Here is a 57671-nt window from a genome sequence, read left to right on the forward strand (position 1 = left end):
CATTAGTCGCAGTTAGCGATTAGTTCGCTGGAGCGTTGCGCCGGCGAGTGAGTAATACACATTGTCCAAATGCGTCCGCATTAAAGAACTTTTAATCAACTAAATAACAATTTCGTTATTCTCTATGATAACAAGAACCAGGTCATACTTTCAATGTGTTATTGAAAATAGCCCGGTTCTTATAAATTTATTTTTTATAAATCCATCAGTCTGTCGTAGACGTCCTTCGGGATATACGGCTGCTGGTTGTGGATGGGTTCGCCCAGGCAGGTCTTGGGATAAGCGAAGGTGCCGGGCTCCAGGCGGATTTCAAGGAGTTTCGGCGCTTCGGTGCCATGTAAAAAGTCTGCCGCTTTTTCAACAACCTCATTGGCTTCCATACAGGCACTGCTGATTCCATAAGCTTTGGCTACCTCTGCGAAGTTGCAGGACGAGAAGCCGCTGCCTTCTGAGGTATCAGCATAGACCTGCTCAAAGTAGTCGCGCTGGAGGTGGCGGATCATTCCCAGGGCGTGGTTGTTCATTACCATCATGGTAATAGGAAGATTCTCACGCTTGACCCACTCCAGTTCCTGAATGTTCATCTGGAATGCGCCGTCACCGCAAATGCAGGCTACTGGCTTTCCGGTGGCGTAATAAGCTCCGATTGCTGCTGGAAGAGCATAGCCCATTGCTCCGTGTCCGCCGGAGAAAAGAAGCTTCTGGTCTTTCTGGTTATGGAAGGACTGGTAGCTCCATACCATATGCTGTCCTACGTCAACTGCTACTGCGGAAGTGTCTGCAAGAGCGTCGCTTAAATCTGCGATCATACGATTCGGATAGCGTTCTGGGATGGAATCATCTACTGCGCGCAAAGATTTCTTTATATCGGCGCACACAGCCAGCCATTCACTGAAATCATAAATCGTCGAACCATCAGATTCTGCACTTTCCGCATTTTCTGCCATTGCCCGAATCACCTCGGCAGCATCTGCACAGAATTTCATTTCATCAATTCCATTTTCGTGAATATTTCGCTGCAAATTATAGTTATCAATATCTACTCGGATGATTTTCGCGTTTTTCGCGAACTCATGAACTTTCGTACCAATCTGACGGGTGCAAAGGGAAATGCCAAGACAAATCAGCAAGTCACTTTTCGCATTGGCGATCATATTGGCATAGCGATGTCCGTAAGCGCCTCCGATGCATCCAAAATTCAGCGGGTCGTCCCACGGTAGTGCTGACATTTCCAATACGCTTGTGATTATCGGGATTTTCCACTGACGTGCCAGAGTAAATAACTGGTCGCGAACTGCTTTGTCGCTGACTCCATGTCCTAACATGATTACGGGACGCTGTGCTTTATCCAGTGCTTCACGGATTGCATCTGCTGCAGAAACAGCACAAGCTGATATTTCACAGTCTGCCATTTTTGCAGACTCTAATACTCCACTGTCGTCCGGCTTCATTGCCATGTCCACGCCTGCTGCTCCGCAGCTGTTTGCAGTTGCTTCCATGCTACTCTCGCAAGCTGCACCAAATCCCATCTCATCCAGACTTATGTCATAAACCGGATTTTTTACATCCCCCCGCTGTATATTCATAGGAAGATCAATCAATACCGGCCCCTTCCGGCCAGAATTCGCAATATGATAAGCTTTATTCAGTTCTTTTACAATATCCTCGTCCTCCCGGATCTGTACTGCATACTTGGTCACAGGCTTCGCCATGGCAACAATATCAATCTCCTGAAAGCCCTGCTGCCGAAGTCCCGGGATGCCGGAATACTCATAAGTATTCAGCTGACCAGTAAGAAAAACAACCGGAAGAGAATCAAAATAAGCATCTGCGATTCCTGAAATCAGATTCGCAGCACCCGGGCCGCTGGTCGCATAAGCACATGCACACCGTTCCCCCGCCTGGGCATATCCACATGCTGCAAAAGCCGCTCCCTGCTCATGATAGCTGGAATGGCTTCTGGTATGAGGATTTTTCTCTATAGAATCAACCAGATGGGCGATCATGGTTCCCTGGTATCCAAAGAAATCATGAATCCCTTTTCTCTGTAAAAACTCAACAATATAATCCGTTACTTTCATTTCCAGAATTTCTCCACCTTTTTTTTCAGATTTGTCCTTCCTGCTACCCCCAACATATCCAGATAAATATGCTGAAGCTCCTCATCCGGAATAAACACCTCGTCATTCTTAAGGCTCTTCACCATAGCCTTTGTATATGGGACAAAAACTTTTTCCAAAGCCGGATAATCTTTATTCTTATAAAGATTTATAATATACTCTTTGTTATCCAGATAATATTTCTCCAATTCAATCTTGGATGCACAGAATTTCACATAATTCCAGCTCCAGTTCAGATATTCCTTTTTCTGGTTGGCATGTCCCTGCTTTCGTCGGGCATGGCTTCGCTTCCGGATCAGGCTCTTCTGACTTCCCACTTCCTGAAAATAATCCTCGAATCGGATCCTGGCACTGACCATTTCCGACAGCTTCACTGTATAATTATCCAGAACCTTCTCCTGGTAGTCTTCCCCATAATACTTCTGAAGATACGTATAAGTATCTCCCGGCACCGGAAACTTCCTGCCATCAATCACCACAGTTTCTGTCTCATCAAAAATTTCCCTTGGAAAATACACTGCCTTTTTCTTCAGGCGAACTACATATTCCTGGGTATCCTCCACATTCATCCTTTTACAGAGCATGCGGTAAAGGCTTTTTCCCAGACGGGCACGTCCTGTGACCAGGCGAAGCCTCATGACAAAACGGCAGATTGCCTTTTTCCTGCCTTTTCGGTCTCCATAATAATCAGCCAGCTCATTCCATCCCACTTCCTGGGCTCTTGTCCACAAATGAGCGAGTCTGGAACGCTGTTTTCCACGCAGGGGCAGAATATCCACTCCCATACCCGGATATTTGTAGTTCCTGCCTTCATTCAGACGGAAGCACAACGTATCCAGATCTGTATAGCGAAGGAAAAATCCATAAAAACGCTTATTGTTATTCATGGATTCCACAATTCTGCTATCCGGAGTCTCCTTCTCCACAGCCAGACGAAAGCGCTCCATATCCGCAGTACGCATATAGACCACGCCTGCATGAGGGCTGGTGATCTCCTGCCCGGTAACACAGCACAAAGTAAGCTGTGGTCCCAGATAATAAGGAATTCCTTCTCTTTTACATATTTTATCTATTTCGGCCAGAAGCTTTACAACTTCTTTTATTTCTCTGTTCAAGCTACGTCTGCTCCCATCTGTCTGTTCATAGTGATCACACTGTTACCAGCGCCTGTTTGAAAAAGGCTTTCTGCGAGATGTGTGTCACAAGCATTCTTTCACAAGCTGCTGTATCTCTTCTATACTTCCATACTTTCCAAGCCACTGATTCAAAAACTCAGAAGCATCTCCGGCTTTTGCATATACAGCTGCTCTCTTGCTTCCTTCATACAGATCTGTGAGAAATATTCTGGAAAGCTCCGTTCGCACAAAACCGCTTCCATTCTGCCGCAGTGCCTCCAGATAGTTCTGGAACGCAGCCTCCGTCTGTCCCTGTTTTCTTCTCACATCTCCAATTACCTTGTACACCTGGGCTCGTTTTTCCTTGCGGATCTGTCCGTCCTTGGCACGTTCTGCCAGCCATTCCAGATCATCCGCCTCACTGGTGTAAACCAGATCTGTGCGAACCCTTGCCAGCTCACCTGGATAGCCCAGGCGCTCCCATGCTTTTGTCAGTGCACGCTTATAGATCTGGATGTCATTGTTCTCACCCGGGCTCTCTGCACGCTCTGCATCAATGCGCTTTAGAATTTCCCCGATCAGTTCTTCCACCTCAGAACGCTTTTTCGCAACACTTGCGCGGGCCAGATAATAATATTCCCGCACAGAAGGATTCTCCGGCAGAAGTCTGTACCACAAAGCCATAAGCTTCATCGCCCCATCCTTCTGTCCAACATCCAGAAGCTGCTGACAAGTCTTCACCGTCTCCCTGCCATAAGGATTCAAAAACTTATCCAACTCCAGTTGGGTAATTCCATTATTTGTTTTCTCACGGGCATCTGCAAAAACTTCCAGAGCATCCGCACATTTGCCCTTCATCCAGAGCAGTTCTCCCTGGTACTTCAGGAAATACCCGTCCTCCGGGAAAAGCCGCAGTGCCTCATCAATATAAAGCTCCGCTTCCACCATATCAATTCCATTGCAAGCGCGTTCCATAAGAAAACGGCTCTTAAATTTCACAAATCCCGGCACTTCCGGATACCGCTCCATCAGCGGCACCATCGTATCCTCTGCTTCCTGATAACGCTTAAATTCATAATCGCAGACTGCTCTTCGAAACAGTTCAATATCAGATTTCAACTGGGCCAGTTCAGAAGGGAATGTACCGGTCTGCTCTTTCACCACCAGCATTCTCCATGCTTTCCCGATCCGTTCTGTATAAACCAGCGTCAGCATTGCTGCATAAAAAGTCACATCGCTGACTTCCAGCAAAACAGGATGATAAAAAGCATAGATTCCGCCAAAATCCTCCCTGCCGATAAACGCAGAGCTCAGCTGGACCTGGTAATATTTTGTAAAGATTTCATTTAATTGGGAAAAGTCACGCTTTTCTACCAATTCCTTCAGGCTGTGTCTGCTTTCTGAAATGCGCGCCTCCAGATCCATCACCGTACTTTTTGCCAGCAGAAGATTGCGCTTATACTGAAGGCGGTGGTTCCGCTTCGCGCCTGCAAGAGAATAGATCTTGCGCCAGATGGAATCTCTGCGAAGCCTGCCCTTGCGGATTCCCGGCAGATAATCATCCCGAAGCTCTTTATAGGTAATTCCCTCTACCGTAACCGCATCGTGGGATTCTCTTTCCCCATGGGGTGGAATATAGGACCATTCATCTCCGTAATGCCAGATCAGATAGTCACTCATTCTGTGCGGCACCATTACCTTTGTATTTTCAAAGCTCATATATTTCACAGGAAACATCATGTCCTTATCAAAAAGGAACGGACAGCCGCCCCAGCGCATTGCATAGCGCGGACAATCCTCTTCCTTATAGGAATACATGATCTTCTCCAGTTTCTTCAATGTGCGGTCTTTCCCCAGAAATGTATAGGAAAAAAGCCAGCGCAGATAGGCAGTCACCGGAATTTCCCAGCGGGCACCATATACAACTACCATATTTACCAGCTCAGAGTAGATCATCATATGAGTTCTGTATTTCTCATATTCCTTATCATCTGCGGGAATGGGATCCAGGGTAAGCACATCGATGATCTCACCGGCACTGTCCCTGCCGATAATCTGATGCTTGTGAAGGGCGCAGCTGTCCGTAGCAACATACCTTGGAAAAGTATTGGTATAGCTGCGGTCTACGTCCACACACTGAAGGGCGCGGTGCTCCGGAAGCACGGATCCGGAAATTTCCACCAGTTTATTCCAGTCATCTCTGGGCATATAGATGTCCACATCATCATCCCAGGGAATAAATCCCTCGTTTCGCACAACACCGATGGCTGTTCCTCCCGCCATCACATATCTCAGATTATTCTTTTTACAGATCTCATCCAGCTCACGGAAAAGCTGCAGCAGATGTTCCTGTTTCTCTGTCATTGGTTATCCTCTCTGGTTTATGATTTCCAGAATGTCTGCCAGAGTCTCTGATTCCTCATTAAAAAGTCTGGTACATTCCGTTCTCTCATCACTGATCATAATAAGCAGCTCCTGCAAAAGGTAACGGAGGCCATTGCCTTCGAAGTTAAAGCAGTACCGCTTCAGTCCCTTGCTGTCGTCTATCTTTGCCTCAAAATATCCTGTATTCCACCAGTCTCCCGGGATGGTCACACGGCCTTTCGTACCGATCACAACAAACTCATCCTCCACATCTACTGTGGTGCCAATCTCGATTGTGGCAAGAGCATCCTGATATTTCATGGTGATCATGTCGTAAATGCAGTTTCCAGATCTGTCCTTCACCACATTGGAATTCACTTCCTGGTAATTTCTGCCCAGTATCTTGATAATAGCACACAAAGGCAGAACTGCAGTTTCGGAAAAACTTCTTCCTCCTTCGAAATGGTCCTGGGAAATAGAGCATTTCACACACACAATATCGCCCACCAAGGCGCTGTGTGTCTGCCAGACAAGCTGGTTAAAGGCCCGCAGATACACCAGATTTATTTTCTCCACAAGAAGTACATGACGGGCTGCTGCAAGTGCAAACAGGTCCTTCAGCTTCTCCTTATTATTCGTCATAGGAGCGTCACTTATCACATATTTTCCAAGCTCCAGGGATCTGCGGATGTATTTCTCCCTCTTAGGCTGCTCGGTCTTGATATAAACTATGTCTACCTGGGACAAAAAGCAGTCAAATCCCTGCTGCCATTCCCCATTATCTGCCTCCACACTGTAGTAGGAATCCAATTCATATTTGTCACAAAACGACTCCGCTGCCTCTGCATTCTCAGAAAAAACGCACTCTACATGAAGACCGCTGACATATTTTGTCTCCCACACGATCCCATTGTCCTGATCATTATCTGTAACTACACCCACGGTGTAAGTGGTTCCCTCACCGCGCAGCTTGGTGCTGGAAATATTCTTGGTACGCTCCAGGTACACCACATCACAGTAATTCTTAAGGTAGTCAAATTTGCCGCGCCAGTCAGAACCAAGTACCAGAAGGTCTACCTTATACTTGATGATATCGCTGAGCTTCTGCCCCTGGTACTCCTCGATGATGATCTCATCTGCAAAACCGGTACGGCGTACATTCTCAATCCTTTTCAGAAGGCTGTCCCGCACGTTCAGCTTACCACGCTCAATATCGTAGCTCTCGCTGGTCACGCCCACGATCAGATAATCGCCCAATGCTTTCGCTCTTTTTAAAATATTATAATGTCCCTCGTGGAACAGGTCAAAAGTTCCGTAAGTGATTACTTTTTTCATCGTATTTCCCCTTAACCCCCCTGCTGTCAGCTTCACTCTGCAGTAAAATACTCCCTTTCATTCCCCCGGTTACTGTTCATAGCTTGAGCAGCAACAAATCAGAACCAGCTGCCGTCCGGGACTAATAAATACATTTAGTATAACACAGTTTGCATAGTAAGTCATTATGAAAGAATATCTGCTTTACAAAAAATATTCCCGGGTTTAACAAAAATATAACTCTTTTTTTACTGTGAAACTACTGAACTGCTGTCTCTTTCTTAATAAAAAAGTGTCTTCGACACTTCAACTCCCCTGCCCCTCAATCTTGAGGGGATAGGGGTTTCTTTTTTTCAACTTTTCATTCATAATAGGCTTATGAATATCTTACAAAGAATCTTTACTGACTACTATGAAGAAATTAAATATACACTTCATCCGAGATCTACTGAGATGGAAAATATCGATAAGATGATCAACTGTGGTGATCCATCTTTTGGCGGTGCCATGTACGGTTGTCCCCATTGCGGCAAGCTTAAATTTGTCCCATTCCGATGCCACAGCCGTTTCTGCCCTACCTGCGGAAACAAGTATTCCATGGAACGCACTACTTCCATGTCTTTTAAACTTGTTAATGTCCAGCACCGCCACTGTGTTTTTACTATTGATGAAAATCTTCGTGACTTTTTTCTTGAAGACCGTACTCTGCTCGACTGCCTCTTTCACTCTGTTACCAGTGTCGTCTCTCGTATGTTCTTCAAAATGAACAAGTCTAAAAATTATACACCTGGTTTTATTATGGTACTACATACTTTTGGCAGGGATTTAAAATGGAATCCCCACATCCACTGTCTTATATCGGAAGGTGGTTACAGTGATGATGGATTCTGGCGTCCGGTCCACCACTTCAATTATACTTATCTGCGTAATGCTTTCCGCACAGCACTGCTTGATGAAATGGGACGCAGACTCGGATCTTCTTTCAAAAAAATAAAATCCCAGTGCTACACGAATCATAAAGAAGGCTTTTACGTTTATGCAAAACCAAACAAGTGTGACCCTGAAACGGTCATAAAATACATTGGACGTTATCTTGGACGGCCAGTTATTGCCACATCCAGAATTGACAGCTATGATGAGGACTCGGAAACAGTCACATTTCATTACAACCGTCATGAAGATGACAAATATATTCAGGAAACAATCCCTGCATTAGATTTCATCAGGCGTTTGATCCGGCACATACCGGAGAAACACTTTAAAATGATCCGGTATGGCGGTCTTTATGCACGTCACCGCGAAATAGATAAAAATCTGCACCTAGCAATTTCAAAAGCGAAACGGCATACTCTGCGCGACTTTAACAAATGGCGCACAGCTATCCTTTCTTCTTTTGGATATGATCCATTAAAGTGTCCAGACTGTAAACATGAAATGCTCTTTCTGGAACTTTACTTTAACCACAAGCGCGTCTCCCTCGAAGAAATGTACGAGAAAATAATGTCCAAAGCTCGTAGAAGATGGTCTTCTGCATAATTTTTATGGATTCTGTGATATAATCCTCTCAAAGGAGGAAAACACCATGAAACCAGATATCGAGGAACTGCGCAAAAAATACATCGAAAATCCACCAGAAGGAATGACTTCCAGGGACATTCGCCACATGAGCGAAGAAGAACTTCTGGATATGGATTATTTTCTAAATGATGACGAACTTGATGACGATTTTGGAGAGGAAGGTTTTTATATCTTCTAATCCAAGAATCGTCTTGTCGTCGTGCCCGCCTCCGTGCGGGCATTTTTCAATTCAAGAGAGCGCCACAGGCGGTCTTTCCTATAAAGTAAGAAAAGAAAGACAATCCGTCAGGACTGCCCTTCTTCATGATCTTCTTTCTCTTCTGCATCAAAGGAGGTATCCCATGTGGCAGCCAGCTCTTCGATAGCCATTCTTCGCTGAGCCAGTACTGCAAACCGGTCTTCCTCTTCACTATCATATTCGTCTTCCAGACCTTCATCCTCAACCTTCTTCTCACGTTTGAAAAGAATGAAGGTGATCAGTCCCATAACATTGGTATAGACCCAGTCCACCGGAAGACTTCCAAGTATCAGTACAAACAGAACTGACACTCCAAACAACGCCCATACATTCATCAGCTGCGGAATATTCAGGATCATAAGTCCGTTCATCAGAATCATGATGGGATAATGGAAAAAGTAAATTCCCATTGTGTTTCTTCCCAGGAAAATAAATGGATGGCGTTTATCTGGCATCAGCACCAGCAATGCAAAAATAACCGTAAAGGAAATCAGATACATCATTCCTCTGACTACCATTCCCTGCACATTGTCCATTCCACTTGCAAGATAGGAATGATTGCCTCGGAAAAGGTCTACCGGAATATTATTTCCGATCATATAATTGGTCGCCACAAACAGAAGAATGATCACGAAAAGTGCAACCACGATCTTGCCTTTAAATTTGCGGATCACCTTGGTGTATTCACTCTTCCATAAATATCCTGCCACAAAAAACGGGAAAAATACCACAATTCTTGAAGCTGATAAAAATGTACTGAATTCCATTCTGGTTCCTGCCCACAGCGCAAAAATAATGCTGAGAGGTACAATAAACCTTATTTTTCCAAATGCTTCTATGGTCAGACGGTATGCAAACAACGCAAGCACATACCACATAACGGTTCCGGAAGGACGGAGCAGTTCATAATCCATTTTATTTCCCAGCCAGATCTGCGCTGCCCAGGTAAGTGTATAACCCAGAATATATGGAATCAATAAATTCTTAACATTCTTCATCACATCCTGAGGCTTCTTGGACAGATAACCGGAAATAAATATGAACGCCGGCATATGAAATATGGTAATTCCATACCACACAAAACGCACAACCTGATCTGCTTTAACCAGCTGGAATGCAATGATATGATTAAAAACCACCAGAAAAATCAAAAATATTTTTATATTATCCACAAGGTAGGAATATGGAATTTCCTGTTCCTTCGTATTCTTGCTCATTTTAGCCACCTTTATACTTTGACATAATTATTTTCAGACATGTCAGTTTTATGAATAAAGGATAACATATTTTTGTGGTTTTTGGAATAACTTTTTAATATTTTAACGTGTTTTGAAATATTTTCCTGTGGTTTTGTGTTACTGATGAACCGCAATAATGTATTATTTCATTTCTCCAAAAACCTGCTGGTGCAGTTTGCGCCCTGTAGGTGTTGCCGCCAGGCCACCCTCTGCTGTTTCTTTAAGGGCAGTGGGCATCACATCTCCTACCTTTTTCATAGTCCAGATCACCTCGTCAGCCGGAATTGCACTTCGGATTCCGGCCAGAGCCAGTTCTGCTGCCACAAATGCCCCAGCTACGCCTGATGCATTTCTCTTAATGCATGGAATTTCAACCAGCCCTGCAACAGGGTCACATACAAGACCCAGAATATTTTTTAGGGCAGTGGCTACTGCCGACTGGATCATATCAGGTGTGCCGCCGGCAAGTTCCACAATTGCCGCCGCTGCCATGGCAGATGCAGAACCGCACTCAGCCTGACAACCTCCCTGCGCTCCTGCAAGTGACGCATTATTGGCAATTACCATTCCCACTGCAGATGCTGTGAAAAGGGACATGACGCATTCCTCTTCTGTAAGCTGGTACTGCTCCTGCATGGTGAGTACAGCTGCCGGTACAATGCCGCAGCTTCCTGCTGTAGGCGCTGCTACGATTCTTCCCATGGAAGCGTTCAGTTCTGATACTGCAAGGGCACGATAGAGGGCGCCTCCAAGAAGGGGACCTGTAAGATTTTTCCCTTGCTCTACAGCAGTGCGCATGCGATAGGCATCTCCACCAGTGAGGCCGCTTGTGCTTTTCAGATCCGGGGCGCTGCCAGGCTGGATACAGGATGCCATAACCCGATAGTTTTCCCTCATTTTTTTATATATTTCCTGCTTCGGCAGTTCCATCTGCTCCGCCTGCTGCTCCAGAACCAAAGCGGACAGACGACAGTTGTTCTCCTTCGCTGCTTTCAGCAGGGATTCTATTGAGTGGTAGTTTAGATCCACAGTGAATTCTCCTTTACCGTATTTTTAGTGGGGTGAGAAGTTTTTCAAAAAGGGACGCATTTGGACAATGTGTATTACTCACTCGCCGGCGCAACGCTCCGATGAACTAATCGCTAACTGCGACTAATGCGTTCGGGAGAGCCCTCACGCATAAGTCTACGTAAGCGCTGGATTTCATCTGCGCTAAGAACGCGCCTGAAATGGCTCGCTGGAGTAATACACATTGCCCAAATGCTGTATGTCGGCTGGAACTTCGCCCCACTAACTAGCAATTTATACACGTTCTAGAGCGTGTTTGAAAAAGGCTTTCTGCAAGATGTGCGTTACAATTTGTGGGAGATTTCGCTCGGATGAGGGCGCAGTAGCGGGCTACGGCAACCGAATTCGGGTGAAATATACCGCAAAGTGGGGCGTGCAGATTGCGGGAATGATTTTTTAAACACGCTCTAACATCGTACTGGAATATATATTCTCCAGCCGGTTAATCTTCTCATTGAGTTCCGGAACAAAGTGGCTGTCGCTCTCGATAGTCATTACCGCCAGACCACCCTTGGTCTCGCGCGCCAAGTGAAAATTGCAGATATTCACCCCATACTCTGCCATCAGCTCTGTAACCGCAGCAATCGTCCCTGGTGCATCCTTGTGAAGCACGATCAAAGCAGGATTCTGCCCAGTAAGAGCAACCTCCATTCCATTCACTCGGGTGATCAGGATATTCCCCCCGCCAATACTGCTGCCCCGAAGAGACACCTTTTCCCCGTCTGCTGCAGTCAAAGTGATCTCCGCAGTATTCGGGTGCGTATTCTCCAGTTCACCAGTCTCAATCTGAATTTCCAGTCCCTCCTTTTTCGCCACATCAAGTGAAAAGCGGATACGCTCATCATCTGTCTGCATTCCCAGTATTCCCGCTACAAGAGCCTTATCCGTGCCGTGTCCCTTATAAGTTTTCGCAAAGGAACCATGCAAAAATATGTGCGCTTTCACCGGAGTTTTTCCAAGAAGAGCCCTTGTCATCAGACCGATCCGGGCTGCTCCCGCAGTATGTGAGCTGGACGGTCCGATCATAACCGGCCCCAGAATGTCAAATACATTCATACTTATTTTCCTCTTCCTTTTATTCATCCGCTGCCTTTTTTCGTTTCCGGCAGCCTGCAGATGTTTTCACGTTACCGCTCACATCTGCACTGTTATTGTTCCATCTTAACATTAAAACATACCTTTTACAACATGGATAAAGGGTAACTGTTTACTTCTTGTTTACTGTTCACTCCATTCACAGTAACGCGCTTCGCAATGCACAATACTCCCGATAAATAATCTTATGTTTCCTTTCTACCTGGACTGTGGTAAAATAGTTCTATGTAAATCGCCTGGAACCATTCCGGCAAGACTATTTTCAGATTTCTTTATGAAAGGCACACAATTCATGAAACGAGTGATTACTTACGGTACCTTTGATTTACTTCACTATGGGCACATTAATCTGCTGCGCAGGGCGAAAGCTTATGGTGACTACCTGATCGTAGCTTTATCTACAGATGAATTTAACTGGAACGAGAAGCATAAAAAATGCTATTTCTCTTATGAAAAAAGAAAATCCCTGCTGGAAGCCATCCGCTACGTAGATCTGGTAATTCCGGAGGAGAACTGGGAGCAGAAGGTAAGTGATATTAAAGAATACCACGTAGATACCTTTGTTATGGGTGACGATTGGGAAGGGAAGTTTGACTTTCTGAAGCCTTACTGCGACGTGGTGTACCTTCCGAGGACACCGGAGATTTCTACTACGCAGATTAAGGCGGATCTGCAGAAGTAGGAAGCATTGGTAATTATATAGTCAGAGATTTAGTATGATTCATGCAGGTTATGAAATCTCTGACTTTTTTATTTCATGACAACAATGTGCACGCTTCCCAAAAACGATTTGCAGGATGTGCGGGGTGCAGATTGCAGGAATGATTTTTCAAACGCGCTCTAACACAGCATCTGCAAATATTTATCCCGGACTACTTAGCAAGACGGATCATATTCCAGCTGTGTTTTCCAAGCACAGTACTTAATTTACCGCCGTCAATCCGGCTTGCAGCGGATTCCACAGGCACAACCTTTTCGGGATCCGCTTCTGTATTTACAGCTTTCATATCGTCATTAGTAAGTACAATGTGTTCTTTCACCTGATAGCCTTCAAACTGGCGCAAATCGCAGCTTACCTCCAGATCTTCCTCAAGACTTTTATTCACTGCAAAAATTGTAAGAGTATCTTTCTCCTCATTCCATACGCACACAGAATCCAGATACGAAACATCACAGTAATTCCTGCTGTCATATACCGGAGCCAGTACCTGTGTATTCAACACAGTTCCTCTTCCGAAAATGCTTGTGTACATATATGGATAAAAGATAGTCTGGCGCCATGCACCTGTATCGGAGGTCATGATCGGCGCGATTACATTTACCAGCTGTGCCAGGCATGCCATTTTCACACGGTCTGCATGGCGAAGTAAAGTGATCAGCATGCTCCCAACCAGAAGGGCATCTTCGAAATTATAAATATCCTCAAGCTGATGTGGAGCCTGTCCCCATTTTTTCAGTTTCTCGTCGGCTGCATTGCTGTGATACCACACATTCCACTCATCAAAGGAAAGGTTAATGCGCTTTTTGCCATGCTTTTTCGCACGGACAGCGTCGCAGATGCTGACTACGCCGGAAATAAAGTCATCCATCCCTTTGGAATTTGCAAGAAAATCAGGGGTGTCATCAGCAGCATTGCCGTAATACTGGTGAAGGGACATATAATCCACCAGATCATAGCACTCGTCCAGAACCGTGTACTCCCAATCTCCAAATGTCGGCATCATCAGATTAGAGCTTCCACAGGCAACAGTCTCGATTTCCGGATCCAGCATTTTCATAATACGGGAAGTCTCTGCTGCTGTTCTTCCATATTCATACGCTGTCTTATGTCCCATCTGCCATGGACCATCCATTTCATTTCCCAAACACCAGGTTTTAATGTTGTGCGGCTCTGCATGACCGTTGGTCTTGCGCATGTCGCTGTAATAGGTACCGCCCTTAAAATTACAGTATTCCAGAAGATTTCTGGCTTCCTCCGGTCCTCTTGTTCCAAGATTCACTGCCATCATGATATCTGTGTCTGCTTTCTTCGCCCAGTCCACGAACTCGTCCAGGCCAAAGTGATTGTTCTCGATCACACCCCAGGCAAGTTCCGGTCTGGCAGGTCTTAGATTCTTCGGTCCAACACTGTCTTCCCATTTAAAGCCGGAAACAAAGTTGCCTCCCGGATAACGGACAATCGGAACCTGAAGCTCCCTTACCAGTTCCAGAGTATCTTTACGAAAGCCCTGCTCGTCAGACAGCGGGCTGCCCTCCTGATAGATTCCTTCATAAACAGCACGTCCCAGCTGTTCAATAAAAGAACCGAAAATCCGCTTATCCACCTTGCCGGTGAGGAAATATTTATCGATGATGATCTGTGCTTTTTTCATGGTGTCCTCCTTATATGGTGCCAATTGTATGGCATTTTTCTGCTCTTTATGTATCTATTATTTTAATGGCATACGATTTTTTTACCAGTTTTTTTATTCCGATATAGTTGACTTTTTTTCCGATAATGATTACAGTAAAAAAAATGGTGAAAGGAGTCCAGAGCATGAATTTTCACGAATCTGCAGACAGAGATTTTTCCATTCAGTTCTGCGAATACAACTATTCAAACCCTGATTATGATCAGATCTACCGTCCCAACGGAAGCGGAGACTATCTGTTTTTGCTTTTTAAGACACCCATGAAGGTTTATCTGGATAAAAAACTCAGTATTTCCAAGGAAAATGCCTGTATTCTCTATGCCCCCGGATATGAGCAGTATTATAAGGCTGTTCACAGGTTCCGGAACAGCTACCTTCATTTTTCCTGTAAGGCAGATCTGAAAAAACAGTATAGAATCCCACTTAACACTGTTTTTTATCCGGGAAACTGTGAAGAGATCAATGCCTGCATCCGGCTCCTTCACAAAGAACATATAGCAAATGATTTATTTTCCGATGAATACGAGTATACTCTCTTTCAGCAGCTTATGATTACGATTGCAAGGGGACTTAAAAGCCATCAGATACATGGAAGTGGAACAGAAGGAGACAATCTTTATTCTGCATTTCGAAAGCTTCGGCTGGAAATGCTCACGAACTACGCTAAGCCATGGGACACCACAAAGCTTTGTAAAACGGTCAGCCTGGAAAAAAGCCAGTTCTATTCCTGCTATCAGAAATTTTTCCAGAGTACCCCTCATGCAGATTTGCTTCAGATCCGTATGGATAAGGCAAAGAACCTGCTGACAAATGAAGCACTGACTGTCCAGCAGATTGCGCAGATGTGCGGATTTTCAGATTTTTCCCATTTCAGCAGATATTTCAGGAAACAGGCAGGATGCTCTCCCCTACAATGGCGCAGGAAAATGGGAGAGCCCCATTGATACTTTAACGATATTTCCAGATTCCGTGAAGTGCATAGGACAAAAAGAAACAGGCACTTCTCAGCGGTCCATAGCCAACGTAACGGTACACCTGATAGGTCATGATGGCAGATTTGGCTTTGTTTCTTGACTTTCCGCCCTGGGACAGACGATATTTCAGATAGGGCCTATTAATTCCTGTGGCATGTCCGTATTTTCGCACCACCTTCAGCCAGGTGATATAATCCTCATGGCTATCATCATGCTCCATGGGAAATTCCAGTGCCACCTCATGGAGAATCAGGACGGAAGAACAGTTAATGCTGTTGTGTTTCAGAAGCTCATGATAGTCCAGCCTGGATTTAACCGGGATATACTTGCCTGTGAAGGTTCCGTCCGGATTCATGAGATCACGTCCTGTAGAGCAGATTACATCGCCGGTCATTTCAAGAGCGGCAAGCTGTGCCGCCAGTTTTCCCTCTTCCCACCAGTCATCCGCATCCAGAAATGCCACATATCTGCCTTTCGCAACAGACACACCACGGTTACGGGAACCGGCAGCACCGAGATTTCGCTCATTTTTTATATAAACAAAATCCGGTCTGTTTTCCCATGGAATGAGAACTTCCCGGGTTCCATCAACAGAGCCGTCATCAATGATAATCAGCTCCAGTGGTACATCCTGCGCATAAACAGACTGCACTGCCCGGGCGATGTATTTCTCACCATTATATACGGGCATGATCACAGATATTTGCGGGGTTCGCCCTGCTTCCCCTTTCGTATTTGTATTATGAAATCCACTATCCTGTATAGTTCCCACCCTTTTCTGTCTTTCCACGTTATGCACTCCTTATTATTTCTGCTTCTGAAGCGTTTTCATTGTTTCTATTATAGCCCAGAACCTTTTCTTCGTCCAGAAAGGAAAAAAGATTGTAAATATGGAAAATACTGTTGTTACAGGCATTACAGCAATCAGGCAATTCCATATTCTATCAGCAGTTTATTTCGATATTCTTTATCCGTGGTGACTTTTAATAATTCGCTGATGCGATTGGATAGAATAAGCTTCTCGATTAAGGTCGCCATTTCATCCTGACCTTCCTGTCTTCCTTCTTGTCTTCCTTCTTGCCAACCTTCTTGCCGACCTTCTTGCCGACCTTCTTGCCGACCTTCTTGTCTACTATCCCTCAACATTTCTTTAATCGCTTTACACATGTCAAATCCGCCTCCTTCGGTTTGTATTTTCTGTTTAATCAGTTGCAAGTTTCGGATTCCAGCCATTACAGCAAGAAAATCATAGGCATCTTCTGGTAAATTTGAAAAAACCTTCTGGTTTTCTTCTATATATAATTTTAATTTCGTTCGATCATTGGTTCTTTTTAAGAAACCGCAAACCTGACGCAGGTCTGTTTGAAACCATTCCTCATTTTTGAAATGGCGCATTTCAAAAATTACCAATGATTTTTCCACAAACAACCGCTTTAATTCTTCGGGAAATATTTCTGTACGAAATAAATCATCCATTTTTCTCGCTGCTTTCCAGCGTTTCCTCCCAAAATATATTACAATATGAATGACTGGGTAAAATTTATCCCTTTTCCTGGCTCCAGAAAGATATTCTTCTCCGTTCTTCAAGTCTCCAGCTTCTTTATGTATCTTCTGGAGTCTCTTCCATTGATTATAGTAATCAGTTCCTTTTTCATGCAGGACTCGCACTGGCATTACATAATGCTCAATTGTCTGCCCCTGAATCATAAGCAGAAACTTCCCTTTACCAACAGTCACCATTACAGACAAATCCGGTGTATTCTCTATTGCTGATACTTTATCGTTCTTTTTGGTGACATCATGCAGCACCGGATTCTGCTCCTGCAGATCACATTCTCTGACAATTTGCTTTCCATGAAATATAACTCCGTTAATCAGGTCTGCAACTCGCCTGAAATCTCGAAAGTATTCGATTGATGTGGCGTTTTCTTCCTTCATGCACACTCCCTTCTGAGTGAAATAACAGTGTGCAGAACGCAGCATATACTTTTTTAATACACTTTATATTATAATAATACATAATTTAATTGTGTTTTTCAAGTATTAGTATATTTTTTATTTATTTTTACGCATCTGTTATTTCCTGTCCTTTATATACTGTAAAACAACTATGAAATTATCTGATCGAATGACCGGACACAGATTTTCCTGTGAGATTTTCTGTAGTGAAAGTGAATATAGTATACGACTTGAAAATATATTGTCAATCATAAAACATATGATTTTGTTTTTATTTTGTTTTTATAAAACATATGATTTTGTTTTTAAATCAGGAGTGGTACAAGCCACTCCTGCTACGCTTTAAAGAAGGTCTTTATCAATAATCTGGTAGTTCGCCCGGTGTATGTACAATGCCTTCCCATCGACCATAAGCTTGGTCATTTTCGGCAGATCGTCCGGAATTTCCCAATAGACATTATCCCCGGAAAATGCGGCGATAGGCTGTCCAAGCTGGGATTTGATGACCACAACCCTGGATTTGCCGAAATCATTTTTGTACCGGTTCAAAACCCTCGCCAGAGCTGCATTATCCGTGATTCCGTTCCCACCGCTACTGTTGACCTCGTCTAATGAAAAATCCACCTCCGGTTCCAGCCCATTCTGCACAAATACACAGGTATCTCCGCAGCTTTCGATTTCTTTTCCATCAATGGTAATGGTGATTACTGAAGACAGATCATAGCCGGTTACTGCTCTTCCATCGCTGTCATAGCTGACGGTTTCGATTTTATTTCCGGTAATGCTGATTTTCTTTCCAGAGGTTTTCAAGGTCTGATTCCCATAATTATCATAGGTATATACGGTATAATTGTTTCCGATCAATGAGCCATGAATTTCATTAATAATGGACCCCAGTTTACTGCAGCCAGTGAGCGCAACTACCAGAATTGCGGTCAAAAGGGCTACGAATATTCTCTTCTTTTTCTTTTGCATTTTTCTTCTCTCCATGTATTTTATGTTTGATATGCTTCTGCTATAACTTGAATCAAAAGATACTTACAGATTTATAGTAGCATGACAAATCACAGAACACAAGATGAATCACTGTCCCACGTTTTAAATTATTTTAATTCAAGTTATCTGTTTGTCCCTTAACCAGTAACCACTTCGCGATGCACAGAAATCATGTATTCACATGATTTAGCGCCATTCTTACGCCAAACCAAACTCCACCAGTAACTTATTTCGATACTCCCGATCGGTGCTTGCTTTTAACAGCTCGCTGATACGGTCTGCCAAAATAAGTTTCTCGCTCAAGGTCGCCATTTCGTCTTGACCTTCCAATCGTCCTTCCTGTCTTCCTTCCTGTTCTCCTTCCTGTCTGCTAACTCGCAGCATTTCTTTAATAGCTTTACACATGTCAAATCCACCTCCTTTGGTTTGTACTTCCTGTTTGAGCAGCCTCAAATTCCTGATTCCGGCCATTACAGTCAGAAGGTCATAAGCATCTTCTGGTAAATTTGAAAAAACCTCCTGATTTTCTTCTATATATGCTCTTAATTTCATTCTGTCATTGGTTCTTTTTAAAAAGCCACAGACCTGGCGCAAATCTGTTTGAAACCATTCTTCATTCGGAAAATGGCACATCTCAAAAATCAAAAGTGGTTTTTCTGTAAACAGCTTCTTCAATTCCTCTGGAAATATTTCTGTAAGAAATAAGTCATCCATTTTTCTCGCTGCTTTCCAACGTTTCTTTCCAAAATATACCACAATATGAATCACCGGATAAAATCTGTCCCGCTTCTTAGCTCCGGAAAGATACTCTTCTCCCTTCATCAGATCTCTGGCTTCATTATGCATCTTCTGTAATTTTTTCCACTGATTATAATAGTCAGTTCCTCTCTCATGTGATGCCCGTACCGGCATTACATAATGCTCAATTGTCTGCCCCTGGAGCATAAGCAGGAACCTTGCTTTATTCACTGTCACCATCACGGATAAATCCAGTGTATTCTCTACTGCTGATACTTTGTTATCCTTTTTGAAAATATTGTGCAGTACTGGATTCTGTTCCTGCAGGTCACATTCTCTGACAACCGATTTCCCATGAAATATAACTCCATTGATCAGATCCGCAACCCGCCTGAAGTCTCGAAAGTATTCAATTGATGTGGCGTTTTCCTCCTTCATGCACACTCCCTTTCTGAATATGATAGCAGTATGCAGGATATGAAAATTATACTTTTCAGATGCTATTCTATATTATTATAATACACATTTTTATTGTGTTTTTCAAGTATCAGTATATTTTTCATTTACCATTTTACACAGCTATCAGTTTCTAACACAATGCAATAAAAATGAATCAACTGGTCGAATGACCGGACACAGATTCTTCTGTGAGATTTTCTGTAGTGAAAGTGAGTTTAGTATACGACTTGTTGGAGGGTATTGTCAATCATAAAATGTTTGGAAGTTTGTTCTTTTCTTTCTATATATGATATACTGCAAGTGTATTTAATATACGAAAGGAATTATTCAAAATGGCTGATAAGTCAGAGATGATTGGAAAAGTAGTCGTCATCCTACTCCGATTATCTGAAAGGACATACAGCTAAAAGATTCACTTCGTAAAAAAACTATAATCGCGAAAAACAGAGAACTAACAAAATTAAACTGAAAAAGCAACGCATGCAGATAAAAACTGAGCGGTTGAAGATGTTATTGAAAAAAGATCAGAGATAGGTTGGTATGGGAGGTGCGTGGCTCGCTCAGATGAGACACACACCTTCATTTTTAACAACTGTGTGCAACTTTACATAATTAAAATCACTTATAACTTTTAGAATTCATTATGATTATCAGTGCCAGGTTCTAATTAACTATGCTTTGAATTAACATAACTTTGTTCCAATCAATCCGCTATTGATAATCATCACTCTTGCTTAGATCAATTTTTATCCAAGCTCCATCATTAGAAGGAGTTTTTATATTCGAAGGATTGGGTGGATTTTGAAATGTACCACCTCCTGCAAAAACATAATAAGTATTCCCCTCTTTATAAAGATCCCCATCCTGTAGATTATCTAATATATTTTTTTGTCCAATTCCCCATTTGTCAATTAGATCAGCGGAAGTGTATGTCGTTTTATTAGGAGAAACAAACCAAGAGTCTCGTGTATATGGAGTGCAATAGTCATAATTATTAGTATACCCATTATTAGTTTTTGCAACATACAATGCTCCTTTGAATTTGTACACCTTACCAAAAGTAATCCTAAATGGTGATTGCCCTGTTGGGCATTCTTCTGGATATTGAATAGCACCCCAATTTAAATCTTTTATAGAATTTGTATCATTATAATCACTATTAGTACTGTTTCCTGGATTTGACGGATTTGTTCCTGGATTTTCGCTTGGATTATTACTGCCATTATCCACATCAGTCCCACCCTTCCATTCAAACTTAACAGCTTCATCTACTGCGCCTGTCGGTGGAATGTATTTAATCACACACTCTCCATTTGCTCCGGGAGTACCAACCCAATGTACATTATCAGTAGAGCTGACTCCTCCAATTGTAATTGGCAGTGCAGTCTGCCAGCCATCCTGTTTCTGTTTTAAAGGTTTTACTGTAATGGAATATACGTTAGCTTCTTTTTTATATATCATCTGATTCGCATCTTTTGTATAAATCGCCGTTGTATCCCCCGTAATCGCCGCCATCATCACTTCCGCATATGCAGATCTTACATCGGAGAGGTCTACGGCTTCGCGGCTTTTTTCAAGCTGACTTGTGAAAATGGGGATTCCGATTGCTACCAACACAGCAATTATCGCCACTACGATTAAAAGTTCTGCCAACGTAAATCCCTTGACAGATTTTATTTTTCTCTTCATAAACATCCCTTTTTTCTTATGTATTTGCTGCTAAAAAGCATACTTTTGCTTTTTAAGGATAGCACATAGACCTACCGAAGTCTATCTGCATTTTGGCTAAAATAATACCTCATTTTCGTAAATGTTGCGCAACTGCAAATAGATTTCGCCGCGTCTCCTCTCTGCGCAGAAGTCCTTCCTCTTTTGGGTTATATTCAAAATTTTCAACATCTACACAGACTATGTTTACCTAAACAATCATAATTATTCTGGAATTAAACAGAGTGGCAGCTATCAAAGGCTGCCACCCAATTTTACCCTTATGCAATTCCCAACTCCGCCATCAGTTTTTTTCGATACTTTTTATTATTACTTGCCTGCAATAAATCATTAATACGCCCAGCAGAGACTAACTTTTGAATTAATTCGTTCATTCGTTCTTCTGTCTTACGTTCACCTTCACGTCTGCCCTCACGAATACCTTCCTGTTTGCTGTCTCTCATCATATCATCAAACGCCTTGCACATATCAAATTCACCTCCCACCGTTTCAACATCTCTCTTTATAAGTTTCATGGTCCTAATTCCCGACATTACAGTAAGTAGGTCAAATGTGTCTTCTTCTAGTTTGGAGAAAACCTCTTCATTTGCCTTTACATACTCCCGTAAAGCCGTTTTGTCATTCGTTCTTTGCAAAAATCCACAAACCTGTTGTAAATCGGTCTGGAACCAGTGTATATTTTTGAAATAATACACTTCAAAAAGCAGCATTGGTGTCTCGAAAAATAATTTCTGCAGTTCTTCTGGAAAATCATTTGCTCCGGTCAGATCATCCATTTTGAAGGCTGCACGCCAGTGCTCTTGTCCAAAATAGATTACAATTTGAAGCACAGGGTAAAAATGATCGGTCTTTTTCATTCCCGAAAGCCGCTCGGCATTATCTTTTAAATCATTACAGTTCTTATGATCCTTTTGCAGTTTTTTCCACTGATTATAATAGTCAATTCCTTTCTCGTGCAAAAGTCTGACCGGCATTGCATAATGCTCCAGTGTTTGTATCTGAATCATAAACTGAAATTTCAGACTCTTCCACGTCACTGCAACAGACAGATCTGGTGTATTTTCTATAGCGACAACTTTATTCTTTTCCCGATAGACATTATGCAGCACTGGATTTTTCTCCAACAGATTATCTTCTGTAATAACCTACCTGCCATGAAAAACAATTCCATTCAGAAGATCCACTATCCGCCGTGGATCCTTAAAGTACTCAATTGATGTGGCGTTCTTTTCCCGCATGCACACTCCTTTCTTTGTATGAAAAAGTTATGTAAAGTCATGTGTACAATACAAGAACGAACATTTTGTACTATCATTAGTATATACATATATTTTGTATTTTTCAAGTATTAGTATACAAAAATATAACTTTACAACAACTATTTCATACCCACGCAAAATATTCATAACGAAATGGAATTACCTGACCGAATGGTCAGATTTAGATTTTTCTTTTGTAAAAGTAAATTAAGTATACGACTTAATGAAGGGCAATGTCAATCAGAAAAATTGAGGATTATGTATATGATTTTCGTAAGAATTGTGCAGAAAAGCAGGCCAGAAATGCCTTCTGGCCTGCCCGGTAAAAAGGATTATTTAAATTGAAATCACCCAAATTTCCTCATATTACTAAGGTCTGTCAGGTTGATCATCTGTGTTTCGCCGACTTCACCTGTTGGGCTCATCGGGCATACGGCGTAATTTCGTGTTTCGCTTCCTATCGTAAGTTTAGCCACATAATGCCAGCGAGACCATTCCTCAGTGCCTCTCTGATAATCGCCATAACAATTGTGAATATCATCAAAACCACCGATTAACTTTGCAAAATCACAAAGGGCTGCCGGTGATGTGCAGGAATCCCAACGATAAGATACAAAAAATGGAGTATTAGGCTCTGCTGCCAGAGATACCAGATAATTTCCATGTACCGTTACATATTTGAAGCGACCTGGCTCTGTGAGATAATCACTTACAGCGTCCATTTTTTCAAATGGAGTCATACCGGAAGTTGTAACTTTATTGATAATGTCAGTCATCCATGCTTTCTCAGCCTGGTCATAATCCATAACATTTAAAGCCACTGTTTTTGCAACCGTATAACCAGACATGGAGTATTCTCGGAATTCGATATTGTAAGTTCCTGCTTTTTCAAAATATACATATCCGATATAACCGCCTTTTACTTTTTTCAGGGAAGTTGTCTCGGAATCGCCGTTTTCATAAGGAATATCATCATATATGTGCGTTGTTCCACCCGAATATACATTTATCAAAGGGCTTTCTCCATCACAGATCAATCTAAAAGAATTCAGATCCGGATTGTCTGTTTTTATAAAAAGAGGTTTGATACACTGTGTGTAAATATCTGCTTTCTGCTTGTCCAAACCATAAATTTCATAGGTATATTTAGCAGGTGTTGTGCCTTTCGTATCATATATTGGCAAATCCACTTTACGGATTTCACTCCACGGTCCAACGACTTTTACATTATTGCGGATGGTGTAAGAACGTACTTTTGTATAGTAACTGCGGCCTGAGTCTAAATAATAGAAACTCACACTTCCTATCCCGTCATCTTCACCGATTGTTCGCATATCCTGAACACTGTATGCAAACTTATCATTGTAAGAAAGATAACCTTCGTAACCAACATAGGGATCTGACTGGGAAAAAGTTCCCGGACAGTTCAAATCCACCCATCCGTCACCATAATCTATTGACTTGATGGCTGGAACAGGAAGGGTGCTGTCAACGGTTTCAGATGTCACTACATAAGAAGTCTCGGTATGCGGATTGTATAGCTTCTGGGTAACTGAAACCGTGGAAGTAATTTTTTGTCCATAAATATCCGTGATGGTAATCACGCATTTCCCAGGCTCAAGCGTCGCAAATAAGTGGCTGTTTCCGCCTTCAGCTTCATCTGTGGAATATACAACAGCCGGATCAGAAATATTAATGTCTTTGATTCCATTTGACGTTTCAATCTCATAATATCTTCCGCTTTCCAGGGTTATATTTGCTTTTCCCTCTTCGAGCGTTAATTTCGGAACCGGCTTAGGGGTAGGCGTTGTATTTGAAGTATTTTCTTTTAACTTTCCGCTTGTTTTGCAATGTTCTGTTGAAGACCATTTGGAATAATATTTCTTTCCTTTAATGGCCATGTAGGTACGGGCCTGCATATAATATGTAGTTCCGGCTTTCAGTCCATTGAGGGAAACGGTGTTGTTTTTGTTTCCTTTGACTGTTATGGTTTTCGCATTTTTTAATTTGGAATTTGTGGCATAGCGCAGCTGGTAACCGCTGGTCTGAGCGGTTTGCCTTTTTATTATCACACTGACAGTCTTTTTTCCAACATAACCACCCATTACCTGGGTCTTTGGAGGCAAAATGGTAAACTGCTTTTTCACTTTGCCGGCATAAGCACCTTTTCCAATAATCTGAACCGTATAGGTGCCTACCTTTTTGCAGCCCTTGGAATATTTCAGAACATAGTTTTTCTTCTCTTTCAGGACTTTGCCCTTATAGGTGACGCTTACCTTCGGGCGCTGGACTTTTTGATTGTAGGTGAGTTTGGTGGCTGATAATTTGATTTTGGTGTTTTTCACATTTACCTTTGCTGCAGCAAATACCTGGCTTGTACTGCACAGCAGAAGCAGGGAAATGATGAGGCAAAGACGAACCAGCCGATGAAGGTGGTGATTCTTTTTCATAGATTTTTTGCTCCTTCCTGAGATAGATTGATAGATTTATTAGCCCATTGCAGAACTTCATTTGTTTTGATTTTAGCACTTGATGGGGGAATTAACAAGTAGAATGGGGTGCAAAGAAAACATTAAGAATATCCAATGCAATTTATAGTTAAAAGCCCAAAATTGCGTTGGATATTCCTTTTCGTATTGGCTTATAAGCCATCATATTTTGACATTTTCATTCCTGCTAATTCCAAAACATGTTCTCTGCTAATTTTCAGCAGTTCTGCAATCTTTTCAATGCCCATTCCATCCTGAAGTAGTGAATTGACAATTTCTTTTGTTTTCAATTCCTTTCCTTCCTGTATTCCCTCTTGTATTCCTTTTTGTATTCCTTTTTGTATTCCGCTTTGCTCACCAGCCTCAAACTCAGCTTTTCTCAGTTTACGTTCTTCCTCTTCTTTGTCATATTCAAATATACTCACTGCGATAACCTCCGCTCTATTTTTCCGAAGAAATTCTTCCAGAATTTCCTCCTGAATACATTCATCTACAGCTTTTTTTACAGCTGTTTCCAGTTGCATATATTTTGCATATTTACGAACCCGCGCTACATATATTGCATATTCCCTTAGTATCTGGCACTGTTCCATCAATTCCCTATTACTGCCTTCATTGATATTCAAAGTTACTACTTTAAGTTCAAGTTTCGGTTCACTGGATATATTCTCATATGCTTCTGACAAACGGTTCTCCCATTTGTCTTCTTTCCGCTCTGTACCATTATAAAATACAATAAAGTTCGGTGCCGGTATTTTCTGCAATGCTGATGAATATAAAGACTTCTTATTCACCAGCTTCTGGTATTCAGCGGATATGTAAAAAAGATCCCGTAAGGGCATATTCGGTGTATATGTTGACTGATGCTCATACAGGAAAAGATTGGTGTCAATAATAAATGACAGATCATTTTTCATTCCCATATAAATTGCATTCTCAAGTGTAACAATCTCCAGTTCTTCCGGATTCATATAAGATGTTCCATTAATCGCATTATAAAGCGACAGCAGATTCTTTCGATCTGAAAATAGCATCCGGAATATCGTATCCTTGTAGTTTCTGTTTACCATAAGCTGGTCCTCCTTTTCCTTGCAGGAGTCAGAAAAGACAAGCTAGGCATACATACCTTTCATTCAGAACTCCTGCTCTTCTTCGTTAATGGGGTAAAAAGCATGGATTTCTGATGTGTGATTAGATAAATCAGATGGCAGATATGCCTTGAACTATATGAGAAATATGCTTTTTATCATAATAACATCATAGTTCTTAATTTACAAGTACTGTTCACGAACTTGCTGAATTAATCCGTCACCAACCTTACGCCATTCATAAACAAAATCTCACACCCCTTATCACCCCACAGTTTTGCAGTAGCATACGTTCGCTTATCTCCTGAAATCCTTTTATTCCCTGGCTTTCAGGCTTTTTTTATTTCTGTTTTTAGTCATATTTTACTAGATATATATATTGTTGTATATGTTATAATAGTCATAGTGGAGGTGCCTATTATGCATTTAAGGAAAACAAAAACCAGTACAGGACGTATTTATCTTGCGATTGTTGACTCTTTTTATGATAAACAGAAAAAAATGTCTCGCTCCAAAACAATTGAATCATTGGGTTACCTTGATGTTTTGGAAAAAGAGTACGATGACCCTATTGCTTACTTTCAAAAAAGAGTCGAGCATCTAAAAGCTGAAAAAGCAGCCAGGCAGGCTCCCATCCGCTTTACTTTTTATGATTCTGACCGACTTTGTATAGGTGACGATCTGAGAAAAAACTTCGGCTATGCCGCCCTGAGCCAGATCTATCACGAGCTCGGCCTCCATACTTTCCTAACGAACCGGCAGCGCCACTCGAAAGAACAGTATGATGCCAATACCATCATGAAGATGCTGGTTTATTCCAGGCTTCTTTTCCCTGCTTCAAAGAAATCTTCCTATGATGACAGAGAACATTTCTTTGAGAAAACGGACTACTCTTTAGATGATGTTTACCTCTGTCTGTCTTTTCTGCACAAACACAAAGAAAACTTGCAGGTTTGGCTGAATGACCGCATCAAAGAGAATTATGGCAGGGATACTTGGTACAGAATACAAGCGGAAATCCCGCAAGTCTCCAAGAACAATCCAGGTCTCCTCTGTTTCCGGCAAAAAGATAAAAAAGCAGGTAGATGAGAAACAGCTTGTCTTCTGGAGTGAAAAATATGCCAAACGAGCAAAAGCAGAGCGTGAAGCTACGCTGGCAAAAGCCTGAGACCTGGCAAAAAATCCAGGGAATTATACAAGAGCCACATCTTACGGTGCTGCAAAATACGTCAAAAAAGTTGACTATGACAAAGAAACCGGAGAAATCCTTACTGCCTCTTCTGTGCTGGACATTGATGAAGAAAAAATCCGGGAGGAGAAAGCACTGGATGGTTACTACATGCTCTTAACCAGCGAAATGGAGACATCTGACGACGAGATTATCGATATGTACCGGGGTTTATGGAGAATTGAAGAATCTTTTAAAGTAACCAAAAGTGAACTGGAAGCCAGACCCGTGTATGTCTGGACAAAAGAACATATCGAAACACATTTCATTACCTGTTTTGTAGCTTTGACAATCGCAAGAATACTGGAAAATAAACTGGAGAGAAAATACAGCATCGGAACCATTTTGGAATCTCTGTCAAAAGCTGAATGCAGTTTAATCCAGCAAAACTACTATCTATTTGATTATTACGATGAAGTTCTAAAAGATATCGGAAGAGTTACAGATATTGATTTTGGAAAACGTATCCGTACTCTGGGGGAAATTAAAAAAGTTTTAGCAAAGACCAAAAGTAGAAAAAACACCATGAAAATCTGACAAAGCAGAAACCCCGCCAAGCCTTGTATTTATTAGGTTTGACGGGTGTTTTATATCCATTTAACTGCAAAAGTCAAGTTATAATTCTATCAGCATTTTAGACAAAATAATCCTCATAAAAAGACCTGTGATTTTCGCAAAACTCGCTTCCCCATAATCTCTGTTCATCCGAAGCTCAGCAAAACATTTTTATCAAATACTTTTCAAACAAATCCCATCCATAAACGTAATTTCGCACCTGCCATTTCCGTCTATAATCACTTCCCGAATCAGCATTCTTTTCTTCACAGATGCTTTTTCCCAGTCAGGACTGTTTTGTGTCAGTTCCTTCATCTGACTGGCACGCAGACTTTCCAATGGATTTCCCTGACGAATTTCTGCATCCCAGTCTGCCAGAAGATTTTCCCGCTGCGATACCAGTCTATCCCAGGCACAGACAAGATAAGCTTCTATTTTGGTCTCCTCCACAGGCTGCAAGCTGCAGATTTTTTCTTTTTCCTTGCTTGTATTTATACATCTCCATTTGCTTTGTCCACCTTTTTTCATTAACCTACCACCGCAGCTCCCACAAAACATTTTTCCATAAAGAGGTTCAGAGGTACTGCTTCCCAGTTCTCTGATCTGATGATGTTTTTTGAATTCTTCGATTCTTTCCAGTTCCAGCCGGACCGCCTCCCAGTCCTGCCTGTCTATAATCGCAGGATGATTATTTTCTATGTAATACTGTGGAAATCTGCCATTATTTTTTTCCAACTGCTTCGTGAGAAAATCCTTCACGTAATATTTTTGCATTAACAAATCACCCTTGTATTTTTCATTTTGAAGCATGCGGAGAATAGAAACTGACGACCAACGAGGCAGTCCGTGGATTCCGGAAACACCTTCCCGATTTAGTTTTCTGGCAATTTCAGATGGCTGCCATCCTTCCAGAAACTCCCTGAATATTCGGCGCACTATCTCTGCCTGTTTTTCATTTACGATCAGATGTCCGTTTTCGTCTTTGTCGTATCCCATAAAGCAATTGGTGTTAATATGCGGAATTCCCTGCTGAAACCGGGATTGAATACCCCATCTGGTATTCTCGGAAATGTTCCTTGATTCCTCCTGCGCCAGACTGGAAAGTATGGTAAAAAGGAGCTCTCCTGCTGCTTCCATGGTGTTGATTCCTTCTTTTTCAAAAATCACAGGGATCCCTAGACTTTTCAAATGTCTGGTATAGTGCAGACAATCACGCGTATTTCTGGCAAAGCGGCTAATGGATTTGGTTATGACAAGATCCACCTTTCCAGCCTCACAGGCTTCGATCATACTGCGAAAGCCAGCCCTCCTGCGGATTCCGGTTCCGGAAATTCCTTCATCGGAAAAGATTCCGGCAAGTTCATAATCTGTTTTTGAATTGATATATTCTGTATAATATGCTACCTGATTGGCAAAAGAACCCAGCTGCTCTTCCTGCTCTGTAGATACCCGACAATATGCCGCCACCCGGCATTTGGGCTTTTCTGTTTGTTTTCCAGCGGTATTTACCTGACTTGGGGGAATAACTGTAAGCTTCTTTTCCATTTATTTGCTCCTCTTCTATCTGTTCTTTTAATATATTTTTCGCTGCTAGAGCGTATTTAAGAAAGGCTTTCTGCAAGATGCGCGTCACAATTTATGGGAGATTCTGTCTGATCGAGGGAGGTGTAGTGATAGCTACTACTACCTGCAACGATACAGATAAAAAATCAGACAAGTCAATATAGCAGTTACTTAATATTCGCTGTATTAGATACGATTCAATTCCTTCTGTGCCTTCTCCCACAGTTCCACAGTCACAAGTGGTTCATGATTTTGCCGGATATAGTACGCCTTTCTCTCACCTTTATTTTTTACAAGCTTACGCTGGTCGTTCACATAATATCTTTGGCATACATAATCCCCTTTATAAGCCGGATTGTGAAGAATTCTGCTTACTGCAGAAGGTGTAAACCTCCTTTTGTTCTGCGTAAAAATCTCATTTTCGTTCAGATATCTAGTGATTTCCCCAATCCTCCAACCCTCCCCTGCCATCCGAAAAATCATTCTTACAAGAGCAGCATTTTTATCCGGAATTAAATTTCCATCCACATCTTTTTCATAACCCAGACAGCGGTGAAGCTGCGTGGACGGTTTGCCTTTCTCATATTTTCTATGCACTGCATTCTGAGTCAGCCACCTGGCATTTTCACTTTCCGCCTGTCCAAAGGCTGCATAAAGGGTAAGAAGAAGCTCTCCGTTCTGGGTAAGTGTGTGAATTTTCTGCAATTCAAAATAAACATCAATCCCCAGATCAGTCAGATAACGGGTGGTTTTCAATACTGTCTCTGTATTGCGTGCGAACCGGCTTATAGATTTCGTAATGAGCAGTCGGAAACAGCCATTTCCGGCATCCTGGAGCATTTTCAAAAAACCAGGTCTTTTCTCTTTATAGCCTGAAATCCCCTGGTCGTAATAAATTTCCGTCAGCACATATTCTGGATGTTCTTCTATAAATTTCTGATAATGGAGAATCTGATTTTCAAGAGAATCCTGCTGATGTGAGTGAGCAGTTGACACACGACAGTACACCGCAGTTGGAATTCCCGTTGTATTTTCCTTGGCAGTCTGGCAGATTTTCTTTCTCACATCCTTATTTCCGGTATATTGACTTTTCCAGCTGTCATCCCAGCTACAGTTCCCTCTTTTGTTTTTCCAATTGTTAGAGTGCCGCTTATTTTGCCCCATTCTTTCATATAGGTGCTTTTCTTTCTTCCTGCTATTGTATGAATTCATTTTTTCTTCGCTGGAGTAAGCACTGCAGCCCTCTAAGTTTTCCAGAAGCAGTTTCCGTGTAACTGCAAACGCTCTTCCTCTCATCCCCAACTGATTCAACCATATCCGAAAAAGATATTTTTCACTATATGCCAGCTCTGGCTTTTTTCTTTTTGGTACTACCCATTTGCGGTTGCCGATCATCTGGTACAGTTTTTCCGAAAATAAATAATAAGCAGATTGTTCTTCTTCCGAAAACACTGATCTCAGAATCAGGATACCGTCTTTTTCAATTGAAAAACCTGGGATTGCTTTGCTAAGAAGTGAATGTTTGGCCTCCAGAACAGCGAATAAATTTGTTTTTTCCTGTGGGGAAAATTCTGGAAACGACAGCCATAGAGGGCCAGGGATCTCAATTTCCACAGGCGGAGAAAAATCCAAAATTTTATTCATTGCGCAGCCTCCTTGTATATGTTTTTATAATTATCTCAAGCCATAAAATTTGTTAAAAAAGGACCGGAGATTTCTCTCCGATCCAACTTTCATCCAAGCCCGAACTTACTCACCGACTTTTCTCGTTAATTTCTATCATCAGTATATCCTGCGAAGCCTTAGTTATTTAAACACAATCTCTGTATAAACTATTCCCCCATTTTTATCATTCGTAAAGCGAAGCTTCAAAATATAGTTTCCTTTTCCGCCCTTTGCCTTAATGCGGTTTACGTCTCCGCTGGAAAGTGATGTTCCTTTTTTATTTATCACAGTTGCACCAGCATAAGTCCATCCACTTTTCGGAGTTACGGTTAGTGCATTGTTCTGTTTGGAAAATTTGGAATAGCTAAGATTAATTTTATCTATTTTATTAAATTTACTTCCGGCAATCTCAGTATTTCCAAGCTTAATCGTGGCAACCGGGTTCGTATATTTAAGTACAGTAAAAGGATTTTTTTCGGTTACATAGACGCCGTCACTTTTATATTTAACAGTCACTACGGTTTTTCCAGCCTTCTTTGGAGTAAATTTATAAACGCTGTAACCATATGCGTCTTTTGACATAGCTTTCACAGTACCAATCTTTTTGGACTGAGAAAATTTCACATTGTCCGCGGATGGCTGGAACCAGCCCAGGGTTACGCTCATGTTTTCCAAACGAACCTGTTTGTAAAGAGTAATTCTTGGATTTGCCTGAGCTTTTGCCGAAACCGGAATTGCCGACAATACCATAGCCAATATGGCGACTAAGACTGCAAGTTTCTTGAATTCTTTTTTATGCTGATTCTCTCCTTTTACCAATTGATATTTAGACTTTATGATATACTTTCAATAGAAATCAATTTTTCCAATTCTCTGGCTTCTTCCAAAGACATTTTTACGGCAAGCCCATTTCCGTTGTTTTGGACTTTAAACACTTGAACTGCAATTTTTATACTCACGCCATTGGTTAAATCTTCTTTTCTGTAATGTTGCGCCTTTCAGAATCTACGAATTTCATTATAGCCAAATTCCCCCAAAGTGTCTATTACGGAAAGACCTTTATTGCAGAGCAGTTCAGAACCAAAGATATTACCAGAAAATCCAAAAACATCCTACACAGATGGACTGAAATGGTTAAAAACTTCAATTCACTGCAGCAGGATATTTTAAATATTAGCGGTAGACCAATTCCAGAATTCAGAGTTTACATAATTCCATTTTTCCGCAAAAGTTCCCTTAACCGCAGATTTTCCTTTTCAGCCGAATCTGCCCGTATTTTTTCAGAATCTGCTCGTCTACGCTCTCTTTCCGCATTTTTACGCTCTCTTTCCGTATTCTTTCGTTCCCTTTCCTCTCCAATCCGAATTCCGATTTCTTTCCCGATTTCTTTCCCAATTTCCTTCTCTTCCCTTCGTATGAGCTCTTCTTCCTCTTTCTGGTTATACTCAAATATGCTCATTTCAATAACCTCCGCTCGGTTTTTCAGCAGAAATTCCCTAAGAATTCCTTCCTGAATACATTCCTTCACTGCCTGCTCTACGGCTGCTTCCACAGGCAACGTCTTCTGGTGTTTCCTCACTCTTGCTACAAAACATGCATATTCCTTCAAAATCTGACACTGTTCCATCAGTTTCTGATTGTGACCTTCATTTATGTTAAGGACAGTAACCTTCAATTCCAATTCCGGTTCACCGCTGAAGTTCTCATATGCATCTGACAACCGGTGCTCGAACTTTTCTCCTACCTCAGATTTACCATTATAGAATACGATAAACCTGGGTGCTGGCAGCTTCTGCTGTCTGGTGGAATACAAAGAAATCTTTTTCTGCTTCACATATTTCTGGTATTCCTTTGCAATATAAATGAGGTCTCTCAACGGAATGTTCGGATTATAGGTGGACTGATGTTCCCACAAAAACATGTTACAGTCCAGGATAAATGCCAGGTCATTCTTCACTCCCATATAAATCGCATTATCCAATGTTACAATTTCCAACAGATCCGGGTCACGGTAATCCTTTCCGTTTAAGGCATTATACAAGGATAACAGATTCTTCTTGTCAGAAAAAAGCATGCGAAAAACTGTGTCCTTATATTTCGTGTTGACAGTCACTGTCATCTCATCTGCCTGCTGTAAAGTCTGCTCTTTTGTATTTACCGCATTCTGTCTCACCATATTCAATTCTCCCTTCCCAGGAGACTCGAAACTACGTTTCAGACATCTCCTGCTCTTACTTAATCTGGAATTAAAAGCATAGATTTCTGAAATGTACTTAGATGATAATAGATGGCGCAGGATGCACCCTGATAATTAGAAGAAATATGCTTTGTGTTTATCTTAGCACATTCAAAGGATTTTTAAAAGAGTAAATATATTAAATAAACATAAAATTCTTTTATTGATTTTGTTATTTCCCGATTATTCCTATTGTGTATTACGAAGATTCCAAGAAATGGACTGCTGATTTTCATCTGAAAGACAGGTTTGATTTCGCCAATAATCACTTGTCATACTGATCAATAAAATACAGACACCATAGGATTATTTGGAGTTCCGAAAAGTTTCTGCGCAACTGAGTGATTTCATATATGGAAATGCCACAAAAAGGATAAAAGAAATATGTCAAAGTATCCTGCTCAGGTAGATTGAAATGATAAAAAAATTCAATTCACTCTAGCAGCACATTTCATTTTATTAGTAATTTCTTGTTGGCTGGTGATGATAGAATAATGAGTAAATTGTGGATTCAGTAAGGCATTTCTACTGGAAACGAATTAGATTAAAAGCTTTAGAAATTGGTTCAATTGCGAAAAGAATTAGATAATGGGGCCGTGCTGGTTGCGATTAGTATTCCGATTTTTTCTAGTCAGTTGGAGAAATCTAGAGAGGCTGTTGATTTAGCCAACATTCGTGCTGCATATGCTGAGTGTCAAACAGAAGTTTTAACAAGTAATAAGCCTGCATATAAATCAGTAGCATTAGTTCAAACAGATTTAACAAAATGGACTATTAACGCTAAAGATGTTGCTGGTGTTGACTTATCAAGTGTAGCTCTTCAAAAAAATATGTATGTGAATTGCGATGCAAATGGTAAATTTACATTAGTTAAAGACAAACCAACTACTGGAACTGAAATCAAAGATTCAACGGACAGCGAATAAAGATAAGCAATAAAAAATATTGATAGAGCTTGAAAATAGTAATATTAATTATCAACGCCTAAAAAGTTATTCTTATCTCTTTTCAATAAATAAAAATTACATATTATAGTTGCCCCCACCCGTGAAACGGGTGGCTCGTAGGACGGCTATAAGCCTTTAATGCTAGGCCAGCGTCTCAAGGCGCTGGCTTTCGATTTGCTCCAGCCACGTTGCTCTTGACTCGTCATCGCCTTTAAAAGGGCATTTGTACTACTTTGCCTTAACCCTTAAAAGGGTTCTCATATTCTTTTACGCTAAGTTTATCCTGCATAATATTATATTTTCCTGCTCTTGGATATACTTGCGTACTGTGACGTCATTTACTCCTACTGTACTAACATAGAATCCTTCACTCTCAAAATGTCTGTTTCCAAATTTGTACTTTAAATTTGCGTGTCTATCAAATAGCATAAGTGTTGACTTTCCTTTTAAATATCCCATAAAACAAGATACGCTATACTTTGGAGTGAAGACAATGTGATATTTACACATCCATTTTGTGTGTGATAAATCATTCGTTTTCTTTGCCATAAAACGTAAATAGTGGCTGGACACCTCTATTATAGTACAGAAAGGTGATTTTTGCGTATAACAATGTTCACCACCCGCAAAGCAGGTGGGTTATAGTTCAAAAATAGGACCTTTCGCATGAGCAAATGGTCCTATTTCTTTCAGGTACTTATTTCACAGCCCCATTAATCAGTAATGGCATATCTTTTATATCATTATTAAAAAAAGTTCAAAATAATCTTATTTAATTTGGATATCCTCAGTTGTTTTGAATAAATTAATTAATTGCTTCAGCACTAGTTCCGTCGCTTTTCATTTTTACAGTCCATGTACCACTATTATCTTTTGGATCGCTTACAGTAAATCCAGTAGGAAAATCAAAGGTTGTACTCCAACCTGCTTTAGTCTGTTTCTGAACAACCGTTTTTTGTGTATCTGTTTTTCCAGTTACATAATCGGACATTACTTCTGCATAAGCTGCTCTTAAATTTGCAGCATCAACGGCTTCTTTAGATTTCTCCAACTGACTAGTAAAAATCGGAATACTAATCGCAACCAGCACGGCAATGATAGCTACAACAATAAGCAGCTCAGCCAATGTAAAACCTTTTTTGTTTTCTTTTGCTTTTTTAAACATTTTAAAGCCTCCTATTTAATATTTTTCATTTTTAAGATTCTGAAGCGTCCGGGACTTCTCAGTTATCCGGAATGGCGATTTTGATGCTTCCTGTGTCACCGTCAAGCTGAAGCTTCAGATAACCACCAACCGATTCGATAAGATCTCGCATCTTAACGATAGCCTTGTCGAATTCCCGAAGCATACGGTCCTCGCAGGAATATTGAATCTTAATCAATGTCTGCTCCTGCATGTCCCGGCAACGGATTCTTATGTAGCGTCCCCGTGGGGGTGTGGTCTCGATACAATTTCGCTTCGCTGTATCAAGTGCCATGCCTACAATCTGGGAAAGCTGATTACCTGATCGATTTTCCTTAAGCTCCTGAACCTCGGCAGATATCCAGATCTCATCCGCGTCTGCTTCTGCTGCAAATCTGTTTAACACTTCATTCATCTCAGGATAGGATGTAAAAAAATGTCTGTTCTGTCTCTGATTCATTCCATCGATGGCATCTAACTTTTGCACTGCCACTTTCCGTTCCGCTCCTTTCTCTTAGAATGTTTGTATTATAACAAAATTTTTTTAATTTGTGTACATAATGTCAATAATAGCAACATTTTTGTCGAAAATGGCTATTGGATGTAGTTTTTGACACAATTTCTGTCATTTTTGACAGTACCAGCTTATAGATATATCCAAAAGCAGCCTGAGAAAGGACATTTCCCGTTCCCTTTCTCAAGCTGCCAGATCCGACTTCGCTTTCACATTTTTTCAAACATATAATCATAATACATTTCCCGTGCCGCGCGCTGATATTTCCGGGAAACAGGAATTTCGGCAGACTGGACTATGAACTTGCCGGTATCCATTTTCTCCACAAAATAAAGGCTGATAATATAACTCTGATGGCACCGGAAAAATAATCTGCCTGGAAGCTGCTGTTCCAGCTCGTCCAGCTTGGCGTAGCTCTCTATGGTTTCGCCATTCTCCAGATGCAGGATCACCTTGCGGTTGGCGCTCTCCACATACAGAATATTTCTGCAGTACACACGGCGAAAGCTTCCGCCCGCCTCCTTCAGCATAAGGGAGGCACGGCGCTCCATGGTCGGCTTCTGCCAGAAAAAAGTAATGCAGTTATGCAGTTCACTTACATCAAAAGGATAAAGAAGATACCCAGTAGCAAATACAGAAAAAGCTTCCGCATAGTATCTCTGGGAATCTGTGATAAAACAGATCATCACCTTACGGCTCCGGGCACGTACCTTCGCCGCCAGCTCCAGTCCGTCTCCTTCTCTGTGAATCGTAGTATTCAGCAGCAGAATATCAAAAGAAGACGCATCCTCATTAAGATCGTCCAGATAGTCATATTCATCTGCATATTCGCTCACCTGAATATCCATATTTATACCGGTAAGGCTGGCACGGATATATTCTCTGTGTTCTTTTGACTTTTCCACAATTGCTGCCCGCAGCATAACTGGTTATCCCCCATTTTCCACAATAAACTAAAAGTACCTACAGCATTTCCCGCTCTGACAGCTCATCAATAACCGTTGTCAGAAGCCGCACCGGCTGCCGCAGAAGTATCGGCAGGAAGCCCGCTGTCTGCTTTTCCACCCTGCATGGTCTCATAGAAGGTAGCAGTCACACCTACATTCACACTTCCTGTATTCAGATTGTCTCCGGCGGCAACATAGCGGAGATCACTTACAATGCATCTCCACTCGCCTGTGCAGAGACGGTTTACAAGATCTGCGGCCTTGTCATAATCAGCCGCTGAAAAAGTCAGGCTGAATGATCTGCGGATCAGGTCGCCGTCCCTTGTCACATCGCTGAAGCTGATATCGTATGTATTGGCATCCTGAAGAAGCTGGTTCAGCTCATCCAGTTCTGCCTTGGAATTATTGTAGCTTCCCATTTTTCCAAGGCTTCCGCTCTGTTCGATGGAATCCAGCTCGCTCTGCATGCGGGACAAAGAAGCGGCCTTGGTCTGAAGAAGCATAAGCTCTGTATTCAGCTCGTCCTGCTGGCTTTTCGCTTCGTTGATCGCCGTTCTGATCGGCTGGTCAATCACTGCATAATATCCGGCCGCCAGAAGGATCAGGGTAAGCACCAGAAGCATAATTTTTTCTCTTGTAGTAAAATCACGGCTCATGATCTTCATTCCTGTGCTCCTCCCTCTGTGCCTGCCTCAAATCCATCATTTGCTTCAGTCTCGTTTCCATCACCGGTCGCAGCACCATCCACGGTTTCGGCTTCATTTCCACCATCAACTACAGTTCCGTCCACCGCTCCGGTCTCATTTCCCTCATCAACTGCAGCCCCATCTACCGCTCCGGTCATGTTTCCATCACCGTCCGCAGCGACACCATATTCCTCACTTCCATCTCCGCTCTCCACATACAGCGGATCCAGCAGATAAACAATAATCTGTCCTGTAACTGTATCCGATGAAACAGGATTTCCATTTTCATCTGTGGAACTGGAATCTGTAACGGCAGTCATCACATTACAGTAATCCACGATTGGAACCTGCTCCAGCTCCTGCACCAGGCTGTTAATGTCTGACAGGTTCTCTCCGGTCACCGGAAGGGTCAGCTGATTCCCGCTTACACTCCAGCTGCTTACCGTCACCTTCGGGAAGATTACATTCTTCATCAGCTGCAAAACCTCCGGGCGGTTCAGATAACTTAACTCATCTGCATTCAGCCCCTGGTAAGTATAGTGGGCATATGTTTCCTGCAGATCCCCAAAGCTGTCAATATAAGCAGTAATGTCATCCACCTGCTTCTGCAGCTCAGACGCGGCACTCTGCGCTTCGCTCATTTTCACCAATCTGTCTGCAACTGCAACTTTTCCAATAACTCCGGCAGCTACAACAATTGCTCCAATAGCCGGAATGGCAACGAAATAATGCTTTTTCTTCTGTCCTGCAAGGGCCAGATTGATCTGTTTCTTGGGCGCATGGGCAGTACGTCCAAGAGCCGTACCAGCTGCAAGCATCCAAAGAGATGACGCCTCATCCCCGCTTCCATTCATTCTCTCCAGAAGCTCCCCGGCCTCATGGATCTTCACATCCAGATTTTCCTCAAGGCTCTGGCGCATGGTGGCTATGGAAGCACCACCGCCGCAGATATAAATATCCTCCAGGCGGCTTTCCGGATTACTGAACTGATAGAAGTTCAGAGCCCTCATCAGCTCTACACTGATCTGGGAAAAAGCATCCTGGCACACCTCACTGTGGATACAGTCCTCATGGTTCGCCAGCAGCCAGGTATGAGCCAGATGAATATCAATATGAAAATTATCTGCAAGCAGCTCTTCCACCTGCTCCATTCCCCGCTCGATCACACGGGTAACCTGATGTCTGTCCCCCTTGAAAATAAAAAGACGGCTGGATGTACTTCCCAGATCCAGGATTCCATATTCCTTATTTTTATCCTGCTCATTTCTCAGCTTATAGTGAAGAAGATTCTCACAGGCAGACACCTCAGGAGCTGCAAACGTCAGCTTCAGACCTGCCTTTCGCGTCATCAGGCGAAGCTCCTCCATTACCTCCAGAGGCGCTGCAGCTGCAAGAAGCTCCATCTCATTGCGCTTCTGGTTCTCCTCTTCCTCCGGCTTTTCCTCTTTCTTTTTCTTTTTGGAAGCCTTCTTCAGCTTCTTGCCTTTGGGCATTTCCTCTCCGGAACCCCAGGAATAATCAAAAACATACTTCTTTAATTCATCTGTAATATAATCACGGAATTCATAAGGCAGGTTGTAAACCAGCTGCTCCGCAGTCATTTCCGGCATCGTCACATTACGAAGGAAGCAGATTCCTGAAGACACCACAACAGCCGCTTCTTTACAGCGGATCTTGTTCTCTTTCATGGTTTTTCGGATCAATTCTCCTGTGGTCTCCACAGAAACAATTCTGCCATCCTTGAGAAGCCCTTCCGGCATCTGCACCGAAGCGGTCTTCACAATATTCTCACCTTTCATCAGAACCAGCTTCAGCTGATCCTTGCCTATATCAATTCCAAGACATGATTTTGCCATATATATCCTCTTTCTATGTCTTTTCTTGTTTCAATCCGGACCGCACAGCTCCCAGAGCGTGTTTGAAAAAGGCTTTCTGCATCTGTACTTTACAGCAGCCCCATATACCAGTTCACCAGCCCGCCCCCATACAGCAGCATGGCATAAAACGCCAGTGCAATGGCAGGTCCGAAGGGAATCTGCGGTCCTTTATTCTCTTTTCCCCGTTTCTGGATAGCTCCCATAATAAGACCGAGAATACAGGAAAAAAACAGGGCAAACAGGGATGCTGCCACTCCCAGGTACAATCCCATCACCACAAAAAGCTTCAGATCGCCGCCTCCCATGGTCTCTTTTCCAAGAATTTTATCAAAAAGCAGGACAAGAGCAAGCATAACCGCTCCGTAGCCCACTCCTGAAGCCACATGGTATAAAACGTCCATTCCGCTCATTTCCGTAAAAGGAATCGCCACGAACCAGGCAATTACAGGGATCAGAAGGCATCCGTTGGGAATCTCGAAAATCTCCAGATCCACCAGGGAAAGACAGAACAGACAGCAGGCCAGCACCATATTTCGCACAAACTCCGGTGAAAGATCAAACCGAAGAAGAGTAAGCACGCTCACCAGTGCAAAAAACAGCTCCGTGAGCATGTATCTTGGGCTGATTTTTGTTTTACAGTAACGGCACTTTCCGCCCAGAAATATCCAGGAAAAAACCGGGATCAGATCCAGAAAGCCCAGAACATGTCCGCAGCTTGTACAGTGGCTTCTTCCTTTCACAAAGGATTCTCCATGGGCGATCCGCCACGCGGCGCAGTTCAGAAAAGATCCAAGCACCGCACCAAAAACACCTGCTAATACACAACAGTATATCATAAAAAAGGTATCTTCATATATCGACATTTTAAAATTTTACCTGTTTTTCCAAATTTTTTTATTATTATATCATAAGCATCTTTTTTTCGGCACTTTTTCCGCAAACAGCAGGAAGGGCAGCCTTCTTTTCCCGGAATTACATAACGCTGTACATCTGGAACATTGCAATATAAACTGCCAGAACAATGTATCCGGCAATAACCGCCATACCGATCAGCAAAGTGGGCTCCAGTTTTTTCAGAACGTCCTGTACTGCCATATCCAGTTCAGATTCGTAATAGCCGGAAACTGTATGCAGAGTGCTCTCCAGCTCACCAGTTTCCTCTCCAACAGCGGTCATATCCACCAGAATATCCGGCAGACAGCCAGCCTCCCGCATACACTCGCCAAGGGTGTGGCCCTCTTCCAGACGGGAGGTCATTTTCCCCACACACTGGCTGATGTAATAGTTGTTGATAACTCTCGCAGTAATGCTGACTGCTCTTGTAAGCTGCAGACCTGCTCCGATCAATGTGGTCAGGTTTGCGGCAAACTCACTGGCCGCACTGAGAAGGGACACATTTCCAAGCACTGGGATTTTCAGTGCAAGCTTCGCCACGTTCATCCTGCCTTTTTCCGTATTGGCGTAAAGCTTGAAGATAAGGGCGATGGCAGCGAACACAACTATGATCAGGAAAATATATTTCCGGAAAAAGTTGGATATCAGGATCAGGGACTGTGTGATCAGCGGCAGCTCTGCATCATAGGATGCAAAAATGTCCATAAAGGTAGGTACAACCTTCACCATCAAAACGATTACTACCACTACTGCAAGTGCAAGGACGAAAACCGGATAAATCAGGGCATTTCGCACTTTTGCACGCATTTTCACCTGCTTGTCATAATGCTGGTACATGGTCTCAAAGGCCTTGGACAGGTTACCGGATTCCTCTCCGGCGCGGATGGTCTCGATGAAAACCGCCGGAAGCAGCTTGCCGCCCCGCTCCTGGAAGCTGGTTGCCACGCTTCGTCCTGCCTCAACATCCTCTGCCACTTTTTTCAGAATGCCTTTCAGCTTTTTGTCTGTCATTTTGTCTCCGATCAGCCGGACGGTACGGCCGATGGGGATTCCGGACTGGAGGATAATGGAAAACTGGGCGCACATCAGGGAAAAAGCTTTGGCGTTCAAGCGGTTGCCGCCGATTTCCATGCTGAGAAGCCCGGGCTTCTTCTCTTCCACCTCTGTAAGCTTCAGAACAATATCGCAGTCCTGCTTGATGCGGTCAACCGCGTCAAACTCATTGAAGCCCTCTACCACGCCAGAGACTTTTACTCCGTCTTTGGAGATGGCTGTGTATTTGTAGGTTGCCAATTGTTGTCCACCTTTCTTGCGCAGTTTTTATGCCACGCAGCCTTTAAGTCACTTCACAGCTGATCAATATGCAGTGAAGTGCTTTTTTCAAATTCAAATTTTCACTTTAGCTGATCAATATGCAGTAAAGTGCTTTTTCAAATTCAAATTTTCACTTTCCGAAACAATGAAAAATATATATGCATCTAAAGTCCTTTATGCATTCTTCTTCACATAAGCCTGGTCGTGACTATACTCCACAGCCACAGCCTTGTCGATCTGTCTGGAACGTACCAGGCTTACCAGTGACTGGTCCATGGTCTGTCCGCCGATTGCCGCACTGGTGGCAATGGCGTTGGCGATCTGAGGGGTGTTTCCGCCGCGGATCATGTTTCGGATACCGTCGGTTACAACCATAACCTCACTTGCCAGCACACGGCCGCCTGTTTTTTTCTTCACAAGCTGCTGAGAAATAACAGCCATCAGGGTCATGGAAAGCTGCAGACGGATCTGGTTCTGCATTCCTTCCGGAAAAACCTGCACCATACGGTCAATAGCGTCGGAAGCACTGCCTGTGTGCAGGGTTCCGAATACAAGGTGTCCGGTCTCAGCTGCTGTGATCGCAGTTTCAATGGTATCCTTGTCTCGCATTTCACCGATAAGGATTACGTCAGGGTCTTCTCGCAGACTGGCACGAAGACCTTCGGAAAAGCTTGCAGTGTCTTTGCCAACCTCACGCTGGTTGATGACACAGAGATCCGGGGTGTATACATACTCAATCGGATCTTCCAGCGTTACAATGTGATTTTTTCTGGTGTGATTGATTTCGTCCAGCATGGCTGCCAGAGTGGTGGATTTACCAGAACCAGTCTCACCGGTTACCAGGACGATTCCCTTGTGGAGGCTGGTGAATTCCAGAGCAGAGGGAGGAAGTCCCAGGGAGTCCAGTCTTGGAATGGATTCGCTGAGCAGACGGATGGCTGCGGAGACTTTTCCCTGCTGTTTGAATACATGGCATCTGCAGCGGATTCCTCTTATTTCACGGGAAAAATCAAGTTCTCCGGTATATTCCAGTTTTTCGTACATAGCATCTTTCGCCAGGTCCTGGCAAAGCATATCGCAGTCTTTTTCTGAAAGGCGTTCCTCTGCCATGTTCTCCAGCTGGCCATCCAGACGGTATTTCGGCGGCAGGCCGCATACCAGATGGATGTCGGATGCGCCGCTGCGGCGGGCTTGTTCGGTTAGATCTTCTATGTTGTACATGATTTTGGTCTCCTGACTTTCTGTATTTTGGTGGGGTAAAAGGTCTTCAATGCTGTGTACTGACTGAAACTTCAACACATTAGATAGCAATTTAGTTAACTAAACAGATTACTCCTCTTCTGCCTTCTTCATATCCCCGGTTTCGTAAATGACTCGCTGCACTTCCTCGGTAGTGGTAATTCCCTCTTCCACCAGCTGAATGGCATTTTCACGCAGTGTCTTGAACTCGCTGTGAGCACTGGCCAGTTCCTGTTCGATAACGGGGCGTCCGGCCTGCTGGGAAATGAGGGGGCGGATTTCCGGGGTGATTTCCAGAATCTCAAATACACCGATTCGTCCGCGGTAGCCTGTATTAAAGCAGTCTGCGCAGCCCTCGCCACGGTAGAAAATATGCTTATGCTCCGTGCTGAGTCCAAGGCGTCTTACTTCCTCGTCTGTCGCCTCATAGCTCTTTTTACACTTGGGGCAGATCCGGCGGACCAGTCGCTGGGAAATAACGGCGCGGAGAGCAGTGGCAATCAGGTACGGCTCAACGCCGATATCCTCCAGACGTTCGATCGTTCCCACAGCATCGTTGGTATGGATTGTGGAAAGCACAACGTGTCCGGTAATTGCGGCACGCATACTGATCTGGGCGGTTTCACCGTCTCGAATCTCTCCGACGGCAATGATATCCGGGTCCTGACGAAGGATGGCACGAAGACCATTGGCAAAATCCATGCCTGTTTTCTCATTGATCTGCACCTGATTTACTCCGTCGATATTGTACTCGACCGGATCCTCCAGGGTTACTACATTGACTTCCTCTGTATTTAACTGGGAAATCATGGTATTCATGGTGGAAGATTTACCACTTCCGGTAGGTCCGGCGATCAGAATAACACCGCTGGTACAGTGGATAGCCCGCTGGTATTTCTTCAGGTTGTCACCCATAAGACCGATGGAATCCGGAGTAAGATAACCAGCTCTTTTGTCCAGAAGACGGGCTACGATTTTTTCTCCATATACAGTAGGAAGAGAGTTTACACGGAGGTCAAACTCACGCTTTTTGTTCTTAACATTGAATCGTCCATCCTGTGGAACACGACGTTCTGCAATATCCATTCCACTCATGATTTTCAAGCGGGAAATAACGGAGTTCTGAAGGTTCTTTGGGATCGTCAGAATCTTACGGAGCACACCGTCAATACGCATGCGGACCTGAAGCTCTTTTTCCTTTGGCTCAATGTGGATATCACTGGCACGCTCCAGAATGGCACGCTCGATAATGGAGTTTACCAGGCGGATGGTTGGCGCATCGTTAATGTTGTCGTTGAGGATGTTTCCTGTAAACTGCGCTTCTTCGCCATTGTCCTCTTCGGTTGGAGCCTCACGCTTCATGGCCTCAATAGCCCTTGCGGCGCCTTCGTTTCCGTAAAGAACCAGAATGGCATGCTCCACGCCCTCTGCGGTAGCGATCATCGGAACAATTTTTTTACGGACTGCTTTCTTAACTTCCTCAATCGCATAGAAGTTCATAGGGTCGCTCATGGCCAGATAAAGCTCGTCCCGCTCCATGCGGACCGGCACTACCTGGAACTGTTTCGCAATGTTTTTCGGAACAACCTGTGCCATGGAAATGGGAATGGTGGTTTTCGAAAGATCTATGTATTCAATACCCAGCTGAAGACGAAGTGCCTCGATCAGCTCTGCCTCTGTGATGATTCCCGCTGAAATCAAAGCCGCTCCAAGTCGTTCCTTGGTCTCCTTCTGCCTCTGCAGTCCCATATCCAGTTCTTCCGGTGTAATCGTCCCCGCCGCGATCAGCAGGTCACCAAGACGTTTGTATGCCATGTGGGGGTCTCTCCTTTGCGTTTATATTCAGTATGTGATTCATGTTTAAATCTATCTATAACAAATTTGTTGCAGCTGTTCAGTGCCTTTATAGTTACACGTTTCGTAAAACAGTACCTGCTGAATAGTTGCAATTAGTCTTATTTTCTTTTTTATAATTGGTCTAATTTTATATCGTTTACTGCTATCACATCAAATTTGTTGGTAACAATCTTTTTGCCATCTTTATCTGTGATTTCAAGAATTACATGGAAGGTAGTTCCTTCCAGTTTCACGCTTTGAATTGTTGCTTTCAGGTCAAAGGAACTGTAACTGGCAGAAGAAATCAGTTTCTGCCAGTACAGGGAACCATCCTCTGCGGTTAATTGAACCGCTATTTCGCCCCCTGCTGTTCCATCAATTTTATTTTCATTTTCATCTATAGCTGCAAAAGCACTTTCTGTTTTTCCGTAAGTCGGACTGAAATACTTAAGTACCGTTCCATCACTGCCTTTATTAACACTTGTTGTATATCGAAGCTCTTTTTCAATTACATTCGTTAAGGTGGAACACAGCTGCTTTGCGTGGGATCTGGTCAAAGATTCATTATACATCCGGGTGGCAAAAGCCATTCCCTGCGTCATAACCTGACTTGCAAGCAGCAGGATAACGGTCGCCGCCAGCAGCTCCCCAAGAGAAAAGCCTCGTTTGTCAGACAATTTTTTTCGTATTAAATTAGTCAATCTGGATTTGGCTGTATTTCTCATTACTTTTCTCCTGTAAAAAATGCTCCTGTTTTGTTTCAAAAAACTTTTCTTATAAATAATGTTACTTCGCTTTGTAATAAATATAATGCTTTCCAGAGTTGTTCTCTCCGGACTGGTAAAGCGTTACCGGAAGCTCTGCCACAGCACTTCCAGTGCCTCCTGCTATATTCTCTTCTGAAATGTCCACCTTCGCAGAGCCTGTTGATATGGCATTTCCCGTCTGAAAAGAAGTGTCTGCATTATCTGCCTGCTTGTTGACACGGGCGGCAGTTACCACTGCCCCGGCCAGCATCAGCACTGCCAATGACAAAATGATCATGGTGACAAGTGTCTCTGCAATAGTTTCACCGGATCTGCTATGTAATTTCTTTTTTAGGTTTAAATATGGTTTTCTCATTGTGAATCTCCCAGAGTACGTACACTGTCACCGTAGAAAATATCTTTTGCTTCCCATTTGTATTCATATGGAGTCGTTGTTGTGCTGGTATTTCCATTAACTGAACTTGTTGCATCACGCGCTTCCGTTTTTCCGGTCAGGCTGAGTACTACATGGCTGGAATCACGTCCTGTCCCTGTGCTCAGCTTTACTACGATATCATAAGTCACTTCATTTTTTTTCGCAGTATCATCACTTTTCCTTGGGGTAATCGTAAATTCCGCATTTATCTTATCCAGGTTACTAAACTGGGAAAAAGCAGCATCTGTTCCGCTTCCTGCAGACGATATTATCAATTTCTTTGTAACCGGAATGCCAAAATAATCTGTTCCAAAAACATCTTTATTTTTTTTATCTGCCTCTTTTACGTAATTCTGCAGCATTTGGGCGAAAGACTGCGACGTTGCCAGAGACGTTGAAATAAGACTGGCATTGCTGACATCCTTCCAGTTTTTTGCTATTTCAACATGATCACCTGTTTTTGTCTCTACTATATCTGCTGACAGCTTCACATTCACAATAGAATCTCTTAAAAGCTGCGCTGCGCTGGTACATGCCAGCTGGTTCTGTTCAGATGTCCGGTCTGACGCCACTGTTTTCACAGTGGTCACAGCCCCCTCCAGTATTACCACGCTTAGAATGGATGCCGTCAGAAAAAGCAGAAATCCAAAAAATATGGAGGTACCCTGTTCAGATTGCATTTTTTCTTTTATTCTTCTTTTCAGCATTTCAGGGCACCTCCTTTCTTTTAAAATCCACTGTCCCCGCTTTCCCAACTGCCAGCGTCAGCGGAGAAATCATCCTGAGATTCGTTTGGTATAATATCTAAGGTATCGCTGTTCTCATCATCCCAGCCAGATGCTGTGCCGGAAGTGAAGCTGGAACCGTCTATACTGTTGTCGGACCAGTCGTCAGATGCCCCATCTATATCTGAAGGATCTGTAGATACCGCCTGACCCTCAGGTGGCAATATCTCTACTGTTACAGAAGCATTGTAAGTGGTTTTCTTATCTGCTCCCAGAGCGGAAACGGAAATCGTCACACTGCCTGGCTTATAGCCGGTAACAATCAGCTCATAAGTCTTACTGCCATCATCGTTATCCTTGGGCACAAATCCTGTAATAGACGCAGTTAATCCATTTTCACCGGCGTCAGCGCTTTCCAGATTCTCTGAAACAGAAGCCTCAGACTGTGTAGATAACAGATCTGTGACTGCAAAATCGCTTTGTGACAGTTCAGAAAACAAAATGCCTGCCGGTACCGTCAGGGCAAGCTTTGCATTTGCTGGAACATAGCTGCCATTTTCATTCTGGTCAAGAGTAATTGTGGCTCTTTCTGTATCCCAGGTAATATTTTTCGCCTCAATGGTTTTTACATTAATCCAGGTGTAGCTGGTGTATTCCACATTCTGGTAGGTAAATGTTCCTTGTACAGTAAGGGTTACTGGAACAAGTGCATCACTCCTTACTGTAAACTGACTGTCATTTACATCGGATACCTCAACTGCTCCCTCCGGCTCTGCGGTAATGTTCCATTCCATAAGGGAGGCCAGATTCTTAGATGGGTTCGTACCCACGTAAGCGGCAATGTTCTGACTGTCGGCGCTTTCTGCGCCAACTACACTGAAATCTTCCTCGTTTTCACTTTCCGAAATCATGTCCACACAATCACTGTCGGAAGCAAATCCATCCTCTTCACCAGTGCTTCCCACAAAGCCTGTCTCATTACTGCTCACCGCAAGAGAAGCGGGTACAGCATAAAGCGTAACCGGATCTGATGTGGTATAGATCTCCTGTGTGATTTCTCCGGGATCTGAGTATATGGTAAGGTCTGCAGTTACAGTCAGGGAGAATGATGCACTGTATTCCTGACCGTTTACCGTAGTTTTTACTGTAATAACCGTGGTTCCTGTCTGTAAAGCTTTTACAGTAGCAACGTAACATTTCTTCTCTTGAGAGTACTCCAATTTTGTAATTTCTGCAATATAATCTTTTTGATCCAGAATTCGATTTCCACTCTGTACCTCAGCGTTTTCCTCAGTATCTGCATTTTCTTCGTATCCATCGGAGAAACCATTTTCATCATCTTCACCTGCATCTTTAGAAAAGGTCTGAGTTTCAGAAGAACCTTCATCATCTCCATTGCTATAATCTACAATAAAATCATCTAATGTCAGCTCCTCTCCAAGACTGTTTTTATCCTTCAGATTGCTCCTTAGGTTAAACTGCTTCAATGCCACCAATTGACCGTTTTCGTCCTGCTGCGTGGTATCCAGATCTTCAAAAATGTCCATGGATGCACGGCTGTTTTCCCAGTAAATGCCTTCCAACGGCCATTCGCCATAGTGAACGTGAACATCGCTGCCACTTCTTGTCTTCTGGGTGAGAATTGTAGGAAATGGGTAATTTTCTCCATCCAGATCCGTGCGGTTGCCTGGGAAGGAGTATTTACCAGTTACGGTCTGATCGTTTTCGTATTTCGTAACTTCGGTGAATGGACCATCGGTATTATTATTGTTTTTGTCTTTTCCATTCAGAAGATCAATAAAATCACCCTTTACAGGAACTGCATTTACACCTGTAATTCCACCAATTGTGGAATCAACGGCTTTTTCACCGGACATTTCTTCCCAGGTGAGCGGAATGGCAGTATCATCGATGTTATCCCATCCTCCATTATTACTAGTAGTAATTTTAGTATTTTTTTGAACCGGAATATTATCTTTATAATAGTAGCAATTCTCAATCTGTATCCTGACATGGAAATTTCGATAGTTTTCATCATGGGTTTCGCCATTACTGCCGATAGATTCAATAGCAATAATCTTATCCGTATCGCTGCCACTTGGCATTTTCACATAGGTATAGCAGTTTTTGATTATTGTAGTAGGTGTTTTACATTTCTCTGAGTTGTTAGTACCAGTATCACTTTCATAACCAGTTATACCCAGAATTGAATTGCCTAACAGCTTCAACAGATTTCCACCATTTTTAATATAAATACCACCGGATATTCCTGCCAGCATCAGTCTGCAGCTTGCATTAAGACATTCTTGCGTACAGGTTATTTCTCCACCTGTATAGCAATTTGTAATCTTCCCTCTCATACTTCCAACAAGACCACCTGCTCTTACAGACTCTTTTCTGCCCGGTTTTTCACGTATATTCAGTACAATAGTATTAACTGCCGTACATTTGTTTAAGTCCAATGTACTCATTCCAAACATACCGCCTATATTGGAATCTCCCCATCCACCTTTGTCTGTATTATCCTGAATTGTATAACCGGCCACCGTACAATTTGAAATATTTACTTCATCGGCAGAGTTTCCTTTTCCAACAGCAGCCAGTCCGCACAAACCTCCTAAAGCATGCCAGCCTTTCCGTGTGCCACTACTTCGCTGAATGTAGTTTCCATTTTCTGAATACAAAATTATATTGCTTACATTGGCACCTATAATGTTTCCAAATAAGCCGGCAACTGTATTTTGACTGTGGATTTCAATATTCTTAACTGAATATGTATTTCCATCGTAGCTACCATCAAAATAGGCCATCGAAGCTATTGCTGCTTCTTTATCCTCATTTTCATCGTACAGAGAGCCTATCTGTGTAAATAATTTAGTGTCCTGATGCTCCATGTTGGCATCAACATCGTGTGTCTGGATCCAGTTATGATGACTGTCTGTAGTAACTAGTTTATAGGTATTGGAATCTATCTCATTTCCATCAGCATCCGTAACAACAGGTTTTCCGCTTCCGTTCCATACCCAATAGCCAATTTTTGTTTCTGGATGCCAATACATTCTGCTGCCATGCTGTGCAAAATTCATAACCACATATTGCTGCCCTTCAGAACTTTCTACAAAATCCCAATATACCGTATTTTTCTCGCCTTTTTCTTTTTTCCAGTACCAGCCATTCTGATCAATAGTTCCATCTTTTAAATTTTTATATGGCTGTGGATATGGACTTTCGGCTCCCGTCCACTTGTAATACTTATCCGTTCCTGTTCCATCTGCCTTCATATATCCCAGATATGGATATTTATCAACAATTCCCACATCCTCTGCCGTATCCAATGCCTTCGTCGCAGTCCCAGTTTTATAATTCCAGTTCAAATACTGCAGCTGCTCCGCAGAGCGGATTTCGTATTCTTTGCCTTTTTCTCCGGGCATTGCTTCATCAGCATTTACCTGGACTTCGAAGCCGTCTTCCAGAACGGTTACAGTAGAGGACTGAATTCCATCATAATCTGGAAAGCTACTACCGTACTGCATTGCATTTGCAAAAAACGGGTTGATAGTAAAGGTGTACAGCTGGCTGTTATAATTAAACTGCCAGATACCATTCGCTGTTCGGTCGTTAGCTGTCATTTTCATATAACTACTGGTATCTAAGCTGCTACTTATTCCAATCGCCGGAGCGGTAGTGTATGCCACAACAGTCACTCCATCCAGCTGATTCGTCAGGTTCTCAGAAGCCTGGGCATTCTCACTATCTCCAGCCTGGAAATAGTACATTTTCGGATCAGGTCTAGCACTGCCGGTAGCATAATAATATCCATACCCGTATTCTGTGATTCTTCCGCCATCATCATGACGAGTACACAAGGTACTGTCTCCTACCTTGTCCAAAACTGAAGCAGGATCCTGACTGCTGGCTTTATAACCGATATAGGAGAAATGGTAGCCGTCGTTGGCTCCCCCTTCCTCATGTTCCCAGTAAATAACGCCAATGCTTCCCAGGTTAACCGGAATCTGCCAGTTGCCGTAATGAACCTTTTTACCCTCCTTGGTTACTACTGCATTAAAAGGATAATTTTCTTCATCAGTTGCTCCGTTGCACCGGGACTCGTCTGCCCTAGTTCCTTTTGTTGCCTTTTCCACCATTTCCTGATATGTAACATGGATGCCAGCGCCCTGATCATTGCTAAACGGAAGCATATTATTCAGATACCGGAAAGTACCCCCGCTGAGGTAATAACAGTCAGAAGAAACAACACCGCCGCCTTTTGGTGAAAAGCCATAGGTTTTGGAAGTTCCGGCTGCGCCCAACGCAACTGCACAATAATCGCCTTTTAATACACCTGTATTTTTTGCAGTAAATCCACCGATCGTACAGTTTGCACCTTTTGAATATTCAATTGATACATTTCCAACTGCATAGCTGTTTCGAATCAGACCGGAACCGATATTTTCACCTGCAAAACCGCCCAAATAAGCATTTCCATAGAGCACATTTGCATTCACTGCCGGAGCATCCACTTCACTATTATAGATATTTCCCTGGTTACTGCCAGTCAGTCCACCCATGTAAAGAGTTCCGTTTCGCTGGACATACACGATTCCATCACGACCCATACTGTAACCGCAGACTGCACAATTCTGAATGGTTCCCTTGTTGATTCCAGCCAAAGCCCCCATATAAACGTTGCGGTTACTTCCGATTGTTCCAGTATAGCTAAGGTATGGATTACTTACCGCTGTGGTTCCTGTAAAATCGTTATTCTCCCAATCAGACACAAGGAAAACATTCTGTATGGATCCCTGATTTTCTCCAATAAATCCAACTGCTGTACCTTTTGCGGCAAAGCTGATTCCACGTATTTCATATCCTCCGCCTTTGTAGGTAGATGTAAAAGGTGTGATTGTTCCATCTTCCGCTACCCCCACAGGACTCTGGACAGTTACCGCTTCCTGAACACCTTCATAATTTTTCCAGTCATATGGCGCATAATCAATATCTCGTTCCTGGATAAAGGAAATTCCCTTTAATAAGGATGCATAATCCTGATAGTATAAGCTCATGTGATAAAGCTGTCTAGGTGTGCGGAGATAAATAGCTGAAATATTATTCGGAGCCTGATCTGCAGCTTCTACTGATTTGGCAAAATGGGGATTGAAATAGAATGTCTTTCCAGTCATCACCTCTGTGGTCTCATCACCGTCAGCCTGTGCTGCAGTCCCCTCATCGTTAAGTTCCGCATCTGATGCACCTTTTACTGTCAGCTTCTGGTAGTAAACACCCTTGATTGCCTGAGCATTCATAATTTCTTTTGGCAATGGGAAAATAACGTAAGTTTCCTCTGATTGCGCAGTATCGCCATCATTTACAGAAACTTCGAACTTCTCAGTTTCCGTACTGTTGCAGTCAACCTTCCATTCTTCCAGCTTATCTGCATCCTCACTGTTCTGATAGCTGACAATAAAGCCAGACAATGTCTCAAGCGCACTTTTCGCATATACAATACCGTATCCATCTCCAACGACAGTCAGATTATCTGATAAAGAGGACTGGACATTTCCACCAAAGAAGCCGTATTCTCTGGAATTCGACTCATTTATTGCATATTTCTCATAATATACAAGGCTTCCTGCCTCATAGCTTGCCTGCCAGTCTCCATAATGAGAAATATCTTTCAAAGATGGATAGGAATAGCTTGTGAGACCTTGGTTTCTCAGATTGTAGGCATAGGTTGTGGTGGAAGTGGTAAAGGAATTGCTACCATTGTTGTTCAGCTTCTCTACCATTTTAGCTTTATTACTAAAGGTTAAATAATCCACAGCCTCGCCATTGTCATTTTCCACATTTTTTCCCTTATTTAAATAGTAGACATTTTCCAGAGTACCTGGGCTGACAGCATATATTACAGGATTGTTGTTACTTTCGCTGTTTTCCAGGTAAGTAGCAACTGTATAGCTGTTTTTTATCTTGAGAGCATTACTGTCAACAGAGCTTGCCACAAGGCCACCGCCGTGATTGGCTGGATTCTGATACCCTGCCGTATAGCAGTACTCAACATTTACGCTGCCACTGTTTACACTTCCTATCAAACCACCTGTTACATCTCCGGTCAGGTAAGAATCTGCATAACAGTTTTTTATACTCACTGCACAATCTGCCTGTCCGATCAGACCTCCTACAGTACCGATAAGATCACCTGTTGTACCGTTCTCTCTGCCATCCATAACAGTTGCCGCAAAACTGTTGTCTATTGTCACAGAAGAGCCTGAGTCTGACCCACTGTTAGTACGTCCGATCAATCCACCCTGGATTCCGGCACCGCTGATCCAAACATCGTTCTCATTCTTTCCTTCTATGTCTTCTGTGTCCAGATATACCTCACAATTGGCTATTTTCGCAGAGCCTGTGGTCTCACCTGCAATTGCACCGGCACTGACCTTTTCTTTTTCTTCACCGGTAATTGCTATGGTGGTTCCTGCCAGGCGCAGATTCTCCACCGTCATAGAATCCTTCAGCACGGCAAACAGACCGGCACCTTTTCTGCCTGTGGCAGAGCCATCTGCAGTTGTTATATCCACACCATTTTTTACATTCAGGTGATAGATTGCCATGCTTTTGTCGCCGGTAAAGCTCTCCAGGTTCTTGTTGGTAATCGGAGTGAACGCCTTGTTTCCGTAACAGCTGTACCAGGAAGTGGTGTCATCCGTTTCTTTCTCTTCCTGCTTTTCAAAATGGATAGAATTGCCAAGCTTAGCTTTTTTGATATCTTCTGCCACTCCAGATTCATGATCCAGATTCTGCAAATGGCGGCCATAATAAATAGCCGCATTTTCAGAAGTACTCTTGTCAGCAAAAAGACTGTTGGTGTCATACTGTGTAAACAGACCATCGATCTTGTGGTTTTCACTTCGTACCGTAACTTTTATATTGAGAGCAGTTCCGGCTCTTAGTGCCTTGGTATTCGTACTCTTTAAATAACTGTTCTTTTCTCCATAAAGTGATACAAATCTGGTAGCATCACTTGTCAGATCATCCAAAGTGATTTTTAAAGTATAACTGCGCCCTACAATCGAACTCTCCTCATTAGTATCCTTCTCTGACATGTCTCCAACATGCAGATCATCCTTCGCATGAACCAGCTTATCCCCAGATGCTTTATACTTCAGATTTAATTGATTTCCCTTATCATCCGTCAGAACTACATCAAATGACAACGGCTTATTATCTTGTCCCTGCCGCATACAAGTAATAGTTGCAACCAGTTTTTCCTCATTTGTAACCGTGATCTTCGGGGCAAGCACTGCTGTATTGCTGCCATCCAGTGCATCTCCGCCGTAATATCCGATTCTTGCGCCATCGCTGAGCCGATTGTCTTTATAGCGGAAGCTGTCATATACATTTGGATCATATGGTTTGATCCTATCTGACTCGCTATAAAAAACAGCATATACACTGGCACTTTCCGGGTTATATTCTACCACCCAGTAGTTATTGTAAAGTTCGCCATCTACGGTATCAGTTGTCACCAGTACACTGGCCGCCCTTTTTGTGTCTGCTTTTTCAGAGGAAAGTGCGTAATAAAGCTTCTGCTCCTTGGTGGCATCTGAGGGCGTCCTTCCCATAGCTTTTGCTGTTTTTTCCCCGTCATAAAGGCTACTGTTACCATTGCTCTGCAGCTTCACCAGATTATTCTGCACCGCCGTATAAATCAGCTCTGCCTTATTATCCAGAGCTTTCTGGCGCAGGTTCTTCCTTATGGAAAAAATCGCAGGCACAGCAATGGCCATGAGGATAAGGAGTATTGCCACCGTGGCCAGAACCTCTGCTAATGTATATCCTTTTTTCTTTTTATTATAAAATGGGTTCATGGTTTCACCTCAATATTTTTATAATATCTTCGAAGCTTCCTGAAAATAATTATTGTTCGCTTGAAAACACTAACCGCTCTGCGGAATGCTCCCTGCGTTCAATAATCAGAAATGGACAGACTTCGACATATCTCATTATAAATCACGGGTTAGTCTTTCGCAACTGTTAGAATATGAAAAGAGTATGCGAACTACGGCATTTTTACCATTTATTCCGTGCGAAAAATAAGATAAAAAAGTAGAAATGATATAGGATATTTTTCAATAAAATTTGTACTAAAACAGAACATAAAAATCCCCACGAGAGACAATGCTGCTTTTCTGTTTCTCGTGGGGAAATAGTTATACAAAATCAAAACTTAATTGCGTATATTCTTCTATATCTGCAATTTCACATAAATAGTTCTCTAAATCCTCATTGGTTTTAATCACTGCTGCCTGATATAAATTCTCCAAAACATTATTTCCTGTAGAATATTTCAACAAACCGTGATAATAACAAGCCAGGCGGCGATTCTGTTTTTTTGCATACTCTGCAGTATGCATAGTACCACTTTTTTCCATAGCTTCTACTACCAGAACCCCCTGAGACATGCCACTTTGAAGTCGGTCGCGCTGCACGAAACGATATTTCTCAGGTCTTGTTCCTTCGGGATATTCGCTAATAAGACATCCGCCCTGCTTTAAAACTTCTTCTGCAATCCATTGATTAGATTTCGGATATATTTCATTTATTCCGCAAGGAAGAACCACTGCGCATTTCCCCCCTGCTGCCAGAGCCCCCTTTAGAGCTTCTGCATCACAGCCAAGTGCAAGACCATTTACAAGATTAAAACCATTTTTGCCTATAATACTGCCCGCATTATAAGCCAACTTAGCACCTACAGCCGATATCTTACGTGATCCTACAACCGCAATACTTTTATGCTTATTCAAAATATCAATATTTCCTCTATAGTACAAAACCTCTGGCCGGTCTTTTATTTTTTTCAAATCATGTGGATAATTTGTTTCATCAACTCGACAGATTTTTATTTCCTGCCATAGTGTTGTTTTCTTTTCTTCCATAAGCTTTTCCATTTTATATTGCCTTACCCAATGCAAACATTTCTACATTAGCGGCTCCACGATTTAATAAAATTTCTTTGCAGACATACAGAGAGTTTCCAGTTGTAGTTACATCATCCATCAATAATACAATGTCTCCGCTTATGTCTATATCCTCTACCGTATCAATAGACTGCATATGAACTGACAGATTCCTGCTTCCTCCTGTTGCAAGCTTGTTGATTGAATGGCTTCTCCTTAAAAAATATACTTTATTATCCCTTCCATTGGCAGCAAGCATTTCTCCTAGTTTTCCAATTCCGGATTCTCTTTTTTCCGCATTACTGGAAGGTACCACACAAATAGTTACTCCGGGGCATATCTCACAATCCAGTAAATTGTAAAAATATTTAATCGCCGATGGTTTCCTATCCTTCAAATCCAATATTTTCCCGCTAAACACATCAAACAATGGATTCTTTATCTTTCGTTCTCTGTCCAGCCAATATTTATGATAGTTACTGTAAACTACAATTTCACCAGTTCCGTTCCATGCTTCATTTACAAACACCATGTTTATAGCCTCCTTCGAACAAACGTTTTCTTTATTTTATCAGATTGCTACTCACATTTCAACCGGATGATCATTATATTTCTCAAACTCCTTTTCCATCTTTTCCAGTATATTGGAGTATTGGAGAAGTTCGGCTACACGTTGTTCTTTGTTGTCGTATTGTTTCTTGTAGGAGACGCGGTGTTCCATGGCGGCCCAGAAGTCCATGGAGATGGTGCGCAGCTGGACTTCTACCGGATAGTATTCGTTTGCATCCAGACAGCAGACATTTACGCCGAGAATGACATGATGGCTGCGGTAACCGTTGGGCTTGGGGTTCTCAATATAGTTGCTCTCACGGATGAAAATAAGGTCGGGCTGCTTCTTTAACATGTTTACCAGATTATTCACATCACCAACAAAATAGCAGATAATACGCACCCCCGCAATATCCTGCAACTGATCCTTGGCATTTTCCAAGGTTGGCTCGAAGCCATGACGCACCAGTTTTTCCTCAATGCTGTCCTTCTTTTTGATCCTGTACTGTATGTTATGAATGGGTTTTCCCGTCTTTGTTTCATAAATAGAGTGGTTCAGCACTTCCAGACGTGTCAGCAATAGCTTCATCGCATCCTCATACGGCTGAATCAGCCCATAATACTCCTTGTCAGTCATAAGTAAAAACCCTCCTTCTCGTTTTCCATGGTACTATATAAATGTGTTCATTTGGTGAGAAAGAGATAAACAGAAAATAAACAAGTTTCTCCCTTCCTTTTCCCCTTGAAATCCCCCTGTCGAACTGGTACTATTATAGGTAAAAGATTGACGAAATAACTGCAATTTTGACTTGAAATATCGGAATTAGGAATGGGGTAGAGAGTTTTTGATGAAGTCTTTTAAAGTCAGCATCATTTTACCGGTGTATAACGTGGAAAAATACCTGAGTGCGTGCCTGGACAGCTTATTGGCACAGACACTTGAGGAAATAGAGATCGTAGCTGTCAATGATGGCAGTACAGATGGAAGCCTGCAGATTCTGCAGGCTTATCAGTCGTTAAATCCGGAGAAGCTTTTTATATTTTCCACAGAGAACCACGGTGTCAGCAGGGCACGAAATTATGGTTTTGCCCATTCCCATGGAGAATATGTCTGGTTTGTAGACAGCGATGACTTCGTAGAGCCTGATGCCTGCAGACTTCTTTATGAAAAAGCTACCGCTGACGGAAACGACCTGGTTCTTTTCCGCTACTATAATGTAGACTCTGAGACCGGAGTTCGTAAGGAATACCTTGCATCCTGTCATAATCAGAATTTCCGCGTTGCAGACAAGCCTTATGAATTACCTGCAATTTCTCCATACCCATGGATCAAGTTCATTCAC

Annotated in this window: 45 protein-coding genes and 3 pseudogenes; 10 read left to right on the forward strand and 38 right to left on the reverse strand. The window is 42.6% G+C overall.

Features of this window, described 5'->3' with window-relative positions:
* Positions 1-194 precede the first annotated feature (194 nt).
* The 4 genes from AB5642_RS07760 to AB5642_RS07775 all read right to left on the reverse strand — a co-directional run bounded on the left by AB5642_RS07760 (position 195) and on the right by AB5642_RS07775 (position 6934).
* Positions 195-2081, reverse strand: coding sequence for a thiamine pyrophosphate-binding protein (locus tag AB5642_RS07760; protein ID WP_148463610.1), 1887 nt, complete (start codon positions 2079-2081; stop codon positions 195-197).
* Positions 2078-3235, reverse strand: coding sequence for a LicD family protein (locus tag AB5642_RS07765; RefSeq protein ID WP_148463609.1), 1158 nt, complete (start codon positions 3233-3235; stop codon positions 2078-2080). Before AB5642_RS07765 ends, AB5642_RS07760 begins: the two co-directional genes overlap by 4 nt.
* Before the next feature lie 84 nt (positions 3236-3319).
* Complete coding sequence (locus tag AB5642_RS07770) at positions 3320-5599, reverse strand: LicD family protein (protein ID WP_148463608.1); 2280 nt, start codon at positions 5597-5599, stop codon at positions 3320-3322.
* Positions 5600-5602: 3 nt separating this feature from the next.
* Complete coding sequence (locus AB5642_RS07775) at positions 5603-6934, reverse strand: adenylyltransferase/cytidyltransferase family protein (protein ID WP_148463607.1); 1332 nt, start codon at positions 6932-6934, stop codon at positions 5603-5605.
* A gap of 432 nt (positions 6935-7366) precedes the next feature.
* On the opposite strand from AB5642_RS07775, the gene AB5642_RS07780 reads away from it, so the two are divergent.
* Positions 7367-8449, forward strand: a complete 1083-nt coding sequence (locus AB5642_RS07780; RefSeq protein ID WP_237926140.1) for a transposase — start codon at positions 7367-7369, stop codon at positions 8447-8449.
* Between the two features lie 46 nt (positions 8450-8495).
* Positions 8496-8669 (forward strand): hypothetical protein, encoded by a 174-nt coding sequence (locus tag AB5642_RS07785; RefSeq protein ID WP_003864616.1) that lies wholly within the window; start codon positions 8496-8498, stop codon positions 8667-8669.
* A gap of 107 nt (positions 8670-8776) precedes the next feature.
* On the opposite strand, the gene AB5642_RS07790 is transcribed toward AB5642_RS07785, so the two are convergent.
* The 3 genes and pseudogenes from AB5642_RS07790 to AB5642_RS07800 form a co-directional block, all read right to left on the reverse strand.
* Complete coding sequence (locus AB5642_RS07790; RefSeq protein ID WP_148463606.1) at positions 8777-9946, reverse strand: acyltransferase family protein; 1170 nt, start codon at positions 9944-9946, stop codon at positions 8777-8779.
* Positions 9947-10108: 162 nt separating this feature from the next.
* The gene (gene sdaAA / locus AB5642_RS07795) at positions 10109-10996 is read right to left on the reverse strand and encodes an L-serine ammonia-lyase, iron-sulfur-dependent, subunit alpha (RefSeq protein WP_173719294.1); all 888 of its coding nucleotides are present in this window, start codon (positions 10994-10996) and stop codon (positions 10109-10111) included.
* 265 nt (positions 10997-11261) lie between these two features.
* Positions 11262-11375: pseudogene (locus tag AB5642_RS07800) on the reverse strand (DUF6783 domain-containing protein); the annotation flags it as partial.
* On the opposite strand from AB5642_RS07800, the gene AB5642_RS07805 reads away from it, so the two are divergent.
* A complete protein-coding gene (locus AB5642_RS07805; RefSeq protein ID WP_308768497.1) occupies positions 11325-11435 on the forward strand; it encodes a DUF6783 domain-containing protein in 111 nt (36 codons plus the stop codon). The pseudogene AB5642_RS07800 and the gene AB5642_RS07805 sit on opposite strands and share 51 nt — an antisense overlap.
* Here AB5642_RS07805 and sdaAB read toward each other — a convergent pair.
* Positions 11432-12091, reverse strand: a complete 660-nt coding sequence (gene sdaAB, locus AB5642_RS07810) for an L-serine ammonia-lyase, iron-sulfur-dependent subunit beta (RefSeq protein WP_118584162.1) — start codon at positions 12089-12091, stop codon at positions 11432-11434. The genes AB5642_RS07805 and sdaAB overlap by 4 nt on opposite strands.
* 331 nt (positions 12092-12422) lie before the next feature.
* Here sdaAB and tagD point away from each other — a divergent pair, with 331 nt between their 5' ends.
* Positions 12423-12812 carry a glycerol-3-phosphate cytidylyltransferase gene (tagD, locus tag AB5642_RS07815; RefSeq protein ID WP_118584161.1) on the forward strand — a complete coding sequence of 130 codons (390 nt, stop codon included), beginning with the start codon at positions 12423-12425 and terminating at the stop codon, positions 12810-12812.
* 115 nt (positions 12813-12927) lie between these two features.
* The gene (locus AB5642_RS07820) at positions 12928-13056 is read left to right on the forward strand and encodes a DUF6783 domain-containing protein (RefSeq protein ID WP_368371524.1); all 129 of its coding nucleotides are present in this window, start codon (positions 12928-12930) and stop codon (positions 13054-13056) included.
* On the opposite strand, the gene AB5642_RS07825 is transcribed toward AB5642_RS07820, so the two are convergent.
* The gene (locus AB5642_RS07825; protein ID WP_173772514.1) at positions 13003-14502 is read right to left on the reverse strand and encodes an alpha-N-arabinofuranosidase; all 1500 of its coding nucleotides are present in this window, start codon (positions 14500-14502) and stop codon (positions 13003-13005) included. The genes AB5642_RS07820 and AB5642_RS07825 overlap by 54 nt on opposite strands.
* Before the next feature lie 164 nt (positions 14503-14666).
* Here AB5642_RS07825 and AB5642_RS07830 point away from each other — a divergent pair, with 164 nt between their 5' ends.
* On the forward strand, positions 14667-15485 hold the full coding sequence (locus tag AB5642_RS07830) for a helix-turn-helix transcriptional regulator (RefSeq protein ID WP_368371525.1): 819 nt from the start codon (positions 14667-14669) through the stop codon (positions 15483-15485).
* 4 nt (positions 15486-15489) lie between these two features.
* Here the strand turns inward: AB5642_RS07830 and AB5642_RS07835 are convergent, their stop codons facing one another.
* The 8 genes from AB5642_RS07835 to AB5642_RS07870 all read right to left on the reverse strand — a co-directional run bounded on the left by AB5642_RS07835 (position 15490) and on the right by AB5642_RS07870 (position 26213).
* Complete coding sequence (locus AB5642_RS07835; RefSeq protein ID WP_308768496.1) at positions 15490-16305, reverse strand: glycosyltransferase family 2 protein; 816 nt, start codon at positions 16303-16305, stop codon at positions 15490-15492.
* A gap of 134 nt (positions 16306-16439) precedes the next feature.
* Positions 16440-17453, reverse strand: coding sequence for an Rpn family recombination-promoting nuclease/putative transposase (locus AB5642_RS07840; protein WP_173719297.1), 1014 nt, complete (start codon positions 17451-17453; stop codon positions 16440-16442).
* A 363-nt stretch (positions 17454-17816) separates the two neighbouring features.
* On the reverse strand, positions 17817-18449 hold the full coding sequence (locus tag AB5642_RS07845; protein WP_173719298.1) for a DUF5052 family protein: 633 nt from the start codon (positions 18447-18449) through the stop codon (positions 17817-17819).
* Positions 18450-18668: 219 nt separating this feature from the next.
* On the reverse strand, positions 18669-19646 hold the full coding sequence (locus tag AB5642_RS07850; RefSeq protein WP_173719299.1) for an Rpn family recombination-promoting nuclease/putative transposase: 978 nt from the start codon (positions 19644-19646) through the stop codon (positions 18669-18671).
* Between the two features lie 732 nt (positions 19647-20378).
* A complete protein-coding gene (locus AB5642_RS07855; protein WP_237926001.1) occupies positions 20379-21356 on the reverse strand; it encodes a prepilin-type N-terminal cleavage/methylation domain-containing protein in 978 nt (325 codons plus the stop codon).
* A 299-nt stretch (positions 21357-21655) separates the two neighbouring features.
* Positions 21656-22369, reverse strand: coding sequence for a hypothetical protein (locus AB5642_RS07860; protein ID WP_195391695.1), 714 nt, complete (start codon positions 22367-22369; stop codon positions 21656-21658).
* A gap of 632 nt (positions 22370-23001) precedes the next feature.
* Complete coding sequence (locus AB5642_RS07865; RefSeq protein WP_195391696.1) at positions 23002-25104, reverse strand: hypothetical protein; 2103 nt, start codon at positions 25102-25104, stop codon at positions 23002-23004.
* Positions 25105-25295: 191 nt separating this feature from the next.
* A complete protein-coding gene (locus tag AB5642_RS07870) occupies positions 25296-26213 on the reverse strand; it encodes a hypothetical protein (protein WP_237926000.1) in 918 nt (305 codons plus the stop codon).
* 564 nt (positions 26214-26777) lie between these two features.
* Here AB5642_RS07870 and AB5642_RS07875 point away from each other — a divergent pair.
* Positions 26778-27320 (forward strand): hypothetical protein, encoded by a 543-nt coding sequence (locus AB5642_RS07875; protein ID WP_368371526.1) that lies wholly within the window; start codon positions 26778-26780, stop codon positions 27318-27320.
* Positions 27321-27402: 82 nt separating this feature from the next.
* On the forward strand, positions 27403-27996 hold the full coding sequence (locus AB5642_RS07880) for a transposase (RefSeq protein WP_368371532.1): 594 nt from the start codon (positions 27403-27405) through the stop codon (positions 27994-27996).
* A 192-nt stretch (positions 27997-28188) separates the two neighbouring features.
* On the opposite strand, the gene AB5642_RS07885 is transcribed toward AB5642_RS07880, so the two are convergent.
* The 4 genes from AB5642_RS07885 to AB5642_RS07900 form a co-directional block, all read right to left on the reverse strand.
* Positions 28189-29559, reverse strand: a complete 1371-nt coding sequence (locus AB5642_RS07885; RefSeq protein WP_173719302.1) for a recombinase family protein — start codon at positions 29557-29559, stop codon at positions 28189-28191.
* Positions 29560-29763: 204 nt separating this feature from the next.
* Positions 29764-31221 carry a recombinase family protein gene (locus AB5642_RS07890; protein ID WP_173719303.1) on the reverse strand — a complete coding sequence of 486 codons (1458 nt, stop codon included), beginning with the start codon at positions 31219-31221 and terminating at the stop codon, positions 29764-29766.
* Positions 31222-31383: 162 nt separating this feature from the next.
* Positions 31384-32061 carry a hypothetical protein gene (locus AB5642_RS07895; protein ID WP_173719304.1) on the reverse strand — a complete coding sequence of 226 codons (678 nt, stop codon included), beginning with the start codon at positions 32059-32061 and terminating at the stop codon, positions 31384-31386.
* A gap of 385 nt (positions 32062-32446) precedes the next feature.
* Positions 32447-33418 (reverse strand): hypothetical protein, encoded by a 972-nt coding sequence (locus AB5642_RS07900; RefSeq protein WP_173719305.1) that lies wholly within the window; start codon positions 33416-33418, stop codon positions 32447-32449.
* Positions 33419-34047: 629 nt separating this feature from the next.
* Between AB5642_RS07900 and AB5642_RS07905 the strand changes: the two genes are divergently transcribed.
* Positions 34048-34404, forward strand: a complete 357-nt coding sequence (locus AB5642_RS07905; RefSeq protein ID WP_173719306.1) for a hypothetical protein — start codon at positions 34048-34050, stop codon at positions 34402-34404.
* Positions 34405-34663: 259 nt separating this feature from the next.
* Here AB5642_RS07905 and AB5642_RS07910 read toward each other — a convergent pair.
* From AB5642_RS07910 to AB5642_RS07990, 17 genes and pseudogenes are all read right to left on the reverse strand, one after another.
* Positions 34664-34974: pseudogene (locus AB5642_RS07910) on the reverse strand (transposase).
* 256 nt (positions 34975-35230) lie between these two features.
* Positions 35231-35590 carry a type II secretion system protein gene (locus AB5642_RS07915; RefSeq protein WP_173719307.1) on the reverse strand — a complete coding sequence of 120 codons (360 nt, stop codon included), beginning with the start codon at positions 35588-35590 and terminating at the stop codon, positions 35231-35233.
* Between the two features lie 58 nt (positions 35591-35648).
* A complete protein-coding gene (locus AB5642_RS07920; protein ID WP_368371527.1) occupies positions 35649-36101 on the reverse strand; it encodes a hypothetical protein in 453 nt (150 codons plus the stop codon).
* A 230-nt stretch (positions 36102-36331) separates the two neighbouring features.
* Positions 36332-37045, reverse strand: a complete 714-nt coding sequence (locus AB5642_RS07925; protein ID WP_173719308.1) for a LytTR family DNA-binding domain-containing protein — start codon at positions 37043-37045, stop codon at positions 36332-36334.
* Between the two features lie 68 nt (positions 37046-37113).
* A complete protein-coding gene (gene gspM / locus AB5642_RS07930) occupies positions 37114-37734 on the reverse strand; it encodes a type II secretion system protein GspM (RefSeq protein ID WP_173719309.1) in 621 nt (206 codons plus the stop codon).
* Complete coding sequence (pilM, locus tag AB5642_RS07935; protein WP_173719310.1) at positions 37731-39611, reverse strand: pilus assembly protein PilM; 1881 nt, start codon at positions 39609-39611, stop codon at positions 37731-37733. Before pilM ends, gspM begins: the two co-directional genes overlap by 4 nt.
* A gap of 89 nt (positions 39612-39700) precedes the next feature.
* Positions 39701-40495, reverse strand: coding sequence for an A24 family peptidase (locus tag AB5642_RS07940; protein ID WP_306467814.1), 795 nt, complete (start codon positions 40493-40495; stop codon positions 39701-39703).
* 109 nt (positions 40496-40604) lie between these two features.
* Entirely contained in the window at positions 40605-41819 is a 1215-nt protein-coding gene (locus tag AB5642_RS07945) for a type II secretion system F family protein (protein WP_173716108.1), read from the reverse strand.
* A 195-nt stretch (positions 41820-42014) separates the two neighbouring features.
* On the reverse strand, positions 42015-43061 hold the full coding sequence (locus tag AB5642_RS07950) for a type IV pilus twitching motility protein PilT (protein ID WP_173716107.1): 1047 nt from the start codon (positions 43059-43061) through the stop codon (positions 42015-42017).
* 108 nt (positions 43062-43169) lie between these two features.
* Positions 43170-44894, reverse strand: a complete 1725-nt coding sequence (locus tag AB5642_RS07955; protein ID WP_173719496.1) for a GspE/PulE family protein — start codon at positions 44892-44894, stop codon at positions 43170-43172.
* A 152-nt stretch (positions 44895-45046) separates the two neighbouring features.
* Positions 45047-45640, reverse strand: coding sequence for a hypothetical protein (locus AB5642_RS07960; protein WP_368371528.1), 594 nt, complete (start codon positions 45638-45640; stop codon positions 45047-45049).
* A 61-nt stretch (positions 45641-45701) separates the two neighbouring features.
* On the reverse strand, positions 45702-46037 hold the full coding sequence (locus AB5642_RS07965) for a hypothetical protein (RefSeq protein WP_118583414.1): 336 nt from the start codon (positions 46035-46037) through the stop codon (positions 45702-45704).
* Positions 46034-46804: a hypothetical protein gene (locus tag AB5642_RS07970; RefSeq protein WP_368371529.1), complete on the reverse strand. Its 771-nt coding sequence runs from the start codon at positions 46802-46804 to the stop codon at positions 46034-46036. The genes AB5642_RS07965 and AB5642_RS07970 overlap by 4 nt, the downstream gene beginning before the upstream one ends.
* Before the next feature lie 20 nt (positions 46805-46824).
* Positions 46825-54690, reverse strand: coding sequence for a type II secretion system protein (locus tag AB5642_RS07975; RefSeq protein WP_368371530.1), 7866 nt, complete (start codon positions 54688-54690; stop codon positions 46825-46827).
* A 342-nt stretch (positions 54691-55032) separates the two neighbouring features.
* The gene (gene dprA, locus AB5642_RS07980) at positions 55033-55758 is read right to left on the reverse strand and encodes a DNA-processing protein DprA (protein WP_195478655.1); all 726 of its coding nucleotides are present in this window, start codon (positions 55756-55758) and stop codon (positions 55033-55035) included.
* Between the two features lie 13 nt (positions 55759-55771).
* Positions 55772-56311: a phosphoribosyltransferase gene (locus AB5642_RS07985; RefSeq protein ID WP_195478654.1), complete on the reverse strand. Its 540-nt coding sequence runs from the start codon at positions 56309-56311 to the stop codon at positions 55772-55774.
* A gap of 51 nt (positions 56312-56362) precedes the next feature.
* Positions 56363-56965 (reverse strand): GTP pyrophosphokinase family protein, encoded by a 603-nt coding sequence (locus AB5642_RS07990; RefSeq protein ID WP_195478653.1) that lies wholly within the window; start codon positions 56963-56965, stop codon positions 56363-56365.
* A 211-nt stretch (positions 56966-57176) separates the two neighbouring features.
* On the opposite strand from AB5642_RS07990, the pseudogene AB5642_RS07995 reads away from it, so the two are divergent.
* Positions 57177-57572 (forward strand): annotated as a pseudogene (locus AB5642_RS07995) (glycosyltransferase family 2 protein); the annotation flags it as partial.
* Between the last annotated feature and the right edge of the window lie 99 nt (positions 57573-57671).

It is taken from the genome of Ruminococcus sp. 1001136sp1_2201st1_G3_2201SCRN_220225, assembly GCF_040924365.1.
Classification (GTDB): Bacteria; Bacillota; Clostridia; order Lachnospirales; family Lachnospiraceae; genus Blautia_A; species Blautia_A faecis.

What these genes read in the sequence shown, in the direction of transcription:
- AB5642_RS07760 (WP_148463610.1), bottom strand. Translation starts at nt 2,081, where the DNA reads ATGAAAGTAACGGATTATATTGTTGAGTTTTTACAGAGAAAAGGGATT.
- AB5642_RS07770 (WP_148463608.1), bottom strand. Translation starts at nt 5,599, where the DNA reads ATGACAGAGAAACAGGAACATCTGCTGCAGCTTTTCCGTGAGCTGGAT.
- AB5642_RS07775 (WP_148463607.1), bottom strand. Translation starts at nt 6,934, where the DNA reads ATGAAAAAAGTAATCACTTACGGAACTTTTGACCTGTTCCACGAGGGA.
- AB5642_RS07780 (WP_237926140.1), top strand. Translation starts at nt 7,367, where the DNA reads ATGGAAAATATCGATAAGATGATCAACTGTGGTGATCCATCTTTTGGC.
- AB5642_RS07785 (WP_003864616.1), top strand. Translation starts at nt 8,496, where the DNA reads ATGAAACCAGATATCGAGGAACTGCGCAAAAAATACATCGAAAATCCA.
- AB5642_RS07790 (WP_148463606.1), bottom strand. Translation starts at nt 9,946, where the DNA reads ATGAGCAAGAATACGAAGGAACAGGAAATTCCATATTCCTACCTTGTG.
- sdaAB (WP_118584162.1), bottom strand. Translation starts at nt 12,091, where the DNA reads ATGAATGTATTTGACATTCTGGGGCCGGTTATGATCGGACCGTCCAGC.
- tagD (WP_118584161.1), top strand. Translation starts at nt 12,423, where the DNA reads ATGAAACGAGTGATTACTTACGGTACCTTTGATTTACTTCACTATGGG.
- AB5642_RS07820 (WP_368371524.1), top strand. Translation starts at nt 12,928, where the DNA reads ATGTGCGGGGTGCAGATTGCAGGAATGATTTTTCAAACGCGCTCTAAC.
- AB5642_RS07825 (WP_173772514.1), bottom strand. Translation starts at nt 14,502, where the DNA reads ATGAAAAAAGCACAGATCATCATCGATAAATATTTCCTCACCGGCAAG.
- AB5642_RS07830 (WP_368371525.1), top strand. Translation starts at nt 14,667, where the DNA reads ATGAATTTTCACGAATCTGCAGACAGAGATTTTTCCATTCAGTTCTGC.
- AB5642_RS07840 (WP_173719297.1), bottom strand. Translation starts at nt 17,453, where the DNA reads ATGAAGGAAGAAAACGCCACATCAATCGAATACTTTCGAGATTTCAGG.
- AB5642_RS07845 (WP_173719298.1), bottom strand. Translation starts at nt 18,449, where the DNA reads ATGCAAAAGAAAAAGAAGAGAATATTCGTAGCCCTTTTGACCGCAATT.
- AB5642_RS07850 (WP_173719299.1), bottom strand. Translation starts at nt 19,646, where the DNA reads ATGAAGGAGGAAAACGCCACATCAATTGAATACTTTCGAGACTTCAGG.
- AB5642_RS07855 (WP_237926001.1), bottom strand. Translation starts at nt 21,356, where the DNA reads ATGAAGAGAAAAATAAAATCTGTCAAGGGATTTACGTTGGCAGAACTT.
- AB5642_RS07860 (WP_195391695.1), bottom strand. Translation starts at nt 22,369, where the DNA reads ATGCCGGTCAGACTTTTGCACGAGAAAGGAATTGACTATTATAATCAG.
- AB5642_RS07865 (WP_195391696.1), bottom strand. Translation starts at nt 25,104, where the DNA reads ATGAAAAAGAATCACCACCTTCATCGGCTGGTTCGTCTTTGCCTCATC.
- AB5642_RS07870 (WP_237926000.1), bottom strand. Translation starts at nt 26,213, where the DNA reads ATGGTAAACAGAAACTACAAGGATACGATATTCCGGATGCTATTTTCA.
- AB5642_RS07885 (WP_173719302.1), bottom strand. Translation starts at nt 29,559, where the DNA reads ATGGAAAAGAAGCTTACAGTTATTCCCCCAAGTCAGGTAAATACCGCT.
- AB5642_RS07890 (WP_173719303.1), bottom strand. Translation starts at nt 31,221, where the DNA reads ATGAATAAAATTTTGGATTTTTCTCCGCCTGTGGAAATTGAGATCCCT.
- AB5642_RS07900 (WP_173719305.1), bottom strand. Translation starts at nt 33,418, where the DNA reads ATGGTGAGACAGAATGCGGTAAATACAAAAGAGCAGACTTTACAGCAG.
- AB5642_RS07915 (WP_173719307.1), bottom strand. Translation starts at nt 35,590, where the DNA reads ATGTTTAAAAAAGCAAAAGAAAACAAAAAAGGTTTTACATTGGCTGAG.
- AB5642_RS07925 (WP_173719308.1), bottom strand. Translation starts at nt 37,045, where the DNA reads ATGCTGCGGGCAGCAATTGTGGAAAAGTCAAAAGAACACAGAGAATAT.
- gspM (WP_173719309.1), bottom strand. Translation starts at nt 37,734, where the DNA reads ATGAAGATCATGAGCCGTGATTTTACTACAAGAGAAAAAATTATGCTT.
- pilM (WP_173719310.1), bottom strand. Translation starts at nt 39,611, where the DNA reads ATGGCAAAATCATGTCTTGGAATTGATATAGGCAAGGATCAGCTGAAG.
- AB5642_RS07940 (WP_306467814.1), bottom strand. Translation starts at nt 40,495, where the DNA reads ATGTCGATATATGAAGATACCTTTTTTATGATATACTGTTGTGTATTA.
- AB5642_RS07950 (WP_173716107.1), bottom strand. Translation starts at nt 43,061, where the DNA reads ATGTACAACATAGAAGATCTAACCGAACAAGCCCGCCGCAGCGGCGCA.
- AB5642_RS07955 (WP_173719496.1), bottom strand. Translation starts at nt 44,894, where the DNA reads ATGGCATACAAACGTCTTGGTGACCTGCTGATCGCGGCGGGGACGATT.
- AB5642_RS07960 (WP_368371528.1), bottom strand. Translation starts at nt 45,640, where the DNA reads ATGAGAAATACAGCCAAATCCAGATTGACTAATTTAATACGAAAAAAA.
- AB5642_RS07965 (WP_118583414.1), bottom strand. Translation starts at nt 46,037, where the DNA reads ATGAGAAAACCATATTTAAACCTAAAAAAGAAATTACATAGCAGATCC.
- AB5642_RS07970 (WP_368371529.1), bottom strand. Translation starts at nt 46,804, where the DNA reads ATGCTGAAAAGAAGAATAAAAGAAAAAATGCAATCTGAACAGGGTACC.
- AB5642_RS07975 (WP_368371530.1), bottom strand. Translation starts at nt 54,690, where the DNA reads ATGAACCCATTTTATAATAAAAAGAAAAAAGGATATACATTAGCAGAG.
- dprA (WP_195478655.1), bottom strand. Translation starts at nt 55,758, where the DNA reads ATGGAAGAAAAGAAAACAACACTATGGCAGGAAATAAAAATCTGTCGA.
- AB5642_RS07985 (WP_195478654.1), bottom strand. Translation starts at nt 56,311, where the DNA reads ATGGTGTTTGTAAATGAAGCATGGAACGGAACTGGTGAAATTGTAGTT.
- AB5642_RS07990 (WP_195478653.1), bottom strand. Translation starts at nt 56,965, where the DNA reads ATGACTGACAAGGAGTATTATGGGCTGATTCAGCCGTATGAGGATGCG.